The organism is Arthrobacter sp. Soil764 (assembly GCF_001428075.1).
Lineage (GTDB): Bacteria > Actinomycetota > Actinomycetes > Actinomycetales > Micrococcaceae > Arthrobacter.
This window is the reverse complement of the sequence record NZ_LMSI01000001.1, coordinates 340,052-395,264: the sequence shown is the minus strand read 5'-3', so window position 1 is coordinate 395,264 and position 55,213 is coordinate 340,052. Positions and strand designations below refer to the sequence as shown.

At 66.0% G+C, this 55,213-nt stretch carries 56 protein-coding genes (2 of these 56 cut by a window edge); 34 read left to right on the top strand and 22 right to left on the bottom strand.

Annotated features, from left to right (window positions below):
* Positions 1-286 carry the 5' portion of a hypothetical protein gene (locus ASG86_RS20870; protein ID WP_235565055.1) on the bottom strand. Its footprint begins 158 nt before the window's first position, so only the first 286 of its 444 coding nucleotides appear in the window; it begins with the start codon at positions 284-286; the stop codon falls past the left edge of the window.
* Positions 287-351: 65 nt separating this feature from the next.
* Complete coding sequence (locus ASG86_RS01810; RefSeq protein WP_056329338.1) at positions 352-870, bottom strand: MarR family winged helix-turn-helix transcriptional regulator; 519 nt, start codon at positions 868-870, stop codon at positions 352-354.
* A gap of 226 nt (positions 871-1,096) precedes the next feature.
* Between ASG86_RS01810 and ASG86_RS01805 the strand changes: the two genes are divergently transcribed.
* Together ASG86_RS01805 and ASG86_RS20395 are read left to right on the top strand one after the other, a co-directional pair.
* Positions 1,097-1,846: an ANTAR domain-containing protein gene (locus tag ASG86_RS01805; RefSeq protein WP_056329334.1), complete on the top strand. Its 750-nt coding sequence runs from the start codon at positions 1,097-1,099 to the stop codon at positions 1,844-1,846.
* A gap of 341 nt (positions 1,847-2,187) precedes the next feature.
* Positions 2,188-2,334, top strand: a complete 147-nt coding sequence (locus ASG86_RS20395; RefSeq protein WP_156386093.1) for a hypothetical protein — start codon at positions 2,188-2,190, stop codon at positions 2,332-2,334.
* Here ASG86_RS20395 and ASG86_RS01800 read toward each other — a convergent pair.
* Complete coding sequence (locus tag ASG86_RS01800; RefSeq protein WP_056329331.1) at positions 2,331-3,662, bottom strand: MFS transporter; 1,332 nt, start codon at positions 3,660-3,662, stop codon at positions 2,331-2,333. The two genes, ASG86_RS20395 and ASG86_RS01800, sit on opposite strands and share 4 nt — an antisense overlap.
* Complete coding sequence (gene ftsW / locus ASG86_RS01795) at positions 3,646-4,887, bottom strand: putative lipid II flippase FtsW (RefSeq protein ID WP_235565054.1); 1,242 nt, start codon at positions 4,885-4,887, stop codon at positions 3,646-3,648. Before ftsW ends, ASG86_RS01800 begins: the two co-directional genes overlap by 17 nt.
* Positions 4,888-5,089: 202 nt before the next feature.
* Between ftsW and ASG86_RS01790 the strand changes: the two genes are divergently transcribed.
* The 3 genes from ASG86_RS01790 (at position 5,090) to ASG86_RS01780 (ending at position 7,796) form a co-directional block, all read left to right on the top strand.
* The gene (locus ASG86_RS01790) at positions 5,090-6,625 is read left to right on the top strand and encodes an LCP family protein (RefSeq protein WP_056329325.1); all 1,536 of its coding nucleotides are present in this window, start codon (positions 5,090-5,092) and stop codon (positions 6,623-6,625) included.
* 119 nt (positions 6,626-6,744) lie between these two features.
* Complete coding sequence (locus ASG86_RS01785) at positions 6,745-7,071, top strand: ArsR/SmtB family transcription factor (protein ID WP_056329323.1); 327 nt, start codon at positions 6,745-6,747, stop codon at positions 7,069-7,071.
* Positions 7,068-7,796, top strand: a complete 729-nt coding sequence (locus ASG86_RS01780) for a cation diffusion facilitator family transporter (protein ID WP_056329319.1) — start codon at positions 7,068-7,070, stop codon at positions 7,794-7,796. Before ASG86_RS01785 ends, ASG86_RS01780 begins: the two co-directional genes overlap by 4 nt.
* 19 nt (positions 7,797-7,815) lie before the next feature.
* Here the strand turns inward: ASG86_RS01780 and ASG86_RS01775 are convergent, their stop codons facing one another.
* Positions 7,816-9,093 (bottom strand): acyltransferase family protein, encoded by a 1,278-nt coding sequence (locus ASG86_RS01775; RefSeq protein ID WP_056329711.1) that lies wholly within the window; start codon positions 9,091-9,093, stop codon positions 7,816-7,818.
* Between the two features lie 144 nt (positions 9,094-9,237).
* Between ASG86_RS01775 and ASG86_RS01770 the strand changes: the two genes are divergently transcribed.
* Complete coding sequence (locus ASG86_RS01770) at positions 9,238-9,975, top strand: GAF and ANTAR domain-containing protein (RefSeq protein WP_056329315.1); 738 nt, start codon at positions 9,238-9,240, stop codon at positions 9,973-9,975.
* Between the two features lie 101 nt (positions 9,976-10,076).
* Positions 10,077-10,493 carry a VOC family protein gene (locus tag ASG86_RS01765; RefSeq protein ID WP_056329312.1) on the top strand — a complete coding sequence of 139 codons (417 nt, stop codon included), beginning with the start codon at positions 10,077-10,079 and terminating at the stop codon, positions 10,491-10,493.
* Positions 10,494-10,524: 31 nt separating this feature from the next.
* Here the strand turns inward: ASG86_RS01765 and ASG86_RS01760 are convergent, their stop codons facing one another.
* The 6 genes from ASG86_RS01760 to pdhA all read right to left on the bottom strand — a co-directional run bounded on the left by ASG86_RS01760 (position 10,525) and on the right by pdhA (position 17,834).
* On the bottom strand, positions 10,525-11,961 hold the full coding sequence (locus tag ASG86_RS01760) for an FAD-dependent monooxygenase (protein WP_056329309.1): 1,437 nt from the start codon (positions 11,959-11,961) through the stop codon (positions 10,525-10,527).
* Between the two features lie 389 nt (positions 11,962-12,350).
* Positions 12,351-13,136 carry a glycoside hydrolase family 16 protein gene (locus ASG86_RS01755; RefSeq protein ID WP_235565053.1) on the bottom strand — a complete coding sequence of 262 codons (786 nt, stop codon included), beginning with the start codon at positions 13,134-13,136 and terminating at the stop codon, positions 12,351-12,353.
* 408 nt (positions 13,137-13,544) lie between these two features.
* Entirely contained in the window at positions 13,545-13,850 is a 306-nt protein-coding gene (locus ASG86_RS20035) for a hypothetical protein (RefSeq protein WP_082566629.1), read from the bottom strand.
* A 110-nt stretch (positions 13,851-13,960) separates the two neighbouring features.
* Positions 13,961-15,493, bottom strand: coding sequence for a dihydrolipoamide acetyltransferase family protein (locus tag ASG86_RS01750; protein ID WP_056329306.1), 1,533 nt, complete (start codon positions 15,491-15,493; stop codon positions 13,961-13,963).
* Between the two features lie 2 nt (positions 15,494-15,495).
* Positions 15,496-16,608: an alpha-ketoacid dehydrogenase subunit beta gene (locus ASG86_RS01745; protein WP_056329304.1), complete on the bottom strand. Its 1,113-nt coding sequence runs from the start codon at positions 16,606-16,608 to the stop codon at positions 15,496-15,498.
* Positions 16,605-17,834 (bottom strand): pyruvate dehydrogenase (acetyl-transferring) E1 component subunit alpha, encoded by a 1,230-nt coding sequence (gene pdhA, locus ASG86_RS01740; protein WP_056329301.1) that lies wholly within the window; start codon positions 17,832-17,834, stop codon positions 16,605-16,607. Before pdhA ends, ASG86_RS01745 begins: the two co-directional genes overlap by 4 nt.
* A gap of 277 nt (positions 17,835-18,111) precedes the next feature.
* Between pdhA and ASG86_RS01735 the strand changes: the two genes are divergently transcribed.
* The 3 genes from ASG86_RS01735 (at position 18,112) to ASG86_RS01725 (ending at position 19,977) form a co-directional block, all read left to right on the top strand.
* Positions 18,112-18,726, top strand: coding sequence for an ArsR/SmtB family transcription factor (locus ASG86_RS01735; RefSeq protein WP_162253488.1), 615 nt, complete (start codon positions 18,112-18,114; stop codon positions 18,724-18,726).
* 379 nt (positions 18,727-19,105) lie between these two features.
* Positions 19,106-19,348, top strand: coding sequence for a hypothetical protein (locus tag ASG86_RS01730; RefSeq protein ID WP_056329296.1), 243 nt, complete (start codon positions 19,106-19,108; stop codon positions 19,346-19,348).
* A 164-nt stretch (positions 19,349-19,512) separates the two neighbouring features.
* Positions 19,513-19,977, top strand: a complete 465-nt coding sequence (locus tag ASG86_RS01725) for an Lrp/AsnC family transcriptional regulator (protein WP_056329293.1) — start codon at positions 19,513-19,515, stop codon at positions 19,975-19,977.
* A gap of 20 nt (positions 19,978-19,997) precedes the next feature.
* Here ASG86_RS01725 and ASG86_RS20390 read toward each other — a convergent pair whose 3' ends face one another.
* Complete coding sequence (locus tag ASG86_RS20390) at positions 19,998-20,396, bottom strand: hypothetical protein (RefSeq protein ID WP_156386091.1); 399 nt, start codon at positions 20,394-20,396, stop codon at positions 19,998-20,000.
* Positions 20,365-21,048: a transposase gene (locus tag ASG86_RS01720; RefSeq protein ID WP_056329291.1), complete on the bottom strand. Its 684-nt coding sequence runs from the start codon at positions 21,046-21,048 to the stop codon at positions 20,365-20,367. The genes ASG86_RS20390 and ASG86_RS01720 overlap by 32 nt, the downstream gene beginning before the upstream one ends.
* A 586-nt stretch (positions 21,049-21,634) precedes the next feature.
* Between ASG86_RS01720 and ASG86_RS01715 the strand changes: the two genes are divergently transcribed.
* The 8 genes from ASG86_RS01715 to ASG86_RS20385 all read left to right on the top strand — a co-directional run bounded on the left by ASG86_RS01715 (position 21,635) and on the right by ASG86_RS20385 (position 28,406).
* Positions 21,635-22,087: a hypothetical protein gene (locus ASG86_RS01715; RefSeq protein WP_056329288.1), complete on the top strand. Its 453-nt coding sequence runs from the start codon at positions 21,635-21,637 to the stop codon at positions 22,085-22,087.
* 78 nt (positions 22,088-22,165) lie between these two features.
* Positions 22,166-23,302 carry a COG1470 family protein gene (locus ASG86_RS01710; protein WP_056329285.1) on the top strand — a complete coding sequence of 379 codons (1,137 nt, stop codon included), beginning with the start codon at positions 22,166-22,168 and terminating at the stop codon, positions 23,300-23,302.
* Position 23,303: 1 nt separating this feature from the next.
* A complete protein-coding gene (locus ASG86_RS01705) occupies positions 23,304-23,807 on the top strand; it encodes a hypothetical protein (RefSeq protein ID WP_056329282.1) in 504 nt (167 codons plus the stop codon).
* Positions 23,804-25,933, top strand: a complete 2,130-nt coding sequence (locus tag ASG86_RS01700; protein ID WP_056329279.1) for a beta strand repeat-containing protein — start codon at positions 23,804-23,806, stop codon at positions 25,931-25,933. Before ASG86_RS01705 ends, ASG86_RS01700 begins: the two co-directional genes overlap by 4 nt.
* A 110-nt stretch (positions 25,934-26,043) precedes the next feature.
* A complete protein-coding gene (locus ASG86_RS01695; protein ID WP_056329277.1) occupies positions 26,044-26,250 on the top strand; it encodes a hypothetical protein in 207 nt (68 codons plus the stop codon).
* Positions 26,251-26,384: 134 nt separating this feature from the next.
* The gene (locus tag ASG86_RS01690; RefSeq protein ID WP_056329274.1) at positions 26,385-26,831 is read left to right on the top strand and encodes a YdeI/OmpD-associated family protein; all 447 of its coding nucleotides are present in this window, start codon (positions 26,385-26,387) and stop codon (positions 26,829-26,831) included.
* 289 nt (positions 26,832-27,120) lie between these two features.
* Positions 27,121-28,245 carry a glycosyltransferase gene (locus ASG86_RS01685; protein WP_056329271.1) on the top strand — a complete coding sequence of 375 codons (1,125 nt, stop codon included), beginning with the start codon at positions 27,121-27,123 and terminating at the stop codon, positions 28,243-28,245.
* Positions 28,246-28,256: 11 nt separating this feature from the next.
* Positions 28,257-28,406, top strand: a complete 150-nt coding sequence (locus tag ASG86_RS20385) for a hypothetical protein (protein WP_156386090.1) — start codon at positions 28,257-28,259, stop codon at positions 28,404-28,406.
* A gap of 65 nt (positions 28,407-28,471) precedes the next feature.
* On the opposite strand, the gene ASG86_RS01680 is transcribed toward ASG86_RS20385, so the two are convergent.
* Entirely contained in the window at positions 28,472-29,641 is a 1,170-nt protein-coding gene (locus ASG86_RS01680; protein WP_156386103.1) for a glycosyl hydrolase, read from the bottom strand.
* Positions 29,642-29,854: 213 nt separating this feature from the next.
* Here ASG86_RS01680 and ASG86_RS01675 point away from each other — a divergent pair, with 213 nt between their 5' ends.
* Entirely contained in the window at positions 29,855-30,262 is a 408-nt protein-coding gene (locus ASG86_RS01675; protein ID WP_056329265.1) for a hypothetical protein, read from the top strand.
* A gap of 64 nt (positions 30,263-30,326) precedes the next feature.
* On the opposite strand, the gene ASG86_RS01670 is transcribed toward ASG86_RS01675, so the two are convergent.
* The 4 genes from ASG86_RS01670 to ASG86_RS01655 form a co-directional block, all read right to left on the bottom strand.
* A complete protein-coding gene (locus ASG86_RS01670; RefSeq protein WP_056329263.1) occupies positions 30,327-31,676 on the bottom strand; it encodes an MFS transporter in 1,350 nt (449 codons plus the stop codon).
* Positions 31,677-32,208: 532 nt separating this feature from the next.
* Entirely contained in the window at positions 32,209-33,414 is a 1,206-nt protein-coding gene (locus tag ASG86_RS01665) for an MFS transporter (RefSeq protein WP_056329259.1), read from the bottom strand.
* 141 nt (positions 33,415-33,555) lie between these two features.
* Positions 33,556-34,620, bottom strand: a complete 1,065-nt coding sequence (locus tag ASG86_RS01660) for a S1C family serine protease (RefSeq protein ID WP_235565052.1) — start codon at positions 34,618-34,620, stop codon at positions 33,556-33,558.
* 21 nt (positions 34,621-34,641) lie between these two features.
* The gene (locus ASG86_RS01655; protein ID WP_056329256.1) at positions 34,642-35,106 is read right to left on the bottom strand and encodes a hypothetical protein; all 465 of its coding nucleotides are present in this window, start codon (positions 35,104-35,106) and stop codon (positions 34,642-34,644) included.
* 255 nt (positions 35,107-35,361) lie between these two features.
* Between ASG86_RS01655 and ASG86_RS01650 the strand changes: the two genes are divergently transcribed.
* The 4 genes from ASG86_RS01650 to ASG86_RS01635 all read left to right on the top strand — a co-directional run bounded on the left by ASG86_RS01650 (position 35,362) and on the right by ASG86_RS01635 (position 40,711).
* Entirely contained in the window at positions 35,362-37,467 is a 2,106-nt protein-coding gene (locus ASG86_RS01650; protein WP_056329253.1) for a transglycosylase domain-containing protein, read from the top strand.
* A 473-nt stretch (positions 37,468-37,940) separates the two neighbouring features.
* Positions 37,941-38,561 (top strand): phosphatase PAP2 family protein, encoded by a 621-nt coding sequence (locus tag ASG86_RS01645; protein ID WP_235565064.1) that lies wholly within the window; start codon positions 37,941-37,943, stop codon positions 38,559-38,561.
* A 90-nt stretch (positions 38,562-38,651) separates the two neighbouring features.
* Positions 38,652-39,725 carry a glucose 1-dehydrogenase gene (locus tag ASG86_RS01640; RefSeq protein ID WP_056329250.1) on the top strand — a complete coding sequence of 358 codons (1,074 nt, stop codon included), beginning with the start codon at positions 38,652-38,654 and terminating at the stop codon, positions 39,723-39,725.
* The gene (locus ASG86_RS01635) at positions 39,722-40,711 is read left to right on the top strand and encodes an aldose 1-epimerase family protein (RefSeq protein ID WP_200946092.1); all 990 of its coding nucleotides are present in this window, start codon (positions 39,722-39,724) and stop codon (positions 40,709-40,711) included. Before ASG86_RS01640 ends, ASG86_RS01635 begins: the two co-directional genes overlap by 4 nt.
* Before the next feature lie 122 nt (positions 40,712-40,833).
* Here the strand turns inward: ASG86_RS01635 and ASG86_RS01630 are convergent, their stop codons facing one another.
* Positions 40,834-41,334 (bottom strand): MarR family transcriptional regulator, encoded by a 501-nt coding sequence (locus ASG86_RS01630; protein ID WP_056329700.1) that lies wholly within the window; start codon positions 41,332-41,334, stop codon positions 40,834-40,836.
* 85 nt (positions 41,335-41,419) lie between these two features.
* On the opposite strand from ASG86_RS01630, the gene ASG86_RS01625 reads away from it, so the two are divergent.
* From ASG86_RS01625 to ASG86_RS01590, 8 genes are all read left to right on the top strand, one after another.
* On the top strand, positions 41,420-41,887 hold the full coding sequence (locus tag ASG86_RS01625) for a hypothetical protein (RefSeq protein WP_056329247.1): 468 nt from the start codon (positions 41,420-41,422) through the stop codon (positions 41,885-41,887).
* The gene (locus tag ASG86_RS01620; RefSeq protein ID WP_056329244.1) at positions 41,884-42,525 is read left to right on the top strand and encodes a gluconate 2-dehydrogenase subunit 3 family protein; all 642 of its coding nucleotides are present in this window, start codon (positions 41,884-41,886) and stop codon (positions 42,523-42,525) included. Before ASG86_RS01625 ends, ASG86_RS01620 begins: the two co-directional genes overlap by 4 nt.
* A complete protein-coding gene (locus tag ASG86_RS01615; RefSeq protein ID WP_056329242.1) occupies positions 42,522-44,177 on the top strand; it encodes a GMC family oxidoreductase in 1,656 nt (551 codons plus the stop codon). The genes ASG86_RS01620 and ASG86_RS01615 overlap by 4 nt, the downstream gene beginning before the upstream one ends.
* A gap of 2 nt (positions 44,178-44,179) precedes the next feature.
* On the top strand, positions 44,180-45,970 hold the full coding sequence (locus ASG86_RS01610) for a thiamine pyrophosphate-requiring protein (protein ID WP_056329238.1): 1,791 nt from the start codon (positions 44,180-44,182) through the stop codon (positions 45,968-45,970).
* 3 nt (positions 45,971-45,973) lie between these two features.
* Positions 45,974-47,077: an enolase C-terminal domain-like protein gene (locus tag ASG86_RS01605; protein WP_056329235.1), complete on the top strand. Its 1,104-nt coding sequence runs from the start codon at positions 45,974-45,976 to the stop codon at positions 47,075-47,077.
* A gap of 31 nt (positions 47,078-47,108) precedes the next feature.
* Positions 47,109-47,726 (top strand): hypothetical protein, encoded by a 618-nt coding sequence (locus ASG86_RS01600; RefSeq protein ID WP_056329231.1) that lies wholly within the window; start codon positions 47,109-47,111, stop codon positions 47,724-47,726.
* Entirely contained in the window at positions 47,726-48,481 is a 756-nt protein-coding gene (locus tag ASG86_RS01595) for a ZIP family metal transporter (RefSeq protein ID WP_056329228.1), read from the top strand. The genes ASG86_RS01600 and ASG86_RS01595 overlap by 1 nt, the downstream gene beginning before the upstream one ends.
* A 76-nt stretch (positions 48,482-48,557) precedes the next feature.
* Positions 48,558-50,363 carry a glycoside hydrolase family 15 protein gene (locus tag ASG86_RS01590; RefSeq protein WP_056329224.1) on the top strand — a complete coding sequence of 602 codons (1,806 nt, stop codon included), beginning with the start codon at positions 48,558-48,560 and terminating at the stop codon, positions 50,361-50,363.
* 27 nt (positions 50,364-50,390) lie between these two features.
* On the opposite strand, the gene ASG86_RS01585 is transcribed toward ASG86_RS01590, so the two are convergent.
* From ASG86_RS01585 to ASG86_RS20705, 3 genes are all read right to left on the bottom strand, one after another.
* On the bottom strand, positions 50,391-51,731 hold the full coding sequence (locus ASG86_RS01585) for a DUF2254 domain-containing protein (protein ID WP_235565051.1): 1,341 nt from the start codon (positions 51,729-51,731) through the stop codon (positions 50,391-50,393).
* Between the two features lie 240 nt (positions 51,732-51,971).
* A complete protein-coding gene (locus ASG86_RS01580) occupies positions 51,972-52,184 on the bottom strand; it encodes a hypothetical protein (RefSeq protein ID WP_056329221.1) in 213 nt (70 codons plus the stop codon).
* Between the two features lie 297 nt (positions 52,185-52,481).
* A complete protein-coding gene (locus ASG86_RS20705) occupies positions 52,482-53,030 on the bottom strand; it encodes a hypothetical protein (protein ID WP_200946090.1) in 549 nt (182 codons plus the stop codon).
* Between the two features lie 348 nt (positions 53,031-53,378).
* Here ASG86_RS20705 and ASG86_RS01570 point away from each other — a divergent pair, with 348 nt between their 5' ends.
* The 3 genes from ASG86_RS01570 to ASG86_RS01560 all read left to right on the top strand — a co-directional run.
* Positions 53,379-53,951 (top strand): SRPBCC family protein, encoded by a 573-nt coding sequence (locus ASG86_RS01570; RefSeq protein WP_056329219.1) that lies wholly within the window; start codon positions 53,379-53,381, stop codon positions 53,949-53,951.
* Between the two features lie 85 nt (positions 53,952-54,036).
* Positions 54,037-54,540 carry a DUF1772 domain-containing protein gene (locus ASG86_RS01565; RefSeq protein WP_156386089.1) on the top strand — a complete coding sequence of 168 codons (504 nt, stop codon included), beginning with the start codon at positions 54,037-54,039 and terminating at the stop codon, positions 54,538-54,540.
* Between the two features lie 43 nt (positions 54,541-54,583).
* A protein-coding gene (locus ASG86_RS01560; protein WP_056329214.1) for a DMT family transporter crosses the window boundary here: on the top strand, positions 54,584-55,213 show its 5' portion. Its footprint extends 276 nt past the window's final position; the window shows 630 of its 906 coding nt (coding positions 1-630); it begins with the start codon at positions 54,584-54,586; its stop codon lies off the right edge, out of view.

Here is a 55,213-nt window from a genome sequence, read left to right as displayed (position 1 = left end):
TCTCCACCCGCGCCGAGGCCAACCGGACGGCTTCCAGCGGATCGCCGGCGGGTCCGTCATCCACCGTGTGGCCACACGCACAGCTCCATTGGTCCGAGCCCAGCTCCAGCGGCGCCCACCCCAGGGATGCTATGGGAACCGGACCTGCCGTCATGGGCGCACCGCAGTGGAAGGGTGCCGCCGGGACATCGGGCACCATCTCCCCTGCCGACTGAAACGGAAGCTCAACGTTACTCTCGGCACGCATCAACTGTTCCGGCGCCTGAGGTTCAAGTACTGCAGTCATGCGATCCGCCACCGTCCGATAGTTAACTAACAATGTAGCTAGTCTAACTAGGATTTGCTGGTTGTCTACTGGGGAGTAGCGCCGACCCGTGAATCAATGGAGTCCAGCGCTTCCCGCATCCGCACCAGGAAGTGCAGGACGGCTTTGATCTCCTCGGACGACAGCGACTCAGCAGCTTCCAGCATGCGCTTGTGCATCTGGTTGAGGTTGTGCCGGACTTCCTCATCGGCTCCTGGCGTCGGCCGAAGGATGACGGCGCGCCGGTCTGACGGGTGCGGCTCCCGGGTAACGTAACCGCTTGCCACGAGCCGGTCCACGAGGCTGGTCATCGAAGCCGAGGTAATCCCCAGGCGGGCGGCAAGTTCCGTGGGGCGGATTCCAACGCCGGCGGCATCTGCATCAATGAGGTAGCGGAGCGCCAGGAGGTCCGTCTCCCCCATCGCGGCCGAGGAGCGGGTGCGCCGTCGCATGGCGCTTTCCGAACTACGGAATTCCCGGAGGGCGCTGATGACGTCAACAGCTCCGGGCTGTGCGTCCGCAGCAGGCGCGTACCAGGATCGTTCGCTTGCACCATGGGGGTTCATGCGAATTCCTTCGATATCCTACTTGCTTGGCTGTCTAACAAACCCATGCTAGCCCACTTGTTCCGCCCCCACCTCCACAACGTTGAAAAGCAAGGCAAGTACCTGCGCAGGTAGCCGGAGGAAAAGTAGAGTACCGGCTACTCGTGCCCTCCTCCGGCCGGCCCAATAAGTTTCTATGAAACCCGCGGCACCACAGCCAAGGGGCGCGACAAGACGGGGGTGCAGGGTGGCAGGTGGCCCGGCAAACAACGCTGAGCCCGAGCGGCAGGGGTTCCTGCTGGATTTGGTGACAGGGGCCGACGACGATGCAGCGTCCCTGCAGCAGCTCGCCGTTGCCGCCTCCCGCTGGATCAGTGCCACGGCCGGGAGTGCCATTGAGTGTGCCACCGTGCTGCACCGGCAACGGTCCTGTCCTGCCAGCGCCGGGAGCACGCCGGCCGCGGCGAGCCTGGCAGCGGAGGACGAAAACGGGGATGGCCCCGCGGCAATGGGGTTGGCGCTGCCTGCGCCGGCAGTGGTCAGCCAGGGCGGGACCCGGTGGCAAACGTACCGGAGGCGGTTGATGGACAGGGGTTTTGGCGCGGCCCTGGCAGTTCCCCTGGAACTGCAGCCGGGCTCCGCCGGGGCACTGGTGTTCCTGGGACCGGCAGACTACGTTTTCAGCGCCAAGGTGGTTGACGAGGCAGCCTGGTTCGCCGGGGTGGCGTCACACAGCCTGAAACTAGCCCTTGACGTGCATGGCGTCATCCGCGCGGGCGACAACCTGAAACAGGTTCTGGAGAGCAGGACAAGCATTGACGTTGCCTGCGGCGTGCTCATGGCACAGAACCGCTGTTCCTACGCGGAGGCGTTCGGCAAGCTCGCCGGCACCTCGCGGCACCGCAACCTGAAGGTCCGCAGCGTTGCGGAGGGCATCCTGAGGTCGCTGCCCAGCGGCGCGCCGGTAACGCGGTTCGAGCCACCGGCCATCGCGTAAGAACGGACTGCGGCGAAGGATCCTGGTGCCGCGCCCCTGCCCCAACTGGTGCTGCGCCCTTGACTAGTGCCGCGCCCGGAACCGGATAAGGCCCGCCGCCACCAGCCCGGCACACCCGAGTGAAGCCAGCATGCCGCCGAGAGCCACGAAGTAATCGGTAATGGTCATTGTCCTGCGCTCCTTCCGTACTGCCTGATGAGCCCAAGCTATGCCGCGAAACTCAGCATTCCCCGAAGGATCGCCAGCAGGTTTGGTCAAGATCCGGTAAAGGAAAAGTGCGGCGATCCACATACTTTGGCCTCCGATCTTCTCTTTGTCGGGGCGTTCCGTATTATTCATGCATGTGGACAAAACAAAGCCAAAGCTTCTGCCCCACCTGCGGCAGAACCACCAATCACGTCACCCACTTCCACAAGGACGACGCCGGCGCCCTGGTTGCTGACGTCCGCTGCGCTGAGTGCCCCGAGATCGCCGGGGCTGTCGCCTAGGTAGTTTCGTTCCCCGAAGACGGCGATCCAGCGTCCCCGACGGAGGCATGGCGACGCACGCCGGCGAAAATCACCAATGCGGCAGCCTGGACCACCGTGACGGTCACCGCCAGGGCAGGAACTGAGAATTCGTAGAGCAGGCCGATAAGGAAACTCCCGGCCAGCCAGGCAAGGCCGTAGCACGCGGTAAACATCCCATAGGCACTCCCCCGCCGGGCCGGCGGCGCCAGCCCCGCGACCCCGGCGCGCATGGTGCTCTCCTGGACACCCATCGCCGCTCCCCACACCAACACCCCTGCCACTGCCAGCGCGGTGTTGTTGCTGAAGCCCAGCCACGGGACCGCGGCGGCCAGGACCGGCAGGACCAGGAGAACCTTCAACCCCACCCGGTCAAAGAGCCAGCCGGAAACCAGTGCAGCCACGGCGTCCACTCCCATGGCTGCGGCATAGAGCACCGGGACCAGTGCCGGCGCCAGGAGTCCGGTGGCCACCAGGTGGAAGGACAGCAACCCGAACGTCGCGTAGCCGAACATGGTCAGGCTGCTGAAGGCGGCGTACAGCCAGAACTCGCGGGGCATTGGTGGCCGGGGCTTGGTTGGCTTCGCGCTGTCGGGCTGCCGGGCGATCGGCTGGCCGGAGGTTGGCTGCCCGGAAGTGGGCTGCGGGCCGGCGGCTGGCTGGGCGGATATAGACTGCCCGCCGGCTGCCTCGTAGACAGCAGGATCAGGAACCCGGCGCCTCAGCCACAACAGGATCAGCATGGCGCCGAGCCCCGGAACAGCGAGCAACAGAAACCCCGGCCCGTAGCTGCCGGAAAGCGCCAGGGCCGCCCCCACCAGCAGCGGCCCCACCACCGCCCCCACCTGGTCCAGCGCCTCGTGCAGCGCGAACGCCTTGCCCTGCCCCAGCGAGGATCCGGCCTCTGCCAGCATGGTGTCCTTGGCGGGGCTCCGCACCGCCTTGCCCAGCCGCTCGGCGAGGACCAGCAGGCAGGCTATCCACAGCGCATCGGTGATTCCCAGCAACGGCACAGACACCGCGGTCAGGGCATACCCGCTGATGGCGAGCGTCCAGCGCAGGCCCGGCCGGTCTGCCAGCCGGCCGAACACCAGGCGGAGGACCAGCGCCACGGCCTCGCCCGCGCCCGTGACCACGCTGACCAGGAGTGCTGACGCGCCCAGTGCACCCAAATATGGTCCGGTGACACTCCGGGCCCCTTCGTAGACCATGTCCGTCAGCGAGCTGACCAACCCGAAAACCAGGATGAAGCGGACGGCAGTCATGGGCGCCGCAGGAACAGTCCCGCCGGTGCTACCGCTGGTGCGCATGCTCCCGGACCTGTGCTGGGGCGCGGCCTGACGCAGCCCGGCTGGATGCAGCGCGGCCCGGACGGGTCACCGCCAGGATCACCCCGATGCCGGCCAGCGACGAAACCATGGCCGACCCGCCGTAGGAGATGAACGGCAGCGGCACGCCGATCACCGGCAGCAGTCCGCTGACCATGGCGATGTTGATGACGGCCTGCCCCAGGATCCAGGTGATCACGCTGCAGGCCACGATCCTGGAGAAGGTGTCCGTGGTCCGGGCGATGGTCTTGAACACCGCGATGGCCAAAATGGCGAACAGGCCCAGCACCAGCAGCGTGCCGGCCAGCCCCAGTTCCTCGCCCAGGATCGAGAAGATGAAGTCGTTGTGGGCTTCCGGGATCCAGTTCCACTTCTGCCGGCTCTGCCCCAGGCCCACGCCGAACCAGCCGCCGGAGGCCAGGGCGTAAGCGCCGTGCTGCGCCTGGTAGCCCACTCCCTGCGCGTCCTCCTCCGATCCCATGCCCAGCCAGGAGGAGATCCGGCCCATGCGGTTGCCGCTGGTGGCCGCGAGCAGCAGCGCTGCCACAACGCAGATCAGCCCGGCCACCGTGAACACTTTCATCCGGACCCCGCCGTAGAACATGGTGGCGGCAAGGATCATCATGATGATCATGGTGGTGCCCAGGTCGTGTCCCAGCCCCACGATCAGCATGATCAGTCCCCCGGCAGGACCCAGCGGAACAATGGCATGTTTCCAATTGGCCAGCAGGGCCTGCTTCCGGTCCAGGATGCCCGCGCCCCACACAATCAGCGAGAGCTTGGCGAATTCGGACGGCTGCGCGGTGAAACCACCCACGCTCAGCCAGTTCCGGTTTCCGTTCACGGACATGCCCAGCGGCGTGAACACCAGCACCAGGGCAACCAGGGAACCGATCAGCAGCGGCCAGCCCAGCCACCGGATTCGCCGGACGGGCGTCCGCGCCAGCACCAGCATGATCACCACGCCTGCCACGGTCCACATGGCCTGCTTGAGCGGAAGATCGTACGGATTGTTGCCTGCCGCCACGGATTCCACGGACGACGCCGATGCCACCTCCACGAGTCCGATCGCCGAGAGCGTGAGTACTACCGCCAGGATCAGGGGCCGGAGGCGTCCCGGGGAGTCATCCTCCAGCCACACCGCCAGTTTGCCCAGCCCGCGCCGGGCAGGACGGCCCGTCACGCGCTGCTTTTGTCCTGTATTCATCTGTCCGTTCCTCAACCTGCACAGCAGGGCTTCCCCCATGGCCGGGCCCATCTCCGGGGCGGGTACCGCCGAGAAAAAAGAGTACGCCCTTTGCCGTTGTACGGACGGTGGCGGCGCGGCTGAGGGCCGCCGTTCTTAGGGAATTGCCAGCTTGGGCCTGTAGGGTAGCGGAAATCCGTTCCCTCTTGAAGGTTATTTTGCCGTGTTCGGTTCCAGAAAATCCCCCGGCCCGGACCAGGTTGGCACCAGCCGCCCCGCCTACCCCGGCCAAGGCGACCTGTACGCCGAAAGCTCGGTCCGCCGTCGTCCGGCGCGACGCACCCCGCGCTGGCTGAAAGCCCTTAGCGCCATGGTGTCCGTGCTGCTCCTGGGCGCGGTGGCCTTCGGCGGTTACTGGGCATGGCGCCTGCAGTCCAACATCAGCATCTCGGAGCTGACGGCGGGCGGGCAGCGGACCGAAGGAGCCGTGAACGACAGCACGGACAGGCTGCAGATCCTGGTCCTGGGCTCGGACACCAGGGACGGAAGCAACAGCCAGTACGGCGCGGCGGAAGACTCCTCCGGGTATGGGCAGTCCGATGTGATGATGCTGCTGGACATTTCGGCTGACAACAAGCATGTGAATGTGGTCAGCTTCCCGCGCGACCTGCTGGTGGACGTGCCCAGATGCACGGACCCCAAAACCAGCCAGTCATATCCCGCGCAACAGGACGTGATGATCAACGGCGCCATGGCACAGGCGGGCATCGGCTGCGCGGTGGACACCGTGAACAAGCTGACCGGCCTGGAAGTGGACCACTTCATGATGGCCGATTTCAACGCGGTGAAGGAACTGTCCAATGCCGTGGGCGGCGTGGAGGTCTGCGTCAGCGATGCCGTGCACGATCCTGACAGCGGATTGAACCTGCCTGCCGGCACCTCCCAGGTGCAGGGCGAACAGGCCCTGGCGTTCCTGCGCACCCGGCACGCCTTCGCCAACGGCGGCGACCTCGGCCGCATCCAGGCCCAGCAGGGCTTCCTGGCCTCGCTCAGCCGCAAGCTCAAGTCGGAGGGAACCCTGGGCAACCCGCAGAAGACCCTCACGATCGCCGATACCATCACCAGGAACCTGACGGTCGATCCGGACCTGTCCTCCGTCCCGTCGCTGCTGACCATCGCCAACCGGCTGAAGAACATCGATCCAGCCAACGTCAACTTCATCACCGCGCCCACCATGCCGGCGCCGGAGGACCTCAACCGGCTGGCCCTGGATGAACCGGCGGCCGCCAACTTCTTCGCGGCGCTGCGCAACAGCCCGGATCTGAGCCAGCCTGCCCAGGCCGCGCCCTCGGAGACGCCTGCCACTCCCGCGGCACCCGCCTATGACAAGTCACTGCAGCCCGTCTCAGTAGCCAACGGCACGGGCGTAACAGGGCGGAGCAACGCCATCGCCGGACTGCTCTCGGACGCCGGCTTCACCAACCTGGCCAAGCTGCAGGCCCAGGCGCAGGACAAGACCATGGTGTACTACTCGGCAGGCTTCGAGGACGTCGCCGCGGACGTGGCCGCACTGTTCGGCCTCCCGGCTGGCAGCATCCAGCAGGTGGCGAACATCCAGGGCGTGCAGCTGTACGCCGGCACTGACTTTGCCACGGGCACCAAACCCGCCGCGCCGCCGTCGTCCAGTGAATCCCCCGGCGGTGTGGTGGCCCAGACCGGCAGCGACCAGACCTGCCAGTCCGCCAACCCGGTGGGATAGTACGCGTCACGCGGGATGGCAGTTGACGGCAATCACACATGCCGCGACTGCTGCCAAGTGCCATCTCGCGGGAGGGTTCAGCTTTGCCTGAATACATCAGGCGCTGTACTTTGGAAGGCATGCAGACCCTCACCCACGCTCCGGTCCTGGCGCGCTTTGGTTATGCCGTATCGGACCCCACCCGCGCCCGCGTGCTCCTGGCACTCGCGGAAGCCCCGTCCTATCCCTCTGACCTCGCGGACAGCCTGGGGGTGTCCCGGCAGAGCATGTCCAACCACCTGACCTGCTTGCGTGGCTGCGGACTGGTGGTGGCGGTTCCGGACGGACGGCGGAGCCGCTATGAGCTGGCGGACGGCCGGATCGGCCATGCCATCAAGGACCTGATCAACGTTGTCCTCGCGGTGGACCCTGCCTGCTGCGCCCCGGACGGGGAGTGCTTCGCATGACCGGCACACTCCACTCCCCAACAGTGGAACGCCGGCAGGTGCTGAGCCGCCGGATCAGGCTTTTCGCGGCCGCCACCATCACCTACAACGTTATCGAGGCCATCGTGGCGCTCTGGGCGGGCGGCGTGGCCGATTCCTCCGCCCTGATCGGCTTCGGCCTGGATTCGGTGATCGAGGTAGCCTCCGCACTGGCGCTGTCCTGGCAGTTCTCCGCCAAGGACCCGGAGCGGCGTGAGCATCTGACCCTGCGGATCATTGCCGTCTCGTTCTTCGCGCTGGCCGCCTTCGTGGCCATCGATTCCATCCGTTCCCTGGCGGGCGGCGGGGAAGCGCAGCACTCCCTGCCCGGCATCGTCATTGCGGCGCTGAGCCTGGCCGTCATGCCGGTCCTGTCCTGGGCCCAGCGGCGGGCCGGCCGGGAACTTGGTTCGCGGACGGCGGTGGCCGATTCCAAGCAGACGCTGCTCTGCACCTACCTTTCCGCCGTCCTGCTGGCGGGCCTGGTCCTGAACAGCGTCCTGGGCTGGTGGTGGGCCGATGCCGGCGCAGCGCTGGTAATCGCCGGCATCGCCGTGCGTGAAGGCATCAACGCCTGGCGCGGTGACGCCTGCTGCGCTGTTCCGCATGCGCAAGCGGACGAAGCCGAGAACAGCGCCTGCTGCTCCGACTGCTCCAGCCCCGCCGAGCCGCAATCCCTGGGGATGCCAGCCCTCCGCAAGGACTAACGCTGCAGCTGGGACTGCCTCAGTTGATCAGCTGTCCCGCAGGCTGGGGTTCCGTGGCCCGCTGCTTGGCAGCAGCACCTGCCGGTGCGGCAGGCCGCGGCGCTGAAGCTCCCGCCGTCAAAGGGCCAGCAGGTGAAGGCCCAGCAGGTGAAGGCCCGGAAGTTGAACGCACGACGGCGGGCTCCAGCCTTTCGTTCGCCCAGCGCCTAAGGGGCCGCTCAACAAAGCGGAAGGACGCGTAAGCCAGCAGCACGGTAAGGACTGCGGTCAGCGCGATGCGGAGCGGCAGCGCCGGGATCAGGGGCATCAGCAGCAGGTAGACCGGCAGGTGCCAGAGGTACATGCCGTAGGACAGGTCGCGGCCGGGGCGGGCAAGCCAGGGATGGCTGAGGATGCGTGGGAGAAAGCCGGCCGGCTGGAGCACCAGGGAGCCGATCAGCACCGCGGACAATAAGGCGAGCGCCGCGGGCCCGAATGTCCAGAACAGGTTGAACCAGTCGCCGGGGGTGTCCGGTTCCTTGAGCAGGAACAGTGCGGCCACCAGGGTGATACCGGCCAGCGGGGCACCCCAGCGGGCGGCAGATGCCAGGGTGAGGTGCAGCCGTGAACCGTGCCGCACGGCGGTGAACACGAGGGCCAGCGCGCAGCCGATCAGCAGTTCGTCCGCGCGGGTGTCCGGCCCGTTGTAGATGCGGTCCAGCGGCTCGCCGGCGTTCACCAGCAGGAACCTGTTCAGCACGAAGATGGCGGCCAGGGCCGCGGTGGCCAGGGCTGTGGTGCGGACTTTCCAGAAGCGGAGCATCGCCAGCAGGAGCAGCGGCCACACGAGATAGAACTGCTCTTCGACGGCGAGGGTCCAGGTGGGGCCGAGGGTTTCACCGGCAATGGAGTCACCGAACATGCCAAAGTGGGCCAGGTTCATCACGTAGGCGGCGGCCGGAAGGACGAAGCCCGCCTGCCCGCCCCAGCCGGAGGCCGGGAACACGAATCCGACGGCGACAATCACCGCGCAGAGCGCCAGCAGCGCCGGCCAGAGCCGGGCGAGGCGCTTGGCGTAGAAGATGCCCAGGTGCAGCCGGCCGGTGGCGATCCGTTCCTTCATGATCAGCAGCGTGATCACAAAGCCGCTCAGCGTGAAGAACAAGTCCACGCCGATGGAACCGCCCGGCATCGAGTCCGTGGCCGTGTGGAAGAAGAACACACTCGCTACGGCGACCGTCCGGAGCCCGTCCAAGGCGTGCTTGCGCCCGGCGATCAGCCCTGTTCCCGGCGCCGCCGCGCGTTCCTGTGCTGGCAAAATTCCGCTGCTTGACCTCAAAACCACTAAGCAATCATATATAACGTTTCCATAACTGCGCTGGACGCAGGCTGGAGGAACGCTGGCAGGCGGTCCAAATATCTGTCCCTTGTGGCGGGTGGCTGCTGCTCCTAGATTGAGCAGATGGCGGATCAGGACATGGCAGACGACCTTGAGCAGCTTGTGGATCTGGTCGCCGGCATGGAGGACATCAAATCGGTCCTCGACGGCCTGACGGAGGTGGCGGCGGCCACCATGACCGGCACCACGGGAGTACCCATCGAATGTGCTGTCACGCTGCACCGGCGCAAGCGCTCAGCCACCATTGGCGGCAGCAGCGGCACGGCTGTTGTGCTTGACCGGATTGAACAAACCCTGGGGGATGGCCCCTGCGTGGACGCTTTGGAAAGCGGCGTTCCCGTCCTCCTGGGGGATGTTTCGTCCGACCGGCGCTGGCCGGAGTACCGCAGCGCCCTGTCCGCGGCGGGGATTGCCAGCGCCCTGGGCATCCCCATGAAACTGGATGACGACGCCGGGGCCGTCCTGGACTTCTTCGCTCCGGTCAGCGGGCGCTTCAGTGAGCAGGCGGTGGCCGATGGGGTCAGGTTCGCCGGGATGGCGGGAAAAGCGCTGCGGCTCGCCGTCCGGATCGTGTCAGCGGACCAGCGTGCCGAGCACCTGAAAGCGGCCATGGACACCAGGACGGTCATTGACCTCGCCTGCGGGATCATCATGGCCCAGAGCAAGTGCAGCAAGGAGGCTGCCTTCGAGCTTCTCCGCAACGCTTCCAACACCAGGAATCAAAAGCTCAACGATCTGGCCCAAACGCTGGTGGACCGGTTCGCAGGCCAAGGAGCGGCGGAAGCCTACTTCGACGACTGAGGGCTCCCGCTCCGCCCCCACCGCCCCTTCCCGCCCATTGAGTGCCCTGTTAGCATGACGCGTGCCGACAACGGTGTCCGCCCACGTAAGGAGTTTCCCGCATGCCAACACAACTCAATCCCTACCTGAGCTTTCGCAACAATGCACGTGAAGCCATGGAGTTCTACAAGGACGTCTTTGGCGGCGAACTGAACATCGGCACGTTCGCAGAATTCCAGGCCAGCCAGGATCCTTCCGAAGACCAACTGGTCATGCACGCGCAGCTGGACACACCGTCGGGCTTCACCCTGATGGCGTCGGACACCCCGCAGCGCATGGACTACACACCCGGAAACACGTTCAGTGTCTCCCTCAGCGGCGATGACGACGCCGAACTGAGGAGCTACTGGGTGAAGCTGTCCGACGGCGGCACCGTGACCATGCCGCTGCAAACGGCCATCTGGGGTGACTCCTTTGGCATGTGCACGGACAAATTCGGCGTCCAGTGGCTGGTGAACATCGCCGGCCCCAAGCAGTAGCTCAAGGCCGTTCTCGAGTCTGGGCAGCCCCTCAGCACCACGTGTCGAGGGCCCCGGCAAGCCCATCCGCTGAGCCGTCGCCCACCCAGGCCACGTACCCGTCGGGCCGGACCAGGACTGCCGTGGGTGCTGGTACCGGGCCCAGCACTGGAAGCTGCCACGCGCCGTCGTACGTTGCCCGGACGTGCCTGACCCTCCCGGTGGAAACGCCCGCACCCAGCTCCTGCCCGCCGAAGTCCAGCAGCAAGGGCCCGGCCCCGTGCAGCAACCCATACACCCGGGCCGGCCCGGCAGCGGTGGTGATGTCCAGGTCCGGCATCCGGCGCCCCAGGAGCGGGTGGCCGGGCCCCAGGTCATAGGCGACGTCGAGACCGGTGACCAGTGCGGCGATGGGCTCGCCCGCTCCCTCCATGCGGAGCACCTCGCCGAGCAGGTCGCGCAGGGCCTCCTGCCTGGGGTCGGCCTTCTGGAAGAGGGACTGCGCCATGGTGTACTTCAGCGCCCGCTCCCCCGCCGGGTGGCGTTCGGCGTGGTAGGTGTCCAGCAGTTCCCCGCCGGCGCTGCCCCGCACCACCTGCCCCAGCTTCCAGCCAAGGTTGACGGCGTCCTGCACGCCCAGGCCGATGCCGAGTCCGCCCGTCGGTGAGTGCACGTGCGCCGCGTCGCCGGCCAGCAGCACCCGGCCCTTCCGGTAGGACTCCGCCTGGCGGGTGGCGTCCGTGAAGCGCGAGAGCCAGGTGGGGCTGTGCATGCCGAAGTCGGTGCCGAACACGTCGGTCAGCGCCTGCCGCAGGTCCGCGAGCGTGGGCTCGGTGGCCGGACCCAGCACGGCCTCGGTCACCACCACGCGGACCGTGCCGTCCCCCATCGGGTACAGCCCGTGGATGCCGCGGGCGTCTACCTTTCCCTGCTGGACAGGCTCGCCGGCCACTTTCGCCTCGGCGATCAGGCTGCTCCGGGTGGCGTCCGGGCCCACCATCGCGATGCCGGCCGAACGCCGCACCGTGCTGCGCCCGCCATCGGTGCCCACAACGTACCGGGCCCGCAGGGGTCCGCTGCCGGCGAGCTGGACGTCCACGCCGCCGTCGTCCTCCTGCACGCCGGTGACCTCCACGCCGCGCCGGACCTGCACGCCCAGCTCTTCCACCCACTGGAGCAGCAGCCGCTCGATGTGGTTCTGGAACAGCGCCAGCGTGTACGGATGCCGCGTGGGCAGCGTGCCCAGGTCCAGCGGGGTGTTGCCGAACGTGGCGGTGTCGATCGTTTTGCCCTCGGCAAGGAACCTGTCCACGATGCCGCGCTGGTCCAGCAGTTCAAGGGTCCGCGCATGGATGCCGCCGCCGCGCGAGCCCGCCAGCTCCTGCGACTCCCGCCGCTCCAGGACAACCGCGTCCACCCCGGCCAGCCGCAGCTCGCCCGCCAGCATCAACCCAGTGGGCCCGCTCCCCACAATCACCACGTCATGCATGCCGTTCCCCTCCATCACCAATGAGCCGACCGCCAGTATGCGCCACTCCCGGGGCCTTGCGGCAAGGCCCCCACGGCGGGGTACTTTGGAAATGGAAGGGGATTTCCTGCGCAACGTGTACGACGGCGGCGCGGGGCCGGGGCAAAGGGAAAGCCCCTCCTAGGAGGGGCCTTCAACGTAGTGGTCATTTGTCTGTAGGTAACGGTCAGCGGTGATGCACTCCCCCTTCCCGGACGCCCCTAGCGCCCATCCGGACTATGACCCAACCCACTTTAATAACGCCCGGCCGGTGCGTAAAGACCCTCGGGCCAAAAATTTAGGAGGTCCGACGGCGGCGCGGGCTGCCGTCGTGCCATCAGTGAAGTCAGCCTGTCCCCGGGCCGCGGTGGCTAGGACTTTGCCCAGATGGCCACCCAGTCAACCAGGACGTGTCCGCTGGTTTCCGGCGATGGGCACACTGGCCCGCAGGATTCGGTCTGCAGGATGTAGTGCATGGGATTGGTGGGCGTGAACCTCCTGGAAACGCCCAGCGACTTTCCATCGAGGAAGAACTCGATGCCGTCGGCACGCCACTCGGTGGTTGCTATGTGCCAGTCCCCGTATGGCATGTTGGGCCGGAGGACCTCATTGTCGTGGATGCCGTTTTCCAGGCCATGCACGGCGGCGTACATGACCTTTGACAGGTCACCCTCGGGAAAATCGATCTCCCCATCCGCGGGCCAATTCTTGCTGTCCGGCCACAGCAGCCATGCCAGTTTGAAGCCCGGCAGGACGTCCGCCTTGAAGCGCACCGAATAGCGCCCGAACACCAAGCTGTTGTAGGGCCGCTGGTTGGCTCCAAAAAGTTTGGGCGACGGAGCCGCGCCCATTGCCACGCCGTTTTCCGAGTGCAGGAACATGTCCATAAAGCCGTCATGGACACTCAGGACCTTCGTCGGGTAATAACCGGACGTGCGCTGGCCTTTGGGTTGCTGTTGTGCAGCCGTGTCAGGCGTGCCGTCAAAGTAGTTCTCGCTCCAGCGGGCGCCGTAGACGGGGCCTGGGAATCCGCCAAGGCCCACGTCTCCCTCGGTGAAGTCCTCCGCAAAGACCTGCGTCCAGCCGGGAAGGTCGCCCACCGGCATGGCTTCGGAGGCGGCTGCAGGGTCTGCGGCCGCGGAAGGCTCGGGGGTCAAGGCCGGCTTGTCCGTCGAGGGCTGTGCGGGTTCGGACGCCGGGGAGGGCTCTGCGGATTCGGACGCTGGGGAAGCCTGGTCTGTTGCCGGCTGTGTAGGACTGGACGCTGTACTCTCCGGGTCCGTAGCCTGGGGCGGCGATGCGCCCGGAGCGCCTCTGAGGTCCCCGCATGCCACGGCCGATAAAAGCGTCATCACCATGACGAGGACGGCGCAGGTCCATGCGCGACGCTGATTCCTCTTCAAAAGTTCCGCTCCTTCCCCAAGGCATTGCACGGGAGCCTTGTCCCCCTATTCGACACAGCCTACGGACGAGGCCATTAGGGGGTCACGAGTAGTGGGTACTCATATTTCCGTCCCTGGACTATAGGGGGCTACGCGTTAGGTAGGTGCGGGGGTGGAGAGCTGTCAGCCAGGGGTGGATACCTCGCGCCAATAGGACGTTGCGGGCTCTACGTTCCCTGATCTGTGGCTCCGCAAAAAGGGCCCGGATCCGACGGCGGGCGGCGGAATCCGCACAATGTCGAGTTCGAACATGTCGATCAGGCAAGCGCTTCCCGTTAAAGTATCCAGAATCCAAAACAGCCCGTAATCCGGATTGGTATTCGTCACCGGGCCACGATGCATCAAAGTGCCCTGGTAAAAGGCCTCGATTCCATCGCCCGAGGCGAGTTCCCGGCAGGATCCGACGATGCGGCGGTCATAACGAGTCACGACTGGTCCTTTCCTAATGGCTTAAAGATCCCCCTGACTCATATGTTTCCTGCGCAAGCTGACTCCCGGGTGTCTGCAGGATGATCATTTCCTGACATTTTGGCCCTGGATCAGATATCAGCCAGCAGCGACGTCGGGTTTTCGATGGCGTCCGCCACGAAGCGGAGGAAGCCTGCTGCTGTGCCGCCGTCGCACACGCGGTGGTCGAACGTCAGGGTCAGCTCGGTGACCTTGCGCACCGCCAGCTCGCCCTTGACCACCCACGGCTTGTCGATGATCCGGCCGACGCCGACGATGGCCACTTCCGGGTGGTTGATGATCGCCGCGGACCCGTCCACCCCGAACACGCCGTAGTTGTTCAGCGTGAAGGTGCCGCTGCCCAGTTCCGTAGGGGTCGCCTTGCCCTGGCGTGCGACGTCGGTGAGGCGCCGGATCTCCGCGTCCAGTTCCCGGGCGGTCAGCTTCTCCGCGGCCCGGACCGAGGGCACCACAAGGCCCCGGTCGGTCTGCGCGGCGATGCCGAGGTTGACGCCGTCAAACGCGACGATTTCCTGGGACCCGTCCCCAGCGGTTTCGATCCGCGTGTTCAGCTCCGGGTACTTTTTCAGCCCCGCAGTGACGAACCGCGCGATGAACGCCAGCAGGCCGGGAACCTCGGCGCCGTTGGCCTTGAGTTCCCCGCGGAGTTCCATCAGGGCGGTGGCATCCACGTCCACCCACACGGTTGCTTCCGGAATCTCCGAGCGGCTGCGGGCCATATTGGCGGCCACGGCCTTGCGGACTCCGCGGACCGGGGTGCGGGCGGCAATGGGAAGCCCGGTGCGGGCATCCACGCCCTTGGCTGCCTGCGCTTCCAGCGGCGCACTTGCTGGTTTCTCGAGAGGCCTGGTTTCCGCTGGCTTGGCTTGTTCGGGTTTGGCGTCGGGGGTTGCCGCGGGCGCCGTCGTCCGGAGCGCAGCCTCAACGTCGCGGCGCATGATGAGGCCGCTGTCGCCGGAGCCGGAGATGTCACCGAGATCGACGCCGTGCTCCCGGGCCATGCGCCGGACCAGCGGCGAGATGACGGCGCCAAGTTTCCCGGGCACGCGCGTGCGCAGGAGGGTGAGGTCGTCTTCCGTGGGCTGGGCAGGTTTGGTTTCCTGCGGCTCGAGCACAGAAACGGAGGTTTTGGGGGCACGGGTGCGCCGGGCAACGCCGTGGCCACCGGGAGTGCCATACCCGATCAAGACATTGCCGGATCCGGCCTTTTCCTCCTCGCGATACGTTTCCGCCTCAGTCGACGCGGATGATGCCGCCCCGGGAGTGGCATCGGGCCTTCCTGAGCCGGACGCCATGCTGCTTGCAGCATGGCCGTCCGGCGAAGGGGCGGGGGCGGCATCATCCGCGGCGACACCCGTAGAAAGAGGCGTGACCGAGATCAGCGGCTTCCCCACGTCCAGGGTCTCCCCCGGCTTCCCATGCAGCTCGGCCACGATCCCGGCGTACGGGGACGGCACCTCCACGGCGGACTTGGCGGTCTCCACCTCGGCGATGGGCTGGTCAACGGCAATCTCGTCGCCAACGGAAACATGCCAGGCCACCAGTTCGGCTTCCGTGAGGCCCTCGCCCAGGTCAGGCAACAAAAACACGCGTGGTTCGCTCATGGTCAGTTCTCCCACTGAAGATCGTCAACGGCGTCGAGGATGCGGTCCACGCCGGGCAGGTAGTACTTCTCGAGTTTGGGTGCCGGGTAGGGGACGTCGAATCCTGTGACGCGGCGGATGGGGGCGGCCAGGTAGTGGAAGCAGCGCTCCTGGACCCGGGCCACGATCTCGGAGGAGACGGATGCGAAGCCGTGCGCCTCGGCGATCACCACGGCCCGGCCGGTCTTGCGGACGGACGCGCATACGGTGTCGTCATCGAACGGGACAATGGTGCGCACGTCGATGACTTCCAGTGACCGCCCCTCCAAAGCAGCAGCCTCGGCCGCAGCCAAAGCGGTGGGGACGGACGGGCCGTAGGCAATCAGCGTCGCGTCCGTGCCGGGACGCGCGACGGCGGCCCGGCCTTCGGAGGTGCGTCCCGCCGTCGTACCTTCCGTGTGAAGGCGCCGCAGCTCGCCCAGGTCCACCGAGTCCTTGGTCCAGTACATCTTCTTGGGCTCCATGAACACCACCGGATCGTCCGAGTCGATCGCTTCGCGGAGCATCCGGTAGCCGTCCGCCACGGTGGCCGGGGTGTAGACCTTCAGGCCGGCGGTGTGGGCATAGTAGGACTCGGAGGAGTCGCAGTGGTGCTCCACTCCCCCGATGCCGCCGCCGTACGGGATGCGGATGACCATGGGGAGCTTCACGGCGCCCTTGGTGCGGTTGTGCATCTTGGCCACGTGGCTGACGATCTGTTCAAACGCCGGGTAGGCGAATGCGTCGAACTGCATTTCGATCACCGGGCGCATCCCGTTGATGGCCATGCCCACGGCCATGCCCACGATGCCGGATTCGGCCAGCGGGGTGTCGAAGCAGCGCTGCTCGCCGAACGTGGCGGTGAGGCCGTCGGTGATGCGGAAGACGCCGCCCAGCATGCCCACGTCCTCGCCGAAGACCAGGACGGAGGAGTCCGCGTGCATGGCGTCGGCCAGAGCGGTGTTCAGTGCCTTGGCCATGGTGACGGGCTGGGGGCCGGCCGCTTCGGCGGACGCGGCGGCGGAGGCTGCAGCCCGGGCCGTGGCGGCAGACACGTTGCCGTTGGCCTCGGAGGAGGTGGTGATGGTGGGGCTCACTTTGCGGCCTCCTGATCTGAAGACGATGCTGCTGCGTCGCGGGCGAGCTCGTCGGCGAGCATGGCGGACTGTTCCTTCAACTGCGGGGTGGGCGCGGAGAAGACGTGGCGGAAGAGTTCCTGCGGGTCCACGGCCACGTCCTCGCTGAGGCCGTCCCGCAGCTGGGTGGCAACTGCTTCCGCCTTTTCGCGGATCCGCACCTCGCCGTCGTCGTCCAACAAGCCGCGGTCCGTCAGGTACGTGCGCATCCGGGTGACCGGGTCCTTGGCCCGCCACTCCGCAACTTCAGCGCTTTCGCGGTAGCGGGTGTCGTCGTCGGCGTTGGTGTGGGCCTGCATGCGGTAGGTGTTGGCTTCCACCAGCAGCGGGCCCGAGCCTTCGCGGGCCAGCTTCACGGCGCGGTCCAGGACCGCGAGGAGGGCGACGACGTCGTTGCCGTCCACGCGTTCGCCGGCCATGCCGTAGCCCACTGCCTTGTGGGCGAGCGACGGCGCCACGGACTGGTGTGCCAGCGGCACCGAGATGGCGTACTTGTTGTTCTGGACAAAGAAGATCACCGGCAGGTGGAAGACGGCGGCGAAGTTCAGGGCTTCGTGGAAGTCGCCTTCGCTGGTGGCGCCGTCGCCGCACATGGCCAGTACCACGGTGTCCTCGCCGCGGAGCTTGGCGGCGTGGGCCACACCGACGGCGTGCAGCAGCTGCGTGGTCAGCGGGGTGCACTGGATGCCCACCTTGCATTGAAGGGGGTCGTAACCGCCGTGCCAGTCGCCGCGGAAGATGGTCATCACCTGCACGGGGTCCACGCCGCGGGTCATCACGGCCACGGCATCCCGGTAGGTGGGGAACATCCAGTCAGCGTCGGAGAGGCACAGGGCGGCGGCCACCTGGCAGGCTTCCTGGCCGTGGCTGGAGGGGTAGACGGCCATGCGGCCCTGCCGGACCAGGGCGGAGTTCTGGTCGTTGACGCGGCGGCCGACGACGAGGCGTTCGTATGCTGCCAGCAGTTCGTCATCGCCGGGCACGGGGTATTCGTGGCCGGGCTGGGTGCCCTGCTCACTTTCCGGGATAAGCCGGCCGTCCGGGTCCACCATCTGGATCTGGTGGCGGGCGGGGAGCATGTAATCCTCCACCGTGATGCCGAACTTCTTCACAGCTTCCGTCAGCGCATTCTCTGCTGCTTCCGTGCTGGTGCTGTGCGGCGCGGTGTGGTCTGCGGAGATCGTCATTGGTCCGTCCTTCGGTAGCCACTATTCGTTCCCAGTATTGTCCTGAAGCAGGTTTCGTATCCAGCACCTCAGCAAATCGTGGAGAAGCTGCGCACAGAGGGCTGTTCCGGAAGACGATTTGCAACTGTGACGCGGGTTACGGGCGGGGGTTGTGGACAAATCGGCGGTGGCGGCATCCGGGCGCGCCTGCCGGTCCGCAATTATTTTTCCGGCAGCCATGGGACATGAACCCGGATCACGTCAGATAATGGGATCCGAAACCGAAAGGAGCCAGGGCATGAACAGCTACGACATTGGTGTTGAGCGCTATCACACCTCGGCGGACCAGTCTGTTGATGGCGGTTTCGCCGGGCCCTCAATGTCCGCTGCAGCGGAGGTGTTCAAGGCCGTGGCGCATCCGGTCCGGGCCACCATCCTGGAGCTGCTCTCCCAGGGCGAGTTGTCCATCCCCGAGGTCTGCGAGCGCACCGGTGTGAAACCCTCCCACCTGTCCCGGCACCTGGCGCAGATGCGCGCGCAGCAACTGATTGATTGCGCCCGCTCCGGCGGCCGCCTGGTGTACCGGCTGGCCTTCCCGGAGGCGGCCGAACTGCTCGCCGCCGCCCGGTCCGTCCTGCACGCCCGGACAGCGGCCGCCCTCAGCTCCCTTGGTCCGCTGCCGGAGGAGGAGCCATTCTCCGCGACGTGGGGCGATCGGATCTCGGCGCCGGAAACAGCGTTGGTGTCGCGTTCGGTGATCGCGGACGCATGCCGGGCCATAGCCGACCGCACCGGCTGCAGCTCAGAGGCGGCAGCCGGACGCCTCATCATGACGGCGCGGACCTGCCACATGACCCTGCTGGAGGCCGCCCTGGACGAGCTCCGCAGCGTAGAGGCCAGCAGCAACGCCTGACGCCGCAGGGTTGCGGCCACTTTCGGCCTTTAATGGCGTTTTTTCGCAACCGGGACTTTAGTCCCTACTTGTCCGTCATCTTGAAGATTTCGTTGACCTCTGATCACCCAAGGGGCACACTCGGATGTCAGGGAATTGACGAAAATGTCTTTGCGTCAACTTCCGCTTTCCGCTCCTACAGGGGAAAGGCTCCGCAACAGGTGCCGGGTTTCAGCCCGTTGGGGGTTGTTGCTGCGGGGATGGTTGCGGAGGGGACAGCGTGGTCCCCTCCGCCTCTCATTGGCGGGCAACTCTTCAGCCAACGTCCAATAAGAACCGTCCCGGGACACCCTAGCGGGGCTGCATTTCCTCAACAACAGTGACAGGTGGGGCATTCGTTATGGAAATACAAAAGTTGTGGGACCAGCTCGACGCGGAAACACGGCAGTGGCTGGTGGAGAATCCCGGGTGCACCATCCTTCCGCGCACTGTCGCGGCAGGCATCATGAAGAGCACCGGAGCCCAGCTGGAACAGGACCGGCACGGTGAAACGATCCTCTCCCCCAGCGACTGCGATTTTATTCGGGGCGCAGCTGAACAGTTCGAGTCCCACCCGGGAGCGTCCCCTTCCGCACGCTCCTGACAGGTGCAGCCACCGCCGTCCTAAAGTAGGCATTATTCGTCCCCATGCTCCGCTGGGGGCCTGTTTCGTATCCGCTGCCTGGCTCTGCATCGGAGACGCTGCTCAAATCTGCCTAGTATGGGAGACGATTTGCAGCGATCCGGGTTACGACGGGAGTGGGCACAATGGCGGGCAAGGATGCCGGCAGCGATCAGGTGGCGCTGGACGAGATAGACCGGCGAATCATCAGTGAACTCACCCGGGACGGCCGGATGTCCGTGACGCAGGTGGCGGAGAACGTGCACATCTCCCGTGCGCACGCCTACAGCCGGATTGCCCGGCTGACCGGCGACGGGGTGCTGACCCGGTTCACGGCACTGGTGGATCCCATCAAGGCCGGGCTGAAGTCCTCGGCGTACGTGACGCTGAAGCTGAAACAGGACTCCTGGCGCGAACTGCGGGACCAGCTCGGCGCCATCCCGGAGGTGCACCACATCGCCCTGGTGGGCGGCGACTTCGACGTGATCCTGCTGGTCCGCGCCGTGGACAACATCGACCTCCGCCGGGTCATCTTCGACCAACTGCAGACCATGCCCGGCGTGCTGGATACCCAGACATTCCTTGTTTTTGAAGACGTGGATACTCGCTAATAAGTCAGAACTGCTTCACACTACTGATCCAGTAAGCCGCGGCTCTGAAGGTACACGCGAATGAAGTGACCTGGGCTTTGATCCTCTGCACCGAAAACCTGCCATGCAATAGGTCCGAGCGCTCCACCAAATGCGGCTGCTCCTTTCAGCAATGGCGAGATCCGTCGCCGCCAAACTGAGATGGGCTCAGGATCGGCAACCTCATTAAAATCGTGCAGGGTCCACTTCCGCAGCACGGTTTCATAGGCAGCAATCTGCAGTACGTCGATCGCCTGCAGTCGACCAGGACGCCCTTTGTCCCACAGCAGTTCCTCCGCTTTGGCAACATAGGCAGCAACCTTTCGGCGGGCGTTTCGCTCGTTGCGTCTGCTGATCCGCGAGCCGTGGTCACGCCCCGACGCGCGTTGCGTCCAGAACATGGACGGCCCTGCCTATCCCCTTGGTAATCGTATGCCGGTCAATTTTGTCCTGCTCACTGCTGGGCGCGGCAAAGAGCGCCTCTTGGCGCTTCTCCAACAGCAGCCAAGCTTGCTGGAGATTGAACACTGCATATGAGAAGGGCGCGAAAGACCTGAAGATTAAGCCCTTGAAATACTGGGCAAGAGACCAAATGCTTACGACGAGCAGCAGGTCAGCTAAACCGGCGAAGAGGGACATGGCTGCGGCATACCAGCCGTTCATGGCTAGCTTGAAGAAGTCGAGAATAATCAGCACAGAAAAAAGCGAAAGCAATAGGCCAAGGATGGCGGCAATCACCAAAATTGGGCCGCCAATGATGTAGTCGAAGAAGACGTGCACCTTGGCCGCCTTCTTTAGCCCTTCCGAGATTTGCCCGGGCTGGACCTCGTGTTGCGCCCACTCGGCCGTCAGGCGCTGGAGCCGCGCCTCGGTAGATTCCCTGGCACGATAGCGTTCCACATCTGCAAGATGCGCCCGGCGGGCTCGCTCCTCCGCGAGCCATACGCGCAAACGGTGAAGCGTGATGCCGTGTTGCTTGGAAACGGATACCTGCGTCATTCCGTTATCCAGCACTGCCGAGACTGCTTTGCGGCGCTGCTCTTCGTCCCCCACCAAGCACTCCTAACTCCTAGTGCCCCCGGCTAGAACCACTATGCACCCGACGCGGTTTCGGGAGCTAGATAAAAGGACAGCAAATGGGGGTGCGCGGCAGGATATTGGGGGATATAAGCTCTGCGCGTCAGGACTAAGCCATAAGCCCGGCACTGGCTGGTGCAACCGCGGCAAGGCAGGTCCGTGGCAGAAGATCGGAGTCGAATTCCGGTCACGCGAGCGACGACGACAGTTCCTGGTTTTTGAAGAAGTAGACTCTCGCTAATCCTCCACATGTGAACGCTCGCGAGCGAGGTCAGCGGCGTTTTCTGGCCTATTTCCAGGCGCTACTCGTTATGCGTCCCCTGCCCTGAGTTCTCGGGCTCCACGGCAATTTCTGCAGGTCAAGGCCACGGCACAGTTGCGAGTAATGGCAGGGTCATCCAAGTAGTGGATATCGCAAGTGCCTGGAAAGACGGGTAGCAGTACGTGTTGTTGTGCCTATTTCGGTCCGGCGAGTATTGGGTCATCGATCCACCGAAAGGCACCTGGATGGGGCCGCTCATGGGGGAACGGGTTCTCAATCACACTTACTAGGAGTCTTTCCATGCGCCCAATGACCAAGAAGAACAAGATCGCCGCTGTTGCCGCTTCCGCTGCTCTGGTGGCCGTCGGCGGCGGCGCCGCCTACGCCTACTGGAGCACCACGGGCTCGGGCAACGGCTCGGCCAAGGCTGCGGCCGGGACGGACCCGGTCTCCATCAGCGTGACGGTGGATCCAGGTGTTGCCCCGGGGACGCCGCAGAAGATCACGTACTCGGCTACCAACCCGAACGCCAGCGACACGCAGGTTACTCTGATCAACCCCGTAGTCACGACCAGCGACGCCGGCTGCAAGCCCGGATGGTTCGAGGCTACCGTTCCCGTTGGCCCTACCTCTGTGCTTGCTGGGGCTACCACGAATCTGGGCGTCGGAACCCTGACCCTTAATGACGACCCTGCCATCAACCAGGACGCCTGCAAGGGCGCCACCATCACGGTAACCGTCGGCAGCAACTAACAAACGAGCGGGCCGGGGACGGGTGAAAACCCCGTCCCCGGCCCGCCGTCAATCGCACCAAAGTGGAAGGGGCACGGGGTGCACAAACAGGACGGACATCCGCGGCGCGGTAAGCGGACCGGTATCAAGGCCGCGTTGGTGGCGCTGCTGCTGGTGCTGGCCAGCGCCGGAGCACTGATCGCGGCGGCCAGCAATCCCAAGCCGGGCATCACCATGCAGGTCTCCCCCGCCAGCCAGTCCGTCCAGCAGGGCCAGTCCGCCGCCTATACGGTGACGGTGACGTCCACCGGAGGCTTCAGCGGCAACGTCAACCTGGCCACCGCGGGACTTCCGGCCGGAGCGGCAGGTGCCTTCACGCCGTCGTCCGTCACCCTTAACTCCGGAAGCACCGCAACCTCAACCCTGAACGTCTCCAGCGCCACCACCACCCCTGCGGGCACCAACTCCCTGACCATCACCGGCACCAGCGGCAAGGTCTCCGGCAGCGTCACCGCCGGCCTCACCGTCAATTACAAGATCTCCTCGGCGATCTCAGTCGCCGCCTCCCCGGACTCCCTCACGGTTCCGCCCGGCGCAACGGCCGTATATACCCTGCAGCTCACCCGGAACAACCTCTCCGGTCCGGTCACCTTCAGCATACTGGGCGGACTTCCATCCGGTGCCACGGCATCGTTCTCGCCCAATCCGGTGACCGGCACCTCCACCACACTGCAGGTGGCAACCACGGCCGCGTCCCCCACCGGAAGCTACAGCCTGTACCTCGTGGGCACTGGCAAGGACTCCGGCGGGAAGTCACAGTACGCCTACGCGAACGTGCAGCTGGTCCTGGATGCCACCATCAAGCAGTTCGTCCTCTCCGGCAACGTCCCCGAAACCCTCTCCCCCGGCACGTCGGCCGGCTTGGACCTGCAGATCAACAACCCCAACAACAAGGCGTTGGCACTGACCAACATCTCGGTGGCGGTGGCTGGAGTCACCCGCAGTGCGGGCGCCGCGGCCAGGAACCTCCCCTGCACCACGGCGGACTTCAACATCACCCAGTACAGCGGCCCCTACCCACTGGCAGTGCCGGCCGGCAGCAGTTCCCTTTCCGGCCTCCGCGTCACACAGACTGCGTGGCCCAAGGTGGGAATGCTGGACACGTCCGCCAACCAGGACGGCTGCAAGGGTGCCACCCTCCAGCTGGCGTACTCGGGATCAGGACAGGGGAACTGAGATGACCACCAGCACCAGGACTGCCAGGGCCGGACGTGCCCTCAAGGCAGCGGCCCTCGCGGGAACACTGATGGCCGCAGGCGCCGGAAGCGCCTACGCCTTCTGGACCGCAGGCGGAACGGGCACAGGATCTGCAGCCGCCGGCAGCATGCAGGCCGTCACCGTGGACGCGCTCGTAGCCGGGGACGGCCCGAAGACGGCGCTCGTTCCCGGCGGCACTGCCGACGTCGTACTCCGCCTCACCAACCCCAATCCCTACTCCGTGCAGGTCTACAGCGTCACCGCCAACGCGCCCGCCACGGCGGACACCGCACATTCCGGCTGCACCACCACTGGGGTCAGCTTCACCGGAACCGCCGCGCCACTGTCCCCGGCTACGTTCATTCCGGCAAACTCGTCCACCTTGCTCACCCTTCCAGGATCGGCCGCCATGGATACCACCTCACTCCCAGCCTGCCAGGGCGCCACCTTCCACCTTCCCGTCACAGCGGAGGTGCGCAAATGAGCATCGCCATCCGGAAGATGCCGTTCGGCCTCCGCCTCCCTTCAGGACGGCTGGCGTGGATTGTCACGGCGGTCCTGCTCCTGCTCGGCACGTCCACCGCCGCCTACGGCTTCTGGGCCTCCACCACCAGCAGCAACAATGCCGCGGCCGCGGCGGACGCCCTGTCCCCGGGAGCAAAGCCCGCCGTCACGGCCAACGGCGCCTCACTCAGCGTCAGCTGGGCAGCCGGCACCACCGTGAACGGCCGTGCGGCCACGGGCTACACGGTCACCAGGTACGCGGCTGCCACGGGTGGCACCGGAACGCAGGCGACAGGCGGGTGCGCAGGGACGGTCACCACGCTGACCTGCACGGAACAGAACGTCCCCGGGGGCATCTGGTACTACACCGTCACCCCCACCATCGCGCTCTGGACCGGCGCCGAGAGCCCGCGCAGCACCGGCGTCAGCAGTGACTCCACCGCCCCGGTAGCCTCGGTCTCCAGCCTGTCGCCCACCCCGAACGCTGCAGGCTGGAACACCACCAGCCCGGTCACGGTGACCATCACTGCCGACGACGGACCGGCCGGTTCGGGCGTCGCCTCCATTACCTACTCGGTCGACGGCGGCGCGAAGCAGACCGTGAATGGCGCCGCTGCGACCATTTCCGTCACGGGCGACTGGACGCACACCATCTCCTACTTCGCCACGGACAAGGCCGGCAACGCCAGCGCGGCACAGACGCAGGCGGTGTGGATCGACAGTCAGGCCCCGGCCGTGCCCTCACTCACCATTCCGGCCTACGTGAACTCCGCCAATGTCGCCGCAGTTCCGGTCACGGGAACGGCGGAAGCCGGTGCCAGGATCACCCTCGTTACCAGTGACGCGGGCGCCGCCCACTCCGTCACCACAACAGCCACCGCCGCCGACACGGGAGCCTGGTCCGCCAGCCCCGACGTGAGCAGCCTGGACCAGGGCACGGTCACCTACACGGCCACCGCCACTGACCCGGCTGGCAACACGGGCGCCAGAGGGACGGCCACAGGCACAAAAGACACCGTCGCTCCGGCCCCGGCGCAGGGCTTGAACGTGCCGTCGTACGTGACCAGCGGAAGTGTTGCTGCAGTTCTTGTTTCGGGTAGTGCCGAAGCCGGGGCGTCCGTGACCGTTACGGCCACGAGCCCGGGGTCCGCCGCTCCGGTGACGGGCACTGCGGCTGCTAACGGCGGCTCCTGGTCGCTGAACCTGGACCTCGGCTCCCTCAAAGATGGGACGATCACCTACAACGTGACCGTCAAGGACGCCGCCGGCAACACCAGCGCGACCGTCACAGCCTCCGACACAAAAGACACGGTGGCCCCGGTTCTGACCATCACGGCCCCGATGTTCGTCAACAGCAGCACCGCCACCTCGGTCCTGATCAATGGAACGGGTGATGCGGGACTCCCCGTCAACATCACCGTCCGTGACGTTGCGTTCAACCCCCTGACCAAAACAATCACGCCTTCCGGTGCCTCCTGGTCGACGACGATGGACCTCTCCAGTTTGAAAGAGGGCACCCTGACCTTCACAGCCTCCGCCACCGACGCGGCAGGCAATACGGGCACGGCCACTGCCGCGGCTACGACGACAAAGGACACGGCGGCGCCGACCGTTACCGGAGTGAAGCTGACTAACGGCGGCTCAACCAACACCAGCAAGGCCTCCGCCGATCCCGGGGACACCGTTACCCTCACCTACTCGGAAAAGCTGGATCTGACCAAATTTTGCTCCAGCTGGACCGGGACCTCCCTGACTGGCACAGCGACGATTTCTGACACCGGAACCAATGACACATTGAACCTTGCATTCAGCGGCTGCACGCTCGGCACGGTCACTCTGGGTGGCAACTATCTGTCCGGTGCCAATGCCACCTTCGGAGCCCAGGGAACAGCTTCCAGCGTCATTTGGGACTCCACGAACAATGCGCTTGTTGTCACGTTTGGCAACGCACCGAACGGCAGTTCGGGTGCCGGCACCCTGAACTCAGGGGTCGCCACAGGACAGCCGACGTACTTCCCGCCGCAGACGGTTACCGATGCGGCAGGAAACCTGATCGCGGCTGCTTCGTTCACCGCGCCCATTACGGCGAAGTCGGGTTTGGGTTAGCGACGACTCCAAGACCGCGCGTTTCGCCGGGACCTCCCGGCGACAGCGTGGTTCAATGGCGAATGTGCCTCACGGCACAGTGACGCCCAACCGAGCACCAGGAGGACAGTATGGCTGGAATCAACGCGAAGTTCGACAAGGAATACCTCGACAAGGGCATCGACGATCTTGCCAAAGCGCCGGTGGAGGCGTTGAAGGGACTTTCAGAAAGCGACGCCCAGAAGCTCAAAGAGGCCTTGAACATTAAGACCGTCAAGGATCTCGGCACCAACAAGTTCTTCCTTTGGGCGCACGCCGTCGCCAAGCTCGCGGAGTAGCGGCATGTGTTGACGCACGCATGGAAGCCCCTGGCCCAGCATCATGCTGGGCCAGGGGCTTTTCTGCGTCGAGCACTGAGAACTGCACGATCCGGCCCGATGCGCGATGACGGGATGGAATACATACTGTGAGGATGAAATTCACCACCACCACCATCCAGGGCAGCGGCAACAAGACAGGCATCGAGGTCCCGGAGGAGATCGTTACTGCACTTGATGCCGGACGGCGGCCGCCGGTGGTGGTTACCATAAACGGCGAAAGCTACCGCAGCAGCATCGCGGTGATGGGCGGCAGGAACATGGTCAGCGTGAGCGCGGCGAACCGTGAACTGACGGGAGTGTCAGCCGGCGACACCGTAGAGGTGGAACTGAAGGTGGACACCGAACCACGGGTCATTGAGGTGCCGGATGACCTGGCCAGTGCCATGGAAGCCGAACCGGCCGCGAAGGCCTTCTACGGCACGCTGAACTACAGCAGCCAACGCCGCTACATGGAGCCGATCACTGAAGCGAAGACGCCGGAAACCCGTTCGCGCCGGGTGGCCAAGGCGGTAGAAGACCTGAAGGCAGGCAAGAAGTAAGGAACGCAGCGCCACACTGCTGGACACTACGTCCACTGGTAAGTTTACTTACTATCGATGCCGGGGCAAGCTCCCGAGAAATGCAGTTAGGGCAATCAGGGCGCGGCCAGCGGGCGCCCGAGGCGGACGCGACGGAAGTTTCCGCAGGTCAAAAGCCTGCAACCGAGCCGCGGGGCAGCAAAAATACTTTATGGAACCTTGAGGGAACCCAGGGGCGAAAGTTGAGTGGCCGCTTAAAGAATGGGGTGCGGCCCAATGGGGGGCCACCAACCCAAACTAGGAGCCCTCCATGCCTGCCCGTTTGTCCGCTGCCCCTGCCCGCACCGAATCTGCTGCCGCACACTCCCTGCGGCTGGTAGTGCTGGTTCCCGCCTACAACGAAGCGGGCTCGATCGGCGACACCCTTGATGGCCTGATGCTCCAGTCGCGCCCGGCGGACCTGGTGGTGGTGATTCCCAATGGCTGCACCGATGACACCGCCCGCGAAGCCCGGAAATACCCCGTCACCGTAATGGAGCTGCCGCGGCTGGAGCACCGCAAGTCCGAGGCACTCAACCGGGCCTGGAACGAACACGCGTACGACGCCGACGTGGTGGTCTGCCTGGACGCGGACACCGTCCTTCCACCCAACGCCCTGGCCGCGTGGGAGCGTGAATTCCTGGGGCGCCGGGCCGCACGGCTGGGCGGATCGTCGTCGAAATTCACCATGCAGGACCCCGGATTCCTCAGCCGGCTGCAAAAGGCCGAGTTCGCCACCTGGACGGACACTGCCCTGCGCCGCCGGCAGACCAGCGTCCTGGCGGGAACGGGCTGCGCCATCAACAACGCGGTCCTGCGGCAGATCGCTGCCCGGGACGACCGGGACGGCCCATGGGTCTATACCTCCCAGGTGGAAGACTTCGAACTGACCTACCGGATCCGGGAACTGGGCTACGTCTGCCAGGTATCCCCCGACGTCCGCGCCTACACGGACTCTATGAAGACCATCAAGGCATTGTGGGGCCAGCGGATGAAGTGGCAGGTGGGAACCGTGGAGGACCTCCTGGACCTGGGCATCAACCGGCTGACCCTCCGTGACTGGGGGCAACAGGCCATGGGCCTGCTGGGCGTCTTCCTGAAGTTCCTGTGGATCGCCGTCATGGTCCTTTCGCTCGCCCTGGGCGTCTTCAGGTTCGTCTTGTTCTGGTGGCTGGTTCCCGTCCTTTTCATCGCGCTGGACATCAAACGCGCGTTGCGGATTCCACACCGGGACTGGAAGGACGTCCTGCTGGCCGCCACCTTCTTTCCCCAGGAATTGTTCATGTGGCTGCGGTCCGGGTGGTTCCTTGCCTCCTGGTGCGCAGTCCTGGCCACCAAGATCACCCGACGGCGGATTGACCGTTGGGAAGCCCAATACACCGCAGAGGACATCTGAACATGTATGGAATGACCACCGCTATCCCCGCTACCGGAGCTGCCGCCCTGGCCTACACAGGGCTGAACGTGGGTTCTTCACTTCTTACCGCTCTGGGCACCGCGCTCATCGGCGTGGCCCTGCTGTCGCTGCTGCGTAAGGGAAGCAAGGTCAAGCCCTGATGCCGTCCGCGCTGGCCCGGGCCGGAGCAAGGTCCGGGCCAGCGGCGGATGGCCGGAACCACCGGCTAGGACGTGCGCCGGAGCTGCAGGGCGGTTTTGAAGGCCGCGGCGGAGGCGCTGCTGCTGTTGATCCGCCAGTCCGTTTCCTTTTGCATATGGAACCAGACGAAACCCATGACATCGGGTTGCGCCGCAAGGTAGGAAACCAGCCCCGAGTTCCACGCGGCCTTGTCGCCGCCGGCTTCGCTCGACGCCGTTTCGGCAATGAGGATGGGCAGGCCCGGAGCGAGGGCCCTCAGCTGGGCGATGCCCGGTGCAAAGAGGTCCTGCGCGGAGATCCATCCGCTCCAGGAGGCGGAAGTTCCCCAGTTGTAGCCGTCCAGGGCCACGATGTCCACGTACCCCGCTCCGGGATACAGCCCGGCCAAGTCGGTGGAGCCGTAGTACGGAACGTTGGGGCTCCAGACCCACGACACATTGCCGGCGCCTTGGGCCGCGACCAGGTCGTGAACGTGCCGCCAGGCCGCGGCATAATCCCCGGGCTGGTTGCCGTTGACGCTTTCGGCCCACGGATACCAGTCGCCGTTCATTTCGTGCGCAAGCCGCAGCTGGACAGGGTAACCCCAGGAGGCCAGCGACTGGCCCCACTGAATGATGTACGGATCGAAATCGCCGGCAGTGATCCGGTCAAGGCTGTAGGCCGGCTGGTTTACTCCCCCACCCCACAACCAGGGCTCCCAGGTGACAAGGGGTACGGCGCCGCGAGCACGGACAGCGTTCATCTCGGTAATCGGTGCAGGCTGCGCGAAGTCCTCGTAGAACAACACGCTGGACGGGGCTTCACCGGCGAGGACCGCCACTTCATCCAGCTCGGCGCCGGCCAGGGGGCCTCCCGCCGTCGCAGCCCCGAAGCGGAGTTTGGCAGTGCTGACGCCCGGCACGGCCGGGGCCGGCACGGTCACCGTGAACACGGCCGAGCCCTGGACGGAGGAGGTCTTGGCAGTCACGGTGACCCTGCCTGTGGCCGTTGCCGGGATAGTGGCCGGGGCGCTGAAGGCACCGGTCGACGTCGTTTTCAAGGGGAAGGTGGCCGAACCGATGATCACGGTTCCGGTGGTGGAGGCTTTGAAGCCGCTGCCGGTGACCGTGATGGAGGATCCGGCCGGCCCCGTCGCGGGGCTCAAGGCGATTTGTCCCGCAGCTGCCTGGGCGGCCGCGGGCTGAACCACTGTCATGGCCAGGGCGATGCCCAGGCCTGCAGCAACCGCCGCGAAGCGTGTCTTTATGGAGTTGAACAAGGCTATCGATCCCCAGAATCGTCGTGGCAGCCAAGTTCGCTGCCGGCCAGGTGCACCGGACGGCACATCCTGATCGTAAAGGCCCTGTGCCGAAGCTGATCAGCTCTTGATCGAATTCTGTGGAAAGACTTGCTGGAAAATGAGGAATAAGTGAATCAGCGTGATGATCCCGGGCGGCTCCTCGTCGATCCGGCCGTGCTTGCCAGGTTGCGGGCCGAGCTCGATGACGATGAGGGGTGGCTCCTCTTCCTTGAGAGCTTCCTGGCCCAACTGCCGCTCCGAATCCAAAAGCTGCGTACGGGCCTGCTCACCGCGGACCATGGGCTGGCCATGGACGCAGTCCTCAGCCTCAAGATTTCGTCCCAGATGGTAGGCGCTGAACGGCTTGCAGGAATGGCAATCCAGCTACAGGGCTCGCTGGGTGACGTGGCGGAGCAGGGAACCGCCGCAACTGCGCTGCCCGAGCTGGCCAGCCGGCACCTCGGCCCCATTACGGGGTGTGCCGAAGAGACAACTGTGTCACTGGCAGGCGGACTCATCGCCTCCGGGGCTGCCTAAAGACGGCGGCGGGCCATGCCGCACATTGCGGCATAGCCCGTCATCGTCCGGGGCAGTGCATCTGTCAGGATGTCCTCTTCCTGCTTGCTTCTGCCGCTGCCTCTCCGGCATGGGCTTCCTGCAGCCGGTCACGTGACAGCGGCCTGTCACCGCTGCGCCGCAGTGTCAGCATCACCAGGCCCGCGGCCAGCAGGCAACATGCCAGGAAGACGGACGTGGCCAGGAAGCTGCCTTGGGTGACGTCCTGCAGAAAACCGCCAACGTACGGTCCGACGAATCCGCCGAGGTTGCCCACCGCATTGATCAGCCCCATGGCCGTGCCGGCGACGGCCACCGGCATGGCCCGGGACGCTGACGCCCAGAAGGGACCGTCGTAGGCCAGGGCCCCGGCGACGGCAATGCTGATCAGGGCGACCGCAAGGATGGGCATATTGTCTCCGGTTGCTACCGAGACAACCAAGGCAACAGCCCCCACTGCCATCGACAGCAGCACGTGGGTGGAGTAGCGGCCCGAGCGGTCGGCTGCCTTGGCGTTGTACCAGAGGCCCACCATGGCCAACACGTACGGAATGGCGGTGATCAGCCCCACCTCCATGGAGGATCCGGAGGTGATCGTCTTGATCACGTGCGGGAGCCAGATATTGATGCCGTAGAAGCCAATCTGGATGAGGAAGTACACCAGGGTCAGCCGCCACACCACCGAGTTGGACACCACGTGGCGCAGGCCCAGCTTCTCCTGCTGGGGATGTGCCTTTGCATCTTCAGCAAGTCCCCTCTCGATGTACTCACGCTCCTGGACAGAGCACCATGAGGCCTCGCGGGGATGGTCGGCGATCAGGGCCCACCACAGGGGTGCGGCGATGACGAACGGGAAAATACCCTCGATGATGAACAGCCAGCGCCAGTCCGAGAAGGAAAGAATCCAGCCGGAGAGTGGCGCCGTTATGATCGACGCGATGGCAATGTTCATCATCCAGAACGCGTAGGCCCGCGCCCGCTCCGCGGCAGGGAACCAGTGGCTGATCAGGACAAGGATCGCCGGCCAGATACCGGCTTCGGCAACGCCCAGGAAAAAGCGCACCACGAGGAGTTGGGTGAAATCCTGGATGAATCCGGAAAGAACGGCCAGGACGCCCCATATGAGCACCATGATTCCAACGAACTTCTTGGCGCTCCAGTGCTCGGCGAGGTGCCCGCCTGGAATTTGCAGGACTAGATAGCCGATGAAAAAGATGCCTGCAGCCAGGCCCTGCTGGGCGGCGTCGATGCCCAGGTCCTTATGGAGTCCGTTCAGGGCGAACCCGATATTGGTCCTGTCCATGAACGAGATGATGTAGACCACGATGGCGACGGGAATCAGCCGCTTCCACCGCGCATTGCCCACTGCCGTTGCTGACTTAACGCTCTGTGCCATTGGAAATACTCCTTCGCGATATGGCAGATCAGACCGCGTCCCCCAGTAAAGCTATTGCTCTCCCGCGGGCCCGTCGGGCCGCTTTCCGCCGCCGGGCGGAACGAGCAGGACTTGTTCGGGTAGATCCCCCATGCCGGCATGTCTCTGCACCCCCAGCCGGGGATCATTACCCGGGTATCACACTCTTATTTTTACGCAACTGTTGCGTGCCCGCAAGAACCTAAACGGAGGAGTTGTGGTGCGCAGGTCACATGGTTGAGGGGCCGCCTTTTCTGGGTGATTCCGCTGTGACCCGGGCCTGCCGGACTTAGCATGGAGGAGTGGAAGAGCAGCGGGAATTCTCGGCGGAAGAGATGCGCGCTTTCGCAGCCGACTGTCCGGTGTGCGGCGAAACAGCCTATCCAGTGTGGGAGCGGGTGGGCGATAACCGGGACCGGGAATCAGTGGAGAGATGGAAACTGGCCTCGCTTGAATGCCTCACTCCGGGGTGCCCAAACTCCCGCTACAGCGCTTAGTCCTCTCCTGGCGCCAGCTAACCGCCGATGACGCGGTCACGTCCTGCAAGCGAGCCAATGAGGGTCAGCACGGCCATGGCCGCGGCGATGGTGATGAGCGGGACAGTCCAGGAACCGGTGAGGTCATGCAGACCGCCGAACAAGACGGGGCCTATGGCGCTGAGGCCGTAGCCAACGGATTGGGCCATCCCTGACATGGCTGCCGCCTGGGGGTGGTCCCGCGTGCGGAGGCTGAACAGCGACAGGGCGATGACGATGAGGCTCCCGCAGCCGATGGCTCCCAGCAGGACCCAAAGGAGTATGAGGTCAGGGGCAAGGGCCAGCCCAAGGAACGTCATGAAGGTGAGGACGGCGCCTGCAGAGGCTGTGAGCCGTTGGTCCCGCCCCCGGTGAAGCACTGCCCCTGTTCCGAGGCTTGCAAAGACGCTGACCAGCAGGAAGACGGACAAATGGATGCCTGCAGTTGTGGCTGGGACGCCTTGGCTTTGCTCAATGGTGGGGAGCCACGCCATCAACACGTAGAAGGCCACCGACTGCAGTCCCATGAAGAGTGTCACCTGCCATCCCAGCGATGAAGTCCAGGGCGATTGGTAGGAGGACGCGGCCTTTCGGGTGGTGGAGTGCGTGCCGGTTGGGGCCGGCCTGCGCAGGAACGGCAGGAGGACAGCCATGGCGACTATGGCCAGACCCGCCCACACGCCGAGCGCAAGCCGCCAGCCGGCAGGGGAAGTTTGGGCCACGGGAACAACCACTGCGGCCCCGACGGCGGCGAAGGCTGCCTGGGCCGCGGTGTAACTGCCGGTGACCTGGCTGACTTTCAGCGGGAAGTCCCGCTTCACCAGGGAAGGTACCAGGACGTTCAGGAAGGCGATGGCCAGCCCAAGCGTGGCTGTGCCTGCCCAGATAAAGCCGGGCACGGGCAGGGATCGGAGCACAATGCCCGAGGCGAGGATCAGCAGGGACAGCCACAGCGCCCGGTCCAGCCCCAAGCGGCCGGCGAAAGCGGGCGCGACGGGTGAGAAGACCGCGAACGAGATGAGCGGAAGGCCGGTGAGAAATCCTGCTGCCGGATTGGACAGTTCCAGATCGCTGCTGATGTTGGCCAGGACGGGACCCACGCTGACAAAGGAAACCCGAAGGTTTACGGCAATGAGCAGAACCCCAATGAAGGCAAACCCGAACCTGATGGTGCGTTGAGGCGCATTCCGGGTGGCAGCAGTCATCGCAGCTTCTTTCCTTCGTCATCCTGGCTCCGTCCCAAGCACGGCCTGCCCGCCTTCCACAATAGGGCGCGGCAGGCCTGCAGCTCCGGCACAAATACTCTCGCCAGGAAAGGTACCCAAAAATGCGGCGATATTGCCGGCTCAGCGATCTCCTGCCAGGTCTCCCAGCGTGATGTGCAGGGTCTGTGGCTTAGAGCCGCGCTGCACTACGACGTCCACCTGCTGCCCGGGGTCCTGCTTCCTGAGGGCCGCGAGCAGGTCGGTCACGTTTCCAATCTCCGTTTGGGCGAACTTGGTGATGATGTCACCCGGCTTCATGCCGCCTTGCTCCGCCGGGCTTCCCTGGGAAACACCCACGATCAATGCCCCGGCCGTCGCAGGCAGGGAGAACCGTTGTGCCAACTGTGGCGTGATGTCGGTGGGGACCACGCCGAGGGCCGCATGTTTGACCGACCCGCTTGCCAACAACTGGTCCGCAACGTCGGTAACCGTGGAAGACGGCGTAACGAACCCGATGGCCACGGCTCCCGTGCTGGGTGGAAGGTACGCCTCGGAAAGGCCGATCACCTGGCCGCTTGAATCCGCAACCGCACCGCCCGAATTACCGGGGGAAATCGGTGCATCGGTCTGCAGCAGATCGATGGCACCGTGAGGCGATTCCTTCGACGGCGGCATGTTCCGGTGCAGGCTGGAGACGATGCCGGCAGTGACGGTTTCCTCCAACCCCAGCGGGCTTCCGATGACCACGGTCATCGAACCCACCTCGGGATCGGATGCAGCGAATTTTGCGGCCGGAAGGCCGGTGCGGTCAACCTTCAGGACAGCAAGGTCCGTGACGTCGTCAACACCGATGATGGTGCCTTGGGACTGTGAGCCGTCAGCGAACTGGACCCCGACGTTCTTGAATGGCTGTTTTTGCTGGTCCTCCACCACGTGCGCGTCCGTGACGATCGATCCGTCGCTGTGATAGATAACCCCGCTACCCAGGCCGATGGCTGTCCGGATGGTGACGACGGAAGGCTCGACTTCCCTGACTACACCGGGAACCGCAGGCAACCCTCCACCGTCCGCCAACTGTGCTTGCGAAGCGCCCGGGGAAGCGGCGGACGACGAGGAACCGGGCGACGGTGCCGGGGTGCCGGTGCAGCCCGTCAATGTCAGTGCCGCCGCCGTCACTCCGGCCGCGGCGCAGAGTCCAAACCTCATGGGATACCTCCTCTATGGGCATCACGGGCTGGCAGAAGGGATATAGGGCCGGTACTGGTCAAAGGTCCCATTCTGGATGGGGACATTAATGATGGTTTCCTGCCCCTTCACACTCACGCTCAGGTCAGCCCGTGCCCCCGGAGCTTCCGGGGCGCTGTTGAGTATGACGGGCGTCTGGTCAAACTCCCGGTTCCCGTTGGCCGGGATCTTGACCGGCACCTGCTCGTCGGAGTCGGCCAGGATCAGCTCGATATCCGTGGCCGTGGTGTTGATGATCGTCCCCAGGACACGGGCGGGTTCATCCTGCCCTGATGTCACCAGCAGAACGCTTCGCAGCTCCAGCCCCGCAAAGTTCAGGTCGGAGCCGAGCGCAACAGGGTCGCGGTCCCCTTCAGCAGGGTTGGAGCAGCCGGCCATCAGGAGAGCTGCAACCACCAGGACCGGCAGGAAGCGGAAGAATTCGATGGTGCCGTGGGTGGGTTTCATGATGTTCCTTTCCTTGGCCTGATCCCTTCCAATGCGCCCCGCCCGCTTTAGCGTCTTCCTCAGTGTGGCGCAGCAGTTGCGCCTACGCAACAGCTTCTGAAGCATCCCATCAGCTTTTTCCGAATCGTTGCCCTCCCGTAACCGAAAAATGGCCTGCGGCTTCAGATAGGAAGATAGCGTTGTTTGCACGTTGCCAACTATTGCCCAAGAGACGCGCACGCACTCCCTGACGACACGACAAGGAAATCTTTTTGCATGCTTCTTATGGACACCATGTTGAAAAAGGCTGCCGGCTTCATTGCGGCCTGCGTCATCGGCGGCTTTCTGGTCGCCGGGCTCCTGGCCCCGGCCGCGGCACTGGGCTCCACCGTGACCGCGGCATCCGGCAGGTTCTTCGATCAACTCCCCTCTGATCTCGATCTGGACCCGCCGGCCAGGAAGTCCCAAGTGCTGGCCAAAGATGGATCGGTCATCGCACGGTTCTATTCACAGAACCGGGAGCCGGTGCGCCTGGAACAGATATCACCCTTCATGCGCCAAGGGATCGTGGCCATCGAGGACTCCCGCTTCTATGAGCACGGCGGCATCGACCCCACCGGCATCCTCCGGGCCCTCTATGTGAACGTCCAGGGCGGCCGGCAGGGCGCGTCCACCCTCACCCAGCAGTACGTCAAGAACGTGCTCATACAGTCGCTGATATCCAGCGGCAGGGCGGACGAGGTCAAGCCCAGCGCCGCCAGGACCATCGGCGACAAACTTCGGGAGATGAAGCTCGCCGTCGCACTGGAGGACAAATACTCCAAGGACCAGATCCTTCAGGGCTACCTGAACCTGGTCTATTTCGGCAACGGAGCCTACGGCGTCCAGATGGCAGCCAAAGAGTATTTCGGCGTTCCCGCAAGCGCCCTGAGCCTTCCCCAGGCAGCCGCCCTGGCAGGAGTGGTCAACAGGCCCGGGTACTACGATCCGCTCACTGAACCGGCCCATGTGGTGGCCCGGCGAAATGAAGTCCTGGACCAAATGCTCCACCAGGGTTACATCTCCACAGTCCAGCACCGCAAGGCGATTGCCGCACCCCTTGCCTTGGACGTCCAGCCGTCGGCTCAAGGATGCGCCGTGGCCACGTCACCGTACTTCTGCGACTACGTCCAACGCCTGATCCTGAACGATCCCGCCTTTGGTCCCGACGAGGCTGCACGGCGCAAACTGCTGTACCAGGGCGGGCTGACCATCCACACCACCCTGGACCCGGAGCTGCAAAGGGTGGCACAGGAACAGGTCAACGCCTCACTTCCCCCCACGGACCCGCTGCAGCGCGGGGCAGCCCTTGTCAGCGTGCAGCCCGGCACCGGCAAGGTCCTGACCATGGCCCAGAACACCATCTACAGCCCGGCGCCGGGGCCCGGACACTACACCGGCAACCTCACCCTTCCGGAAACGGACAGCCGGGGCAAGCCTCTCCATGGTGCCGGCGGCTTCCAGATCGGTTCCACCATGAAACCGTTTGTCTTCGCCGAGTGGCTCAATTCCGGGCGATCCATGGCCACCCGGCTGGACGGCTCCGTCCGCATCTACAAAGCCGGATTCCCTTGGAAAAACAGCTGCGGCACCACTACCGGGTCCTACGATCCTGCGCTCGGCCAGACGCCCCTGCCCAATGACGACCCCTACCACTACTACCCGATGAGCGTGCTCGAAGGCCTCTACCGCTCCATCAACACCATCACGTTCCAGTCAGCAACGCGACTGGACTTCTGCAACATCCAGAAAATGGCCACGGCAGCCGGAGTCAAGAACGGGCACACCAACAAGCCCTACGACCTGTCCAGCATCGCCAATCTGATCGGGACGCAGGATGTGGCGCCGCTGGACATGGCCACCGCGTACGCCACCTTCGCCGCCGGCGGAGTCCATTGCTCCCCGGTTGCCCTGGAGAGCGTCACCGGGCCCAAGGGACACAACTATCCGGTGCCGCCCGCGGACTGCACGCAGACCATCGATCCTGAGGTTGCCGCCGGTGTCACCTACGCCCTCCAACCGGTCCTGACCATAGGGTCCGGCTATAACATCCCTGTGAACAAGGATCACGACATCTTCGCCAAAACCGGCACCACCGACGGACACACGCAGACCTGGACCGTTGGCGCCACCACAGGCATCGCCACCGCCTCATGGTTCGGAAGCTACAAGGGATTCGGGCCGGAATGGGCAAATGAGCACATCACCATCAACGGGAAGTACTACGCCGGCTTGGACGGAGCCAACATCGCAGGCACCCAGTGGGCCCACCTCATGAACGCCGCGGCCGCTAAATACCCCGGCGGCCCGTTCCCCGCACCGCCCCCATCAATGCTCCGGTAGCCGGGGCAAACGGGCCCGGCCCCGCAAACGGGGATACCATTGCGCATGTATAACTGTTGCGCTAACCTTGCACATCACCTTAGACTCCGACGCCGAAGGGCAGCCGTTCCAACAGGAGAGATGAGCACGCCGTGGCAAACGATGACGACGACGTCCGGCCAGAGGTCAGAGGGCGGCAGGAATGGTCCTGCTTCCTGGTCCGCCACCGCCCGCGGCCGGCCAGGGAAAGGGACGGTCACGCCTACTGCATGGAACGTGAGGGATGAGCGGTGACAAACACGTCGCGTGCTCCGGAAGCCGGACATGCACAGCCAAGCCGTCCCGCACCGGCGCCCCGGCCGGACAGGCCCTCCCCCGGAGCGGGCACCGGCCGCAGCCGGACCCCGGGGAAGGGAAGGCCAAGGCACTTCCGATTAGGCGACGGGTACATCCTCTCTCCCGGCGAGTACCTCATCCTGTGTGCGGTGTCCCTGATGCTGGCCCTGGCGGGCGCCACCTCCTTTCTATTGACACTCGGTGAAGTGCTCCACGGACAAGGTGTGGCGGCGGCTGACGGGCCCATGACCGACTGGTTCGTGGATCACCGGAGCGCTGCAGCCACAGCAGTCCTGGCGGTACTCGCCTTCGTGTTCGGCCCGTTGGCCCTTCCGGTGATAACACTGCTCGCCACCACGGGCTGGGCCGTGCTGACCCGCCGTCTTTGGCGTCCACTGCTGCTCGCCGGGTCGATGCTTACCGGGGTCATCGTCACGGAAGTCATCGCCCACGCCGTGGGACGTTCCCGGCCCCCAACGGAGCTGATGATGCTGGGCGCCGATGCGACGTCGTCGTTTCCTTCCGGGCACGTCGTCGGTGCCTCGAACTTCCTGCTGATCGGCGCGTATCTGCTCTTCTCCCGGTCCGCCCGCACGCTGTCCGTCATATTGGCCTTCGCCGCTGCTGCCGGCGGCCTGGCGCTGGAAGCGGCAAGCCGGGTCTACCTTGGCTACCACTGGTTAACTGACACGCTCGCATCCGCCTCAATCTCGGTGGTCCTGCTTGCCGTGGTGATCATGCTGGACATCAGCCGCGGCGGCCAGGCGGCAAAACAGTGAGGGCCAAAAACCCCCAACCCCAAATACCGTTGCGCACCCGCAAATAAGGCGGGACACTGGCAAAGACAACAACGGCTAAAGGGAGGCATCATGCGTGCGCTGGCAGTAACCCCTGGAGTCAAGGACTCCCTTCACCTGCGCGATATTCCAGAACCGCCGCCGGGCGGGGGCCAGGTGCTGGTGGAAGCACTGGCCGTGGGCCTGTGCGGCACGGACAGTGAGATCATCGACGCCGAATACGGCGAGGCTCCGCCCGGCCAGGACCACCTGGTGCTGGGGCACGAAAACCTGGGCCGCGTGGTGGAGGCTCAGGAGGGTTCCGGGCTGGCGGCGGGAGACCTGGTGGTCGGCATTGTCCGCAGGCCCGATCCCGAGCCGTGCAAGGCCTGCGCCGCCGGGGAATGGGATATGTGCCTGAACGGCAAGTACACCGAGCACGGCATCAAAGGCCTGGACGGATTTGCCCGCGAGCAATGGCGCGCGGACCCGGACGCCATGGTGAAACTGGACCCCGGGCTGGAAGACGTGGGAGTGCTGCTGGAGCCCACCACCATCGTGGCCAAGGCCTGGGAGCAGATCAACAGGATCGGGCAGCGGGCCTTCTTCGACCCCCACGTCGCAGTGGTAACCGGGGCCGGACCCGTGGGCCTGCTCGCCGCTCTCCTGGGCGTCCAGCAGGGCCTGGAGGTGCACGTGTTCGACATCGTCAAGGACGGGCCCAAGCCGGAGCTGGTCCGCGCCTTGGGCGCCACGTACCACAGTGAGTCCCTGCCGGACTCCGGCCTCAAGCCCAACGTCCTGGTGGAGTGCACGGGCGTGACCCCCGTGGTGCTGGACGCCCTCCGCTGCCGCGCCCAGGATGCCATCACCTGCCTGACCGGCGTCTCGGGTACCGGGAAGCAAACCGAGGTGGACGTCGGCGCGCTGAACCGCGAGGAAGTGCTGATGAATGGCGTGGTCTTTGGCAGCGTCAATGCCAACCGGCGCCACTATGACGCCGGCGCCAAGGCGCTGGCCTCTGCGGACGCGGACTGGCTGCGGCGCTTGATCAGCCGCCGGGTACCCCTTGGGAAATTCGCCGGGGCCTTTGACCGCCACCCCGATGACGTCAAAGTGGTGCTGGACCTCCAGGCGAAGGACGACGGCGGGACCGGGCAGCCATGAGCGCCGGAGCCATGAGCCCGGCGGCGAAGAGTGGCGACCAGACAGGACCGGAGGCCAGCAGCGGCCACCGGCTCCCGTCAGGGCGCCAGTACGACATCCGGCACGGCCGGCAATCCGCGCACCTCACGGAGGTGGGCGGGGCGCTGCGGGACTACCTGCTGGACGGCCGCCCCCTGGTGGAGGGCTACGGCCCGGAGGAGATGTGCACCGGGGCGCGGGGACAGTCCCTCATCCCGTGGCCCAACCGGGTCAAGGGCGGTGCCTACACATGGGGCGGCAGCACCCTGCAGCTTGATCTCAGCGAGCCGGACAAGGGCGGGGCCATCCATGGCTTGACCCGCTGGCGGAACTGGGACGTTGAGGATCAGCGGGAGGACAGGATCTCGTTCACGCACACCCTTCACGCCTGTCAGGGCTGGCCGTGGGTGCTGGATTGCCGGCTGGACTACGGGCTGGACGACGGCGGGCTGAGCGTGCGGACCACCGTCACCAACCGCAGCCCGGAGCCCTGCCCGTTCGGCATAGGCGCGCATCCGTACCTCAGCCTGGGGCAGCCGGGCCAGGTCATCGACGCGGGCTTGGTCCAGGTGCCGGGGCGGACGTACCTGCCCGTGGATGAACACGGCATCCCCACGGGACACCAGCGCGTGGATGGCACGGAGTACGACCTGCGCGAACTCCAGCAACTTGGGGCCCGCCCCATCGATGTGGCCTACACCGACCTGATCCGTGACGGGGACGGGCGCGCCAGTGTGACGCTGCTGCGTCCGGACCACTCCGGAGGGGTTGAGCTATGGGTGGACGGCACCTACCCCTACCTGGAAATCTTCACGGGCGACACCCTTCCGCAACCGGACCGCCGCCGCACGGGACTGGGCGTGGAGCCCATGACTTGCGCCCCCGACGCCTTCAACTCAGGTGAAGGCCTGATCACCCTGGAGCCCGGGCAATCCCACACGGGACAGTGGGGCATCAGAGCGCTCTAAACGGCCCCCTGAGCCCCTCCGGACCTACGGAAAAGCTACCCGCAGCCTCGGCCAACTATTGCGCATGCGCAAGCATTGGGGTTCAATGAAGGCATGGCTTGCCGCACCAGGATCCGGTTCCGTCAGGTACCGGAGCCCAACGTAAAGCGACCGTCGGAGGTACCTTGGCCGCCGGCGGCGGCCGCGAAGGCCTCCAGCGCTGCAGCCAGTGCGGGTCGCCGCCCGGCGGGCATCCTGGCAATCACCTCGGCAATGGCCTGCCGCCGGTGCCGCAGCACGGTATCCACCAGTTCCCTGCCTTCACGGGTCAATTCCAGTCGGATGTACCGGCGGTCAGCGGGATCTTCACGGCGCTGCAGCAGGTCAGCGGCCACCAGCCGGTCGCAGATGCGGGTGGCATTCGAGGCATGCACGCCAAGCTCTGCGGCCACACCGCCCAGGTTTTGGGGTCCGTGGGTATGGATCAGCACCAGCACCCGCAACTGCGGGGTATTAACAATGTCCTCAACCTCGGCAACAGAGCGGGCCACTACACGCATGAGGGTATCGGCGGCGGCCATCACGGCTTCGACTTCCCGGCTTAGGGTTTCGGGGACCGGCCCAGATCCGGCAGATGTATCCATGGACACCAGTTTCCTCCAATAGTTGCTACCCCGCAAAGTTTGCTGGTTTCCCCCTCCCCATGGGCGGCCGGCATTAAGGAGAATCATGAAGACGCACCATCCGGCCGATCCGGTCAGCAGCACGGTCAGCGGTATCGACCGGCTCATCAGGAACGTGCAGGCGGGGCGGTTTGAACGGTCCCTCTCAGGCCTGACAGCGGCCGGGGCACTGGTCACGGCGGCGGAGATCTACCTTGAACACGACAAGGCCAGCTTCGGCAACGCGTGGATGTGGGTTCCCGTGGCCCTGGGTCCGGTGGGGGCCGCCGCAGGGGTGGCCGGGGTGTTCAGCCGCCGCATGGCAAAAACCGCCCTCCCCCTGGCCAGCGCCGCCATCATCGCCAACGGGCTGCAGGGAACCTGGCTGCACCTGCAGGGGATCCGGCAGAAACCCGGCGGGCTGTCCAACCTGCGCTACAACCTGGAGATGGGCCCGCCGCTGTTCGCGCCGCTGCTGGTCACCCTGGTGGGCGGGATGGGTGTGCTGGCCTCCGTCCTGAGGCGGGAACCATGAGCAGCCTTCCGCTGGAAACGTCAGACGGCGGCGGGCGCTACCCCGGCTTCAGCACCCTTGCCCAGGCGGGCCACTGGGACCGGGCCACTGCCGCCGTCGTCGAATCCCGCCTGGGCATGCCGCCGGACGTCCGTTTCTTCACGCCCCAAGAGGAAGCTGCGGCGCGTGCCCTCTTGGACCTGCTGCTGGGCCAGCAGGGCGAGCCCCGCGTGCCGGTGGTGAACATGGTGGACGCCAGGCTGGCCGAGGAGCAAACCGATGGCTGGCACTACGACAACATGCCGCGGGACGGTGAAGCCTGGCGGGCAACCCTGGCGGCGCTGGACAGTGAGGCACGGTCCCGTGCCGGCTGCACCTTCGCCCGCCTGGATCCGAACCAGCAGGCTGGACTCCTGCAGGACATCTGCAACCTTGACCGGGAACTGTGGCACGGCCTGCCGGCGGACCGGGTGTGGAGCCTGTGGACCCGGTACGCCTGCACCGCGTTCTACTCGCATCCGCTGGCCTGGGACGAGATCGGCTTTGGCGGACCGGCCTACCCCCGAGGCTACAAGAACCTGGGGGTGGACCGGCTGGAGCCGTTCGAGGTGCGGGACGTCCGCCCCGGTGCGGATCCGACGCATGGGGCAGACCGGTGAACCGGGTCCGCGAGCGCAACGAATCTGCCTGGCTGTTGCCTAAGGGCCCTGGCAGCAACCTGCGGCTGCGGGAGGACATGCGGCGGTACGGCGAAACCGATGAGGTGGACATGGTGATCGTGGGCTGCGGAGCCGGCGGGTCCACCCTTCTGCAGCGCCTGGCCCGCGCCGGCTGGCGGGCCGTCGCCCTGGACGCCGGGCCGTTCTGGGAGCCGGAGCGGGACTGGGTCAGCGATGAAGCCGGGTCCCACCACCTGTACTGGACCGAACCACGCGTCATCTCCGGGACGGATCCTGTGCCCTTGGGGTCGAACAATTCGGGCCGCGGAGTGGGCGGATCCATGGTGCACTTCGCCGGCTACACCCCGCGCTTCCACCCCAGCGACTTCCGCACCTTCAGCACCGATGGTGTGGGCGCCGACTGGCCCCTGGACTACGCGGACCTGCGGCCATACTACGAGGACGTCGAAGCGGAACTGCCCGTCGCCGGCGAACACTGGCCGTGGGGCGACCCGCACGGCTACCCCCACCGGCCGCATCCCGTGTCCGGCAACGGGGAACTGTTCCTCCGCGGCGCCAATGCCTGCGGCGTCACCGCGAAGGTGGGCCCGGTGGCCATTGCCAACGGCAGGTTCGGCAACCGGCCGCACTGCATTTACCGCGGCTTCTGCCTCCAGGGCTGCAAGGTCAATGCCAAAGCCTCGCCCCTGATCACGCATGTTCCGGACGCGCTGGCCCACGGCGCCGAAATCCGCCCGGACTCCATGGCCACCCGGATCTGCTTCGATGAACACAGCGGACTGGCCACCGGCGTGGAATATGTCCAGGGCGGTGTCACCCGGTTCCAGCGGGCCCGGATGGTGGCGGTGGCCGGCTACTCGATCGAAACCCCGCGGCTGCTGCTGAACTGCACCTCGCCGCGCTTCCCCGACGGGATGTGCAACGACTTCGACCAGGTAGGCCGGTACCTGATGGTCCAGGGCGCACCGCAAACCGCGGGGCGGTTCCAGGCCGAGGTGCGGATGTGGAAGGCCCCTCCCCCTGAAGTCAGCACGGAGGACTTCTACGAAACGGATCCCACCAAGCCGTACAAGCGGGGGTTCTCCATCCAGTGCGTGTCCCCGCTGCCCATCACCTGGGCCGAGCATGTTGCAGCCCAGGGGCACTGGGGGCCCACCCTTCGCCGCTACATGAGTGACTACCCGCACTGGGCATGCCTGGGTGCCCTGTGCGAATTCCTCCCCCTGGAGGAGAACCGGGTAACGCTGGCGGACGAAACGGACCGGCACGGGATCCCCGTGGCCCGCTTCAGCTACAGCCAGTGTGACAACGACCGGCAGCTGATGTCCGCCGCGCAGCAGGTGATGGAAAAGATCCTCACGGCGGCGGGGGCGGAGGAGGTCATTACCATCAACCGCTACGCCCACCTGGTGGGCGGGGCCCGGATGGCAGCCACCCAGGAGGACGGCGTGGTGGACCGGAACTGCCGCAGTTTCGCGGTCCCCAACCTCCTGGTCACCGACGGCAGCGTGCTGCCCACCCAGGGCAGCGCCAATCCTGCCCTGACCATCATGGCGCTGGCGGCCCGGGCCGCCCGCGTCCTGGTCCAAGGCGCCCGCCGCGGCGCCCCGATGAGCGCAAAGGAAGACTGATCATGGCAACAACAGTGGCCGACTACCTGCTCTCCCGGCTGGGTGAGTGGGGCGTGGACAAGGTCTTCGGTTTCCCCGGAGACGGCATCAACGGCATCCTGGCCGCCTTTGGCAAGGCGGGCAACCAGCCAAAATTCATCCAGGCCCGGCACGAGGAGATGGCGGCGTTCGAGGCCGTGGGCTACGCCAAGTACGGCGGCCGGGTTGCCGTGTGCATGGCCACCTCCGGGCCCGGAGCCATCCACCTGCTCAACGGCCTCTATGACGCCAAGCTGGACCACGTTCCGGTGGTGGCCATCGTGGGGCAGACCGCACGCAGTGCCATGGGCGGGTCCTACCAGCAGGAGGTTGACCTGCTGACCCTGTTCAAGGACGTCGCCTCGGACTACGTCCAGATGGTCACCGTTCCCCAGCAGCTGCCCAACGTCATCGACAGGGCCATCCGGATCGCCGAGGCCCAACAGGCGCCCACCGCGGTGATCATCCCGGCGGACGTGCAGGAACTGGAGTACGCCGCCCCCACGCACGATTTCAAGATGGTGCCCTCCAGCGTCGGCGTGCGCTGGCCGGACCTCCAGCCGGACAGCGACTCCATCCGCGGCGCCGCGCAGCTCCTGAACGAGGGATCCAAGGTGGCCATCCTGATCGGCCAGGGCGCCCGCGGCGCGGCCGCCGAAGTCAGGGAAGTGGCCGAACTGTTGGGGGCCGGGGTGGCCAAGGCGCTGCTGGGCAAAGACTCGCTGCCCGATGACCTGCCCTACGTCACCGGCTCCATCGGCCTGCTGGGCACCCGGCCCAGCTACGAAATGATGCGGGACTGCGACACCCTGCTCACGGTGGGCTCCAGCTTCCCGTACACCCAGTTCCTGCCGGAACCCGGGCAGGCCCGCGGCGTGCAGATCGACGTGGACCCGAAGATGATCGGCCTGCGCTACACCAACGAATTCAACATCGTGGCCGACGCCGCCACTGCCCTGCGCGCCCTGATCCCGCACCTGGTACGCAAGCAGGACCGGTCCTGGCGGGAAAACCTGGAGTCGAACATCAGCCGCTGGTGGGAGACCATGCATGACGAGGCCATGGTCGATGCCAATCCGGTCAACCCCATGCGGCTGTTCGCGGAGCTCTCCCCCCGGCTGCCGGCGGATGCAATGCTCAGCGCGGATTCCGGCTCGTCAGCGAACTGGTACGCGCGGCAGCTGAAATTCCGGGAGGGGGTCCGCGGTTCGCTGTCCGGCAACCTGGCAACCATGGGTCCGGGTGTCCCCTACGCCATCGGCGCCAAGTTCGCGTTCCCGGGCCGGCCGGCCATCGCGTTCGCCGGTGACGGCGCCATGCAGATGAACGGGCTGGCGGAGCTCATCACCGTGAAGCACTACTGGCGGGAATGGGATGATCCCCGGCTGGTGGTGGCCGTCCTGCACAACAACGACCTGAACCAGGTCACGTGGGAGATGCGGGCCATGGGCGGGGTGCCGGCCTTCCGCGAATCCCAGGTGCTGCCCGACGTCGACTACGCGGGTTTCGCCGAGAGCCTTGGTTTGCAGGGCCTCCACGTGGAGGATCCCGACGACGTGGGGCCGGCCTGGGAGAAGGCCCTCGCCGCGGACCGTCCCACCGTCCTGGACGTCCGCACCGATCCCGACATTCCGCCCATCCCGCCGCACGCCACCTTTGAGCAGGCGCGGAAGACGGCGGAGGCCATGGTCAAGGGCGATGACAGCGCCTGGGGCGTGGTGAAGGAAGGGGTCAAGACCAAGATCCAGGAATTCCTGCCCCACAAGGAGGGTTGAGGCATGTCCGCCGCCACCCCCGTCACCGCAATCCGGGCCAGCGCCTACACGGTTCCCACCGACGCGCCCGAAGCGGACGGCACCTACAGCTGGGACTCCACCACGCTGGTCCTGGTGGAAGCGGACGGCGGCGGGACGACGGGCCTCGGCTGGACGTACGCCCCGGCAGCAGCGGCGGCCCTGGTGGAAGGCCTGCTGGCTCCGGCCGTCCGGGACATTGACGTCCTGGACGTGCCGGCCGCGGCTGCGGCGATGGCCCGGGCGGTGCGCAACCCGGGCCGGACGGGCCTGGGCTCCTACGCGGTGTCCGCCGTCGACTGCGCCCTCTGGGACCTGAAGGCGCGGCTGCTGGAGGTGCCGCTGCACAAACTCCTCGGCGCTGTCCGGGACACCGTGGCCGTGTACGGCAGCGGCGGCTTCACCACCTATACGGAGGACCAGCTGCGGGACCAGCTGCAGGGCTGGGCCCGGGAGCAGCGCATTCCCCGTGTGAAGATCAAGATCGGCCAGGACGGCGGAACCAACGTCCCGCGGGACCTGGAGCGCATCCGCCAGGCGCGTGCCGCCGTCGGCCCCGGTACCGAACTGTTCGTGGACGCCAACGGCGGCTACACCGCCAAGCAGGCGGTCCGGGTGATGCGGGACGCAGCAGAAGAGCGCATCTCCTGGTTCGAAGAACCCGTCTCCAGTGATGACCTCGCCGGGCTGCGGGCGGTGCGTGCCGCCGTCGACGCCGACGTGGCAGCCGGGGAATACGGCACGGGACTGCCCTACTTCCAGCGCATGTGCAGCGCGGACGCCGTGGACTGCCTGCAGGCGGACGTCAGCAGGTGCGGCGGGATCAGCGAATGGCTGCGGATCGCCGCCCTCGCTGCCGCCCACGGCCTGGAGGTCTCCGGGCACTGCGCACCCCACCTGAGTGCCGCCGTCGCCGCCGCAACACCCAACTTCCGGCACCTGGAATGGTTCCATGACCACGTCCGGATCGAGGACCTGTTCTTCGACGGAACCCTTGACCCCGGCGGCGGGTGCGTCCGGCCATCGGATGCCCCCGGGAACGGGCTGGCCTTCCGCGCCGCCGACGCAGAGCCCTACCGGATTCGCTGAAAAACAGGATGACACGACGGAGAGGAAGCCCATGAGCACCAGCCCAGGCAGCGGAAACCCGCCAGACGCCACACCGCTGAACCCGGACCCGACAGGCCAGGACCCCAGCGCCAAGGACCCTGCCGCCGGGGAGAAAGCGCAGCTCCAGGCGGCAATCTTCGAGGTGACGGGGGCGGCCAAAGGCAGGAGCCTGCACGAGATCCGGGAGATGCTCCAGGCGGAATTCTCGCGCCGGGGCGTGAAGGCTTTCAACAGCATCTGGCTGGATTCGGTGGCTTCCGCGGCGTTCCATGGCGAGCCCTACATCATCGACTTTCCCGCAGCCCTGGCGGCCGAGGCCGCGGTGCCTGCCCCGAATGACGGGGTGCGGAAGCGCCTGGCCCGGCGCCGGGAGCTGCGGCAGGACAAGCTGCCCGCCGGGACCTTTCCTCCCGCCTCGGCCTGGGAGCTGGACAGCGGCGACGTCACGGGCGGGGCGCCGGAGCCGCGCCCTGATCCCCGAACCGTCCTCGGAAACACCCGGGCCGTGCGGCAGCTTCTGGCGGTGGCAGCATCAGGCGCGGCCGCCCTCCTGGCCATAGCGGCCGTCTGGGCCGCGAGGAATTCCAGGCACCGGAGGACAGGGCGTTCGACGGCGGGTGGTGCGTGATGCCGGAATGGTTGCAGGCATGGATGTGGGGCACCATCGCCGGCGGGGCGCTGGTGGTGGGGTGCGCCCTGGCATGGAAGTGGAAGATCCCGCCGAAGGTGGTCTCCTCCGTCATGTCCTTCGGCGCAGGGGTCCTGATCTCCGCATTGTCCTTTCAACTCGTGGAGGAGGCGGTTAACGGCGGCGGGCTCTGGCCAACCGTCGGCGGGTTCGCCACCGGTGCCCTGGTGTACGTTGCCGCCAACTTCCTGCTGGCCAGGAAAGGCGCCAAGCACCGGAAACGCTCGGGCGGCAAGCAGCCCTCCGAGCAGGAGAAGCCCGGAAGCGGGACGGCCATTGCCATCGGGGCGCTGCTGGACGGCATCCCGGAATCGGTGGTCCTGGGGGTGGGACTGGTCACGGCCGGCGCCGTCAGCCCGGCGATGCTGGCCGCAGTCTTCATCTCCAATGTCCCGGAAGGGCTTTCCAGCACTGCGGGCATGAAGAAGGCCGGACGCGGTGCCAAGTATGTGTTCGGCGTCTGGGGAGGGATCGCGGTGCTCTCCGGGCTGGCCGCCCTGATCGGGTTCGTGCTCCTGCAGGGCGCCCCGGGGGAAGTGGTGGCCTTCATTACCGCCGTGGCGGCCGGAGCCATCCTGGCCATGCTGGCGGACACCATGATTCCCGAAGCCTTCGAGGAGCACCACCTGCTGACCGGGCTGATTGCCGCCGCGGGTTTCCTGGCTGCCTTCACGGTGGACCAGGTGGGCGGGTAGGTTCCCGGCGGAAGGCTGCACTGCCGGCGCCAGGCCACACAGAATTTGCTTTAGACACGAAATCCGGGAGGGACGGATGGCAAGGATCGAAGACTATGCGATCATCGGTGACCTGCATACGGCGGCGTTGGTGGGCCGGAGCGGGTCCGTTGACTGGATGTGCCTGCCCAACTTTGATTCGCCGGCCTGCTTCGCGGCGCTGCTGGACACCCCGGACGCGGGACGGTGGCGGCTGGCGCCCGCCGGCGCCGGTGACTGCACCCGGCGGCGCTACCGGCCCGGCACCTTGATCCTGGAGACGGAATGGGACACGGCGGACGGAAGCGTCAGGGTCACGGACTTCATGCCCGCCCGGGACGATTCGGCTGACATGGTGCGGATCGTGGAGGGCCTGAAGGGCAGCGTGGCCATGCAGGGGGAACTGTGCCTGCGCTTCGATTACGGGCGGATCGTTCCGTGGGTCCGCCGCATGGACCATGGCATCAGCGCCATCGCGGGTCCGGATGCCGCGTACCTCAGCACGCCCGCGCCCCTGGAGGGCCGGGACATGCGGACCGTCAGCGACTTCACGGTCAAGGCCGGGGACCGCGTCCCGTTCGTCCTGCGGTGGGCACACAGCTACAAGCCGGTTCCGGACCGGACCGATCCGGAGAGCGCGCTGGCCTCCACCCAGGAGTATTGGGAGCAATGGAGCGGCCGGAACTCCATGGACGGGCAGTACAAGGACGCCGTGGAGCGCTCCCTGATCACGCTCAAGGCGCTCACCTATGCCCCCACCGGCGGGATCGTGGCCGCTGCCACCACGTCGCTGCCGGAGGATCCGGGTGGCAGCCGCAACTGGGACTACCGCTTCTGCTGGCTGCGGGACGCCACCCTGACGCTGCAGTCCCTGCTGGCCTGCGGCTATGTGGATGAGGCGGCGGCATGGCGGGAGTGGCTGCTGCGGGCGGTGGCGGGAAACCCCGCTGACCTGCAGATCATGTACGGGCTGGACGGCACCCGGAGGCTGCCCGAAGCCGAGCTGCCGTGGCTGGCGGGCTTTGAGAAGTCCAAGCCGGTCCGCACCGGCAACGCCGCCGCCCCGCAGCTGCAGCTGGACGTGTGGGGGGAGGTCCTGGACGGCCTGGCTCTCACCCGCGCCGCGGACCCCGATACCACGGATGATTCCTGGGACATCCAGGTGGCGTTGATGGAGTTCCTGGAGGGGGCGTGGGACCGGCCGGACAACGGGCTCTGGGAGATGCGCGGGCCCCGGCGCCATTTCACCCATTCAAAGGTGATGGCCTGGGTGGCGGCGGACCGGATGGTGAAGGCCGTGCAGGAGTCCGGCCTGCCAGGTCCCGGTGACCGCTGGGCCAGGCTGCGGAAGGAGATCCACGATGATGTGATGGCGCACGGTTTCGACGAGAAACGCAACACCTTCGTCCAGTCCTACGGCAGCAAGGAACTCGACGCCAGCCTGCTGCTGATCCCCCGCGTGGGATTCCTTCCCCACGACCATCCCCGCGTGGTGGGCACCGTGGACGCGATCCAGCGGAACCTGACGGAGGACGGGTTCGTCCTCCGGTACCATCCGGAAGCCAGCAATGACGGGCTGCCCGGCACCGAGGGCGTCTTCCTGGCCTGCTCCTTCTGGCTGGCCGACGCCCTGCTGGGCATCGGCCGCCGGGGCGAGGCAGTGGACCTGTTCGAGCGGCTGCTGTCACTGCGCAACGATGTGGGGCTGCTCAGCGAGGAGTGGGACCCCAAGCGCGGACGGCAGCTGGGCAACACACCGCAGGCCTTCAGCCACTTCCCGCTGATCCACTGCGCCCTCCAGCTGCACCACGGTCCGCACCACAGCAACGCCCCGATGAAGGGAAAGCACTCCGACCTGAAGTGAGTGGGCAGCCTGGTGCGTTCCCATGAATTACATTTCCGGCGCGGCCTCAACGTCGGCGGCGCAGGCCTGCGCCAGCTCGAGCAGGCGCCGCCGCTCCGGGGCAGAGTAATCCGCCGCAGCTATTGCAGTACGCATGCGGTCCAGGTGGTCCCTTACAACGTCCCGGTACTGGCCACAGGCGTCGCAGAAGGCCACCTCACGCAGAAGGTCCAGGAGGCGGCGCGCCACATCCGGGTCCCCGGCGCCGTAATTCCTTGCCTGGTTAACCGCCAGGTCCATCAGTGCGGGCAGCCCGGGGAATGAAAGCACCACCCGCACACGCCCGTCATCGTCGCTGAGCAGCTCCGGGCCGGGGTTTCTCTCAACCAGTCTGCACAGCAGCGACGAGAGGTGCCCCAGGACGTGCACTGCCGTCGTCGGGTCGTTGATGCCTGGTGACAAGGCACGCGCCGCAACATCCACCAGTTGCCGGAACCCGAATCCCACGTCCTGGACGCTGGTGCGTTCGAAACCAGTGGACACTGCCGCGTTGACGTCGCGGCACAGCTCTTCCCGCGCCTCCGGCCCAAGGCCGGCCCCTGTTTCCAGCGGCCAGGCGGTGGCGAACGGAACCCCCTCCACCAGGGAGCTGCCTGGTTCCCTGTCGATCCGGACCGTGGCCCGGGAGTTCACAGCCGCCGCCAGGAGTGCGTCCTTGTCCAGTGAGGTGAGGAACCCTGAGGATGTTGCCGTGATGGGGAACCCGCCCGGCAGGGGTACGGGCGGGGTGCCTGGCAACGGCCGGTCCTTCGGGAACACGCGGTCGATGGTATCCCGGGTTTCGCCGTCCACCCGGCGCATCATGGTCTCCACCCGGATTTCCCGGGTGAGGTGGGCCAGGAACAGTACCAGGCCCACCACGCTGGCTATGGCGAGGGCGAACGCGACGGTCACGGATATTTCGGGGACAAAGGCCGTGTTTCCGCTGGTCTCGCCGCGGACGCTGCGAAGCACGGTCAGGGCGAAGGCAAACGCTGCCAGGAACAGCGCCAGCGTGCCGTGGACAAAGCGGTCGGCGGTGAACGTCCGCAGCAGGCGGGGCGAAAACTGGCTGCTGGCCAGCTGCAGCGTAACCACCGTCAGCGAGAAGGTCAGGGAGGTCACCGTGATGAGGGATCCTGCGATTGCCTGCAGGACCGCCCTGGCCGCTTCCGCGCCCCCGCTGAACAGGAGGACGCCGACGGTGTCCGGCAATTGCCCGTCGATGCCCGAATCCAGCGCCGGCAACGCGACACCCAGCGCCACGGCGCCTGCAACCGCCACCACCGGCAGCGGCCACAGCTGGGTCCGCAGCGCGTCCAGCCAATGGGCGGCGCGCCCGTTCAGCAACGCTCCGTCTCCCTTGGGAATGCTTCAGCCATGGAACCCCCTGTCTCCCCCGGCGCCGGTCTGCCCACGGGTGGCGGTACTGTTCAGCTGCCGCTGGCCGGTCCAGGGATACCCACCCTACTGTCTGCAGCTCGGTGGCGTCATGCAGCGAAGCGCCGCGCAATCAAGGCAGGGTTGGGCTGGCGCCACCCAACAGCCCAGGGACTCTGGGTATCTAAGTGAGGGGACCTGCAGCCAGCGCTACTTTTGCTCCGGAATCCAGGAGGGCGCATCAACCCCGGTACCGGTGAGGTTGTCGCAGCGGACCAGCTGGGTGCCGATGCGCTCCAGGGGGCAGTCGACGTAGGTATTGAGGACATCGTCCTCACCGTAAGTTGTGGCAGGGGCAGGCCCTGCGGAGAGGAACAGAGCTGGAAAAACGGCAGCAATGACCGGAACAGTTCGCTTGTACACCGCGTACCTCCGTGGATACGGCAAGAAAGATGGAAAGGCGGCCCGGCCCAGGACAAGGGCGGGCGCAACAGGGTCCCCAACCGATTCCCCACTTTATGCGAGTCCTGCCAGCACGGGACTCCCCGGCACGAGCCACCGTACCCGGGCCGCGAAACCCGCCATAAGGGTAACCGCTACCTCTTATGCGCCTCCGCCTACCCAATCAGATCCCCCGGGTCCGCCAAACAACCCGGGTATGCCCCCATCGAGCCTGCGCATCAGTTTAAAGCTGCCGCCAGGGGATTAGCCCCGGGCGCCTCAAAACCACAGCAGCGACGGCTGGCTTGGTTGCCCAAGGCCGTCTTCCCGGCGAGCCATCGCTGGATCATGGCCCCTCGGCCCCATTTGGGCAGCCGCGAAGGGGCCGATGTCGGCAGTTGCAGCCTCGTCCGCGTCCAATTCATTGAGAGCCATGTGGAGCACCTGCTGCTGGAGGCCGGAAAGGGCCAGCTCCCCACGCAAGTGGGCGGCGACTGCATGTTCGCTGGCTTCACCGCCCAGGCTGTAGTACCGCAGCCACAGTTCCCAAAGGGTGACGCCGGCGTGATGGAAGCGGTTGTTCAGTCGCTGGATTTCTTGTTGTTGGACGCTTTCACAGTCCATCTGTTTCCGGCCTTCCACAACACGGCTTGAAGATCGTCGGGCGCCGTCCTCTTGGTCTTGGCATGACCGGCGGACGGTGAGCATGTGCATCAGCAATGCCTTCTCAGGCTGGCCCGGGTTATTCGCCACATGGCGCCTGAGCGATTCACGGACATCGGCCCCACCAGGACCTGCGTCGTTCAGAATCTCGTCAATAATCTCCATTGCCTGAAGCTGAATCGGCAGGGATGAAGCGGCCCCGCAGCCCATACTGGGCAACTCCTGGTCTCCATGCATAGGTCCCACCCTCGTCTTCCAACGCGGCAACGATCCCCCAAGAGCTGCGGTCAGGGCCTACTGCCCTGCCATTGATAACAAACTAAGGGTACTTAGCATAACGACGGGATAACAAGGGGAAGTCATGAAATTCCCCAAAAACCAGAATCCGGAGCCCCTGCACCCAGAGCCATTACGCCTTCCCCTCACGTCCGCTGGCATCCGTGCTGATGGGCCCGTTGATTACGTGCCGCACCATGCGTACCGTGAAACAACAATCCGTGCGTGGAGGCGGCAATGGACGGCAATTCCAAAGGCAGAAGCGATTACGAATTCCGGACCGTCTGGCGGGTGGCCGGGAGCCCGCACGAGGTGATGGACGTTTTGGGCGATGCGGGTTCACTGGCCCGCTGGTGGCCGTCGGTGTATCTGTCAGTTTTGCCTTTGGAGTCTGGCGGCCCTGACGGCGTGGGAAAGGGGTTCTTCCTTCACACCAAGGGCTGGCTGCCGTACACCCTCAAGTGGAAGCTCACCGTCACCGAGCCCATCACCGAACAAGGGCTTGCCCTCTCCGCGCAGGGCGACCTCAACGGCACCGGCCGCTGGACCTTCAAGCAGGACGGGCCGGAAACTGTTGTCATCTATGACTGGCAGGTCAGTGCGTCAAAACCGCTCCTGCGGCGGCTGGGCTGGTTGCTCAAGCCCGCCTTCGCAGCGAACCACCGCTGGGCGATGGCGCGCGGGCAGGAGGCCCTCGCTTTGGAACTACGACGACGGCGGGCCGGCGCCAATCCCTCCGACATCCCGGAGCCGGCGGGCCCCACCTTCGTCAGCCGGCGGCGGCGGAAGACAGCACACCTCCCCCTTTGACAGCTCGGGTTGTCGGGAAAGCGTGGCGGGCTGGGTCCCCCAAGCCTGGCTGCGGCCCATACATGGACGGGAGTACATTGTGGGCATGGGACTGAATCCGGAACTCAATCGCGATCTGCTCACCGATCGGCTCCTTGATGTTGCGGAGTTCAGCCACGCGCACTGGTTCTTTGGAAACCTGTATGAGCTGCTGGTCAAAGTGCCGCATCGCGTCGCGGCCTCCGAGGCAAGCAAAGAGCTCCCCCGAACCCCCTTCGGGGCGGGCAGCCCTGGGCGCTATTACGCACCGCTCGCTCCGATCAATGCCCCGGCCGCCGTCGGCGCCCTTGCTGCGGGATGGCACGATCCGCTCACCAGGACCTCGCTGATGGCAGCCGCCGCCGGTTCCGTCACAGGTGCCGCCGCCACCGTTTACGTCCTCCGGTCACTCAACCCCAAGCTGTTCTTCAGCCCCGAACCGCTGGCCGAGGACCTACGGGAGCCGTTGCTAAAGCGTTGGTATCAGGTCCACGCCGTACGGTCGGCAGCCAGCGCGGTTGCGCTGGCTGCCATTCACCGTGCCCGGACCATCCGGCTCAGAAGCCGATGACAACTCCAACCCCGGCTCATCGCCGGCGGCGTAAGGCCTGATCATGATCCAGGCTGCGGCCGTGTCCGCACTGACGTCCTACCACTGGCTGGGGATTCCGATCGCCGCCGTTGGAGCGGTCCTGCTCGCCCTGGGAACGCTGTTCCAGCACCGGGCCGTGGGAGACCAGCCGGCCGCAGAAGGGCGGGCGGCGGGCAGCATGGGCGGCGGACGCCTGCATGCCCTGATGCGGAAGCCAGTGTGGCTGGCCGGAACGGCGATGCTGGGCGCCGCGATCCTCCTTCAGCTCACCAGCCTGCGGTTCTCGCCCCTGATCGTGGTGCAGCCCATCGGGGCCATCGCCTTGGTGGTCACCACGCTGGCCACCGCGCGGATGACCCGCAAGTCCCCGGGCCGCCGTGCCCTCACCGCCGTCGCGTTATGCGTGGGCGGCGTAGGCGTTTTCGTTGCCGTGGCGGCGCTGTCCGCGGAGGACGTGGAGATCAGCGACCGGCATCTGGTCACCATCCTGATCGTGCTCGCCGTCGTCCTGGCCTGCGTCGCCGTGGCCTATCTCTTGTGGCGCCACCGCTCGCACGCGGTGGTCTTCACGGCCGGAGCGGGGATCCTGTTCGGGTTCGTCGCAGCCCTGGCCAAGACGGTCATCGCCCGGCTGTTTCAGGGTGATTTCGAG

Excerpts from the sequence above, each read along its gene's own strand:
- ASG86_RS01810 (WP_056329338.1), bottom strand. The coding sequence starts at position 870 with ATGAACCCCCATGGTGCAAGCGAACGATCCTGGTACGCGCCTGCTGCG.
- ASG86_RS20395 (WP_156386093.1), top strand. The coding sequence starts at position 2,188 with ATGTGGACAAAACAAAGCCAAAGCTTCTGCCCCACCTGCGGCAGAACC.
- ASG86_RS01800 (WP_056329331.1), bottom strand. The coding sequence starts at position 3,662 with ATGCGCACCAGCGGTAGCACCGGCGGGACTGTTCCTGCGGCGCCCATG.
- ftsW (WP_235565054.1), bottom strand. The coding sequence starts at position 4,887 with ATGAATACAGGACAAAAGCAGCGCGTGACGGGCCGTCCTGCCCGGCGC.
- ASG86_RS01785 (WP_056329323.1), top strand. The coding sequence starts at position 6,745 with ATGCAGACCCTCACCCACGCTCCGGTCCTGGCGCGCTTTGGTTATGCC.
- ASG86_RS01780 (WP_056329319.1), top strand. The coding sequence starts at position 7,068 with ATGACCGGCACACTCCACTCCCCAACAGTGGAACGCCGGCAGGTGCTG.
- ASG86_RS01770 (WP_056329315.1), top strand. The coding sequence starts at position 9,238 with ATGGCGGATCAGGACATGGCAGACGACCTTGAGCAGCTTGTGGATCTG.
- ASG86_RS01765 (WP_056329312.1), top strand. The coding sequence starts at position 10,077 with ATGCCAACACAACTCAATCCCTACCTGAGCTTTCGCAACAATGCACGT.
- ASG86_RS01760 (WP_056329309.1), bottom strand. The coding sequence starts at position 11,961 with ATGCATGACGTGGTGATTGTGGGGAGCGGGCCCACTGGGTTGATGCTG.
- ASG86_RS01750 (WP_056329306.1), bottom strand. The coding sequence starts at position 15,493 with ATGAGCGAACCACGCGTGTTTTTGTTGCCTGACCTGGGCGAGGGCCTC.
- pdhA (WP_056329301.1), bottom strand. The coding sequence starts at position 17,834 with ATGACGATCTCCGCAGACCACACCGCGCCGCACAGCACCAGCACGGAA.
- ASG86_RS01735 (WP_162253488.1), top strand. The coding sequence starts at position 18,112 with ATGAACAGCTACGACATTGGTGTTGAGCGCTATCACACCTCGGCGGAC.
- ASG86_RS01730 (WP_056329296.1), top strand. The coding sequence starts at position 19,106 with ATGGAAATACAAAAGTTGTGGGACCAGCTCGACGCGGAAACACGGCAG.
- ASG86_RS01725 (WP_056329293.1), top strand. The coding sequence starts at position 19,513 with ATGGCGGGCAAGGATGCCGGCAGCGATCAGGTGGCGCTGGACGAGATA.
- ASG86_RS20390 (WP_156386091.1), bottom strand. The coding sequence starts at position 20,396 with ATGTTCTGGACGCAACGCGCGTCGGGGCGTGACCACGGCTCGCGGATC.
- ASG86_RS01715 (WP_056329288.1), top strand. The coding sequence starts at position 21,635 with ATGCGCCCAATGACCAAGAAGAACAAGATCGCCGCTGTTGCCGCTTCC.
- ASG86_RS01705 (WP_056329282.1), top strand. The coding sequence starts at position 23,304 with ATGACCACCAGCACCAGGACTGCCAGGGCCGGACGTGCCCTCAAGGCA.
- ASG86_RS01700 (WP_056329279.1), top strand. The coding sequence starts at position 23,804 with ATGAGCATCGCCATCCGGAAGATGCCGTTCGGCCTCCGCCTCCCTTCA.
- ASG86_RS01695 (WP_056329277.1), top strand. The coding sequence starts at position 26,044 with ATGGCTGGAATCAACGCGAAGTTCGACAAGGAATACCTCGACAAGGGC.
- ASG86_RS01690 (WP_056329274.1), top strand. The coding sequence starts at position 26,385 with ATGAAATTCACCACCACCACCATCCAGGGCAGCGGCAACAAGACAGGC.
- ASG86_RS01685 (WP_056329271.1), top strand. The coding sequence starts at position 27,121 with ATGCCTGCCCGTTTGTCCGCTGCCCCTGCCCGCACCGAATCTGCTGCC.
- ASG86_RS20385 (WP_156386090.1), top strand. The coding sequence starts at position 28,257 with ATGACCACCGCTATCCCCGCTACCGGAGCTGCCGCCCTGGCCTACACA.
- ASG86_RS01680 (WP_156386103.1), bottom strand. The coding sequence starts at position 29,641 with ATGACAGTGGTTCAGCCCGCGGCCGCCCAGGCAGCTGCGGGACAAATC.
- ASG86_RS01670 (WP_056329263.1), bottom strand. The coding sequence starts at position 31,676 with ATGGCACAGAGCGTTAAGTCAGCAACGGCAGTGGGCAATGCGCGGTGG.
- ASG86_RS01665 (WP_056329259.1), bottom strand. The coding sequence starts at position 33,414 with ATGACTGCTGCCACCCGGAATGCGCCTCAACGCACCATCAGGTTCGGG.
- ASG86_RS01660 (WP_235565052.1), bottom strand. The coding sequence starts at position 34,620 with ATGAGGTTTGGACTCTGCGCCGCGGCCGGAGTGACGGCGGCGGCACTG.
- ASG86_RS01655 (WP_056329256.1), bottom strand. The coding sequence starts at position 35,106 with ATGAAACCCACCCACGGCACCATCGAATTCTTCCGCTTCCTGCCGGTC.
- ASG86_RS01650 (WP_056329253.1), top strand. The coding sequence starts at position 35,362 with ATGCTTCTTATGGACACCATGTTGAAAAAGGCTGCCGGCTTCATTGCG.
- ASG86_RS01645 (WP_235565064.1), top strand. The coding sequence starts at position 37,941 with ATGCTGGCCCTGGCGGGCGCCACCTCCTTTCTATTGACACTCGGTGAA.
- ASG86_RS01640 (WP_056329250.1), top strand. The coding sequence starts at position 38,652 with ATGCGTGCGCTGGCAGTAACCCCTGGAGTCAAGGACTCCCTTCACCTG.
- ASG86_RS01635 (WP_200946092.1), top strand. The coding sequence starts at position 39,722 with ATGAGCGCCGGAGCCATGAGCCCGGCGGCGAAGAGTGGCGACCAGACA.
- ASG86_RS01630 (WP_056329700.1), bottom strand. The coding sequence starts at position 41,334 with ATGGATACATCTGCCGGATCTGGGCCGGTCCCCGAAACCCTAAGCCGG.
- ASG86_RS01625 (WP_056329247.1), top strand. The coding sequence starts at position 41,420 with ATGAAGACGCACCATCCGGCCGATCCGGTCAGCAGCACGGTCAGCGGT.
- ASG86_RS01620 (WP_056329244.1), top strand. The coding sequence starts at position 41,884 with ATGAGCAGCCTTCCGCTGGAAACGTCAGACGGCGGCGGGCGCTACCCC.
- ASG86_RS01610 (WP_056329238.1), top strand. The coding sequence starts at position 44,180 with ATGGCAACAACAGTGGCCGACTACCTGCTCTCCCGGCTGGGTGAGTGG.
- ASG86_RS01605 (WP_056329235.1), top strand. The coding sequence starts at position 45,974 with ATGTCCGCCGCCACCCCCGTCACCGCAATCCGGGCCAGCGCCTACACG.
- ASG86_RS01600 (WP_056329231.1), top strand. The coding sequence starts at position 47,109 with ATGAGCACCAGCCCAGGCAGCGGAAACCCGCCAGACGCCACACCGCTG.
- ASG86_RS01595 (WP_056329228.1), top strand. The coding sequence starts at position 47,726 with ATGCCGGAATGGTTGCAGGCATGGATGTGGGGCACCATCGCCGGCGGG.
- ASG86_RS01590 (WP_056329224.1), top strand. The coding sequence starts at position 48,558 with ATGGCAAGGATCGAAGACTATGCGATCATCGGTGACCTGCATACGGCG.
- ASG86_RS20705 (WP_200946090.1), bottom strand. The coding sequence starts at position 53,030 with ATGGAGATTATTGACGAGATTCTGAACGACGCAGGTCCTGGTGGGGCC.
- ASG86_RS01570 (WP_056329219.1), top strand. The coding sequence starts at position 53,379 with ATGGACGGCAATTCCAAAGGCAGAAGCGATTACGAATTCCGGACCGTC.
- ASG86_RS01565 (WP_156386089.1), top strand. The coding sequence starts at position 54,037 with ATGGGACTGAATCCGGAACTCAATCGCGATCTGCTCACCGATCGGCTC.